Below are 56911 nucleotides of genomic sequence, written 5' to 3'. Positions count from 1 at the left end.
TGATCCTTGAGCGCGGGACTCCCCATCATCCTGGAGACCCGTACACCCAGATCGGCCAGTTCGGCGCCGACCTGCTTGAAGTCCTCTTCGGCACTCATCCTCAGTCGCCCCCGCACTTCACGGTGGCGTGGTCGAGCAACTCGTCATGGCCGGGCTCTTCCCGCGTGACACGATCGCCCGGCCCCGCCTTCCTTCAGAACGGCGATCAGGCTAGTCGTCCTGGCGGCACCGATCAAGGCCGCTACCGGCTGCCCGACCCCGCCCAGCGCACCGCCGGTCCGAGAGCACGACGGGCGGACGCGAGGCGCGGCCTCAGGTGTCCCTCACCCCGCGACGGCAGCCCGCCACGGCGTTGCCACCTTCTCGCCGTAGACGATCTCGCGGGCGCCGGCGAACGCGGCCAGGCCGGTGATCGCCTCCGTGACGGCCCGGACGGTGCTCGGGTCGGTGGTGGTGTCGCCCTCCGGGAACACGCCCTCGATCTCCAGCACCCCGCGCCGCCGGTCCACGCGCGGAACGAGCCGCCCGATCAGCCGTTCCCCGTGCAGGATCGGCATGATGTAGTGGCCGTACTGCCGCTTGTGCTTGGGGACGTACATCTCCGTGCGGAACGCGAAGCCCCAGAGGCGCTGGGTGCGTTCGCGGTCGCAGATGAGGTTGTCGAACGGTGACAGCAGCGTGGTGCGCGGCTGCCAGGCGTCGCGTTCCAGGAGTGCGAGCGCGTCGGCGTGCGCGTACCAGACCTCGTCGCCGCCCTCCACCGCGACCTGCACGACGCGGCCCGAGCGGCGCAGGGCCGAGAGCGCGCCGGCCAGGCCCGGGTAGCGGGCGCGGATGAAGTGGCGCTCGATGTCGGGGACGCGGGCCACGCCGAGGGCGCGCAGGGCGTGCTCGGCCGCTCGGGTCACCGCCTCCTCCTCGGAGAGCCGCTCGGCCTGCGCCCAGCCGGGGAGCCAGCGCTCCGTCAGGTCCCAGTGGCGGGTGCGGCCCTGACGGGCCGCCACCATGATGTGGCCCTGCGTCCACAGGAAGTCCAGCATGCGCTCGACGTTGCGGCCGTTGGTCCAGCCCGTCGACTTCCACGGCACGGCCGCCAGGTCCTCGAACGCACCCGGCGGGAGCGGGCCCTCCTCGCGCAGGCGGTCGAGCACGTGGCGGCGTAAGGCGTCGTTGGCCTCGATCCAGCCGCGCACCATGCGGGCGTAGTCGGACTCGCCCGTGGCGTAGCGGCGCATCATGAGGTGGTGGATCGGGTAGTCCTCGGCCAGCACGATCGAGGCGGCGTGGGCCCAGTACTCGAACAGCCAGCGCTCCCGCCACAGCAGCGCGTCGAGGTCGGCGGGGTCGTAGCGGCCGGCCCGGCTCCAGAGCACGAGCAGGTGGCTGCGGGCCACCGCGCTGACCGGGTCGAGTTGCAGGCAGCGCAGGCTGCGCAGGATGGCGCGCAGGCCCTCGAGGTCGGCGCCGGGGCGCGGGCCGGCCAGGTGCTGGCACATCACGGCCAGCCGCCGTGCCGACTCCAGGGTGAGGGTGGGGGCCACGAGGCAGGAGCGTAATCGAAAAGACGTTCGACGGCAAAGCGGGGTCGGGTCTCGGCGCTGGATGGGAGGGCCGGTCAGGGGGACGGTGGTGGTGCTGGAGGGCGTCAACGGCATCGCGGCGACACCGAGCGGCTGCGGCTGCTGTTCGGCGGTCGTCGGGCCGAGGTTCCTGCGATGACGTTCACGGCCTGGTGTCGATGAGGTTCTGGCGGGCGTCGCCGGGGAGCAGGTAACCGGCCCTGACGTTGTGGGCGTCCGCGCGGACGACCGCCGCCACGTAGTGGCTGTGCGTCGGGTACAGCCGGTCGAGCTGCGCCCGGTCGAACGGGATGTGCGTGCCGAACAGCACGCAGAACGTCTCCCCCGAGTTGTCGCCCGTGTTCAGCGCGGTGGGCGCCGCCACCTGCGACAGCCGGATGCCGCCGCGCGCCAGCCCCAGTTCGTCGCGGGCCTTGGTGCCGTCGGCGGCGAACTCCAGCGGCGGCGCGGTGGGCGGCGCGGCGCCACGCCGGGCCCAGCGGGTCAGCTGGTCGTAGGCGGCGGCCAGGACGTGGTGCAGGGGGACGCGGCTGAACGGCGGCCTGGCGCACGTGTACGTCGGCGGGGCGCCGAGGTCGCGGGCGAGCAGCGGGACGCGGGCGCTGTAGCCGTGCCATCCGGAGTGCGCGCTGCCGGCCACCTCCCAGCGGCGGAACCGCTCGGTGTCCGTCGGACGCACGGGCGAGCGCACGTCGGTCTCCGACAGCACCTGGAAGACCGGCTCCGCGCCGGCGCGGGTGGGGGCGGGGCCGACGATCTGGCCGTACCCGTCGAAGACGCTCTCGATGTGCGGCAGCACGGCGTCGTAGTAGACGGTCAGCCGGCCTGCCGACTGCGAGGCGCCGACGGCCAGCACGGTGTCGGCCCGCAGGCGGCCCAGGAGGGCGGGCCGGGCCGATGCCCTGATGGCCTTGGCCGCCTGGGAGAACACGTCGTAGGAGAGCTGGTCGGTCATGTAGAGGCCGCCGCCGGTGACGTCGAGGGTGCCGTAGCGGGCGGGGCTCCACTGGCGGAGCTGGTTCACGCCCACGCGCTGGGCGGAGACGCCGACCCACGCGTACCCGGCGCGGGTGAGCTGCTCGGTGCTCCAGAGGGCGTCCAGGTCGTAGCCTGCGGTGACGTTCTGCCACTCCATCAGCACGGTTCCGTTGAACGTGGCCTGGCTCGCCGGGCGGCGGACGATCACCCTGGTCCGGTACGGCACGTCGGCGGCGAGCAGCTCGCCCGTGGCGCTGTAGGCGTCGGCGTTGCCCGACAGGTGGAACTCCTGCTCGACGTAGCCGAGCGCGCGCAGGTCGGCGTCGGTGGCCAGCCACGGGTAGGTCTCCGGCAGCTCCGGAGAGGTGGGGTCACCCGGCGGAGCCCCTGGCAGCGGGCCCTCGACCCGCGGGACGTCGACCGCGGTCGAAGCGGTCGAAGCGGTCGAGGTGGTCACAGCCTGCGCCGCCGGAGCAGCGGAAACAGCTGTAGCCGCCGAAGCCGCTGAAGCAGCCGAAGCGGGAAGCAGGCTCGCGGCGAGCAGTGCCGCGCCCGCGATCCGTACCGTCCTGGGGAATGGCGCCATCGCGCGATCTCCTTCCGGGGCCCAGGGAGCCGGCCGCACCGGGCACTCTCCCTCCCGGCCACCGGCCCCGCCCGATGCTCCCCCGCCCGCCGGCTTCGCGCATCGGCACAATCACCGGCGCGATCAGGAAGGCGGGGTCGCGTCCATGCGGTAGAGGGAGTGGAACAGCGGCCAGGTCAGGGCGGCCATCTCGGCCGGAGGACGGGGGCAGCCGCTCCGCAGCCACTCGGCGGCCACGCCGATGAGCGCCCCCGCCGTGAACGCCGCGGGCACGTCCAGCGGCAGGTCCAGCACCGCCCTGGCGCGCTCGGGCACGCCGGCGCTGTCGATGGCCTCCTGGAGGCGCTCCTGGATGGCCGCCGTGCTGCGGTGGCGGATGTGGTCGGCCACGCGCGCGCTGCCCTGCGGCCCCAGCAGCGCGCGGTAGAGCCCGGCGTGCTCGGCGAGGCTGGCGAAGAACGCCTCCAGCGACTGGGTGGCCTCCTCTGCGGGGTCGGCCACGTTGAAGTCGCCCGGCAGCGCCTCGATCAGGTTGTCGATCATCGCCGTGCAGGCGGCCTCGGCCAGCTCGTGCACGTCGCGGTAGTGGTCGTAGAAGGTCGAGCGGCTCACCCCGGCGAGCTCGGCCACGTCGGCGACGGTGATCCGGGACAGGTCCTGCTCCTCCACGAGCTGGAGCAGCGCCCGCGCCAGGGCCGCCTGGGTGCGGCGCACGCGCCGGTCGCCCGGGGTGGAGGTGCTGCTTGCTCTGCTCGTTGCCACGTCTTCACCCTACCGTCTACCTACATGTGCAGGTTTTCCTACAGATGTAGGGTAATCTGTGGGCGACACGAGGGAAAGGACTACGTCACATGCGGATTCCTGCAGGTAGGGCCACCTCTCGCCGGAGCGGGGCGGCGTGACCCCGTCCGGCAGCGTCCTGATCGTCGGCGCCTCGGCCGCCGGCCTGAGCACGGCCGAGGCGCTGCGGCGCCAGGGCCACCAGGGGCGGCTCACGCTCCTCGACGCCGAGCCGCACCTCCCCTACGACCGTCCGCCGCTGTCGAAGCAGGTCCTGGCCGGCGACTGGGAGCCGGGCCGGGCCCAGCTCCGTACGCAGGCGCAGCTCGATGCGCTGGACGCGGAGTTCGTCCGGGGCGAGCCGGCCGTCTCCCTCGACGCCGCCGCCCGCGAGGTGCGCACGGCCACCGGCCGGGTGCTGCGCGGCGACGCCGTCGTCATCGCCACGGGGCTGACGCCGTGCCGCCTCCCGGGGCAGCCAGGGCTGGCGGGGGTGCACGAGCTGCGCGGCCTGGACGACGCGCTCACCCTGCGCGCCCACCTGACCGCCGCCAGGCGGCTGGTGGTCGTGGGCGAGGGCGTGCTGGGCGGCGAGGTCGCCGCGACGGCCCGCAAGCTGGGCCTCGACGTCACGCTCGTCGGCCTCGGCCCGGCGATCCTCGCCGACCAGCTCGGCGGCCCGGCAGCCGAGCTGCTCACCCGAACGCACGTGGAACGGGGGGTGGTGCTGCGGCTCGGCGTCGCGGTCGAGGAGCTGACCTCGGCCGGCGGGCGGGTCACCGGCGTACGGCTGGCCACCGGCGAGCTGCTGCCCGCCGACGCGGTCGTGGTGGCCATCGGCTCGCGACCGGCGACCGGCTGGCTGGCGGGCAGCGGGCTTTCGCTCGGCGACGGCGTGGAGTGCGACTCCCGCTGCCGCGCCGCCGAAGGTGTCTACGCCGTCGGCGACGTGGCGTCCTGGTGGCACGAGGGGCTCGGCAGGCGGCTGCGCCTGGAGAACCGCACCAACGCCACCGAGCAGGCCCAGGTGGTGGCCGCCAACGTGCTCGGCGCCGACCGCGCGTACGAACCGATCCCGTACTTCTGGACCGACCAGTACGACATCAAGATCCAGGCCCACGGCCTGCCGTCGGCGGCGGCCGAGGTGAGCATCGCGGAAGGCGACCCGGAGCAGGGCCGCTTCGCCGCGCTCTACCGGGAGAACGGCCAGGTCACCGGCGTGCTCGGCTGGAACATGCCGAAGCAGGCCCGCGTACTGAGACAGCAGCACCTCACCGCCCGGCCCGTCACCACCGCGTGACTGCCGCACCTCGCCACCTGGCCGTCACCACCGGGTGACAGCCGCACCTCGCCATCCAGCCGTCACCACCGCGTGACGGCAGCCCCGCGCCACCCCGGCCCGTCACCACCGCGCGACAGGCCAACACCAGCGATCCAGGCATGACACGAGCCGCCCGGGGGGCGGCCGAACGATCCGCGCACGAGGAGAATGCCGAATGAGTGTGAACGAGCAGGTCCTGAGCTATCCGATCCCCAACGACGCGGCGCTGGACCCGCCCGCGGAGTGGGCCGAGCTGCGCAGCGGTTGCCCGGTGGCCCACGTGAAGCTGCCCAGCGGCGACTCGGCCAAGCTGATCACCCGCTACGAGGACGTCAAGCAGGTGCTGGCCGACCCGCGCTTCACCCGCCAGCTCACCGCCCCCGACGCGGCCCGGCTGACGGCCGACGGCACGGGGGTGTTCAACAGCGCCCTGGCCGAGATCATCCCGGACAGCGGCGACGGGCACCTGCACTGGCGGCGCCTGGTCGGCAAGTGGTTCACGGCCAAGCGCATGGCCGCCATGCGGCCCCAGATGGCGCAGATCGCCGAGGACCTCATCGACGACCTGGTCAAGCGGGGCGCCCCCGGTGACCTGCGGGCGACGCTGGGGTTCCCGCTGCCGGTGTACGTGATCTGCGACATGCTCGGCGTGCCGGCCGAGGACCGGGACAGGTTCTCGTACTGGTCGGACACGCTGCTCAACCTGACCCGCTACAGCAAGGAGGAGATCGACGCCGCCCAGGCCGAGTTCTTCCAGTACATGTCCGACCTCATCGACGCCAAGCGCGCCGAGCCGGGCGAGGACCTGCTGAGCGAGCTGCTGGCGGCCGGCGGCCCCGACGACGGCGGGCTGGCCGACCTCCAGATCATCGTCACCGGCATGGCGCTGCTGGTCGCGGGGCACGAGACCACCGCCAACATGATCGGCAAGATGGTCTCCATGCTCCTGGCCGACCGCACCCGCTGGGAGGCGCTGCTGGCCGACCCGTCGCTGATCCGCGGCGCCGTCGAGGAGACGCTGCGCCTGGACGCCAACTCCGGCTTCGGCCTGCCCCGCTACCTGCCCGTGGAGGCGGAGATCGGCGGCGAGAACCTGCCCAAGGGCACGACGGTGATCTGCAGCATGGCCGCGGCCAACCGCGACGAGAACGCCTTCGAGGGCGCGGCCGAGATGGACCTGACCCGCAGCCCGAACCCGCACCTGGCCTTCGGCTCCGGCGCCCACTCCTGCCTGGGCCAGTCGCTGGCCCGTACCGAGCTGCAGGTCGTGCTGGAGGTGCTGCTGCGCAGGCTGCCGACGCTGGAGCTGGCGGTGCCGGTGGCGGAGCTGGAGCGGGTGGAGGGGCTGGCGGTCGGCGGCCTGCGTACGGTGCCGGTCCGCTGGTGACAGCGATCAACGAGGAGGGAATGCGGATATGAAGGTCACCGTCGACGAGGACAAGTGCTGCGGCGCCGGCTCGTGCGTGCTGATCGCGCCCGAGGTGTTCGACCAGCGCGAGGATGACGGCATCGTGATCCTGCTGAACGCCGAGCCGGGCGAGGACCAGCACGCGGCGGTCCGAGAGTCCGCCGCGGTCTGCCCGGGCGCCGCCATCGAGGTGCGCGAGTAGTAACCCCTGAAGACCTGGGCGCACGTGCGAACGGCCGCACGTGCGCCCTCGTCATGTCCTGCCGGTGAGGCGGGACCTGGTGCGCTCCGGCGCGTGCGCGGACAGCTCGGCGAGGATGTCGGCGAGCGAGACGTCGGCGAGGCTGGCCCGCCACGCCCGGTGCGCGCCGGCCATCTTCTCCGCCAGGACGCAGATGCTCCGGCACTCCTCGGGCGGCAGCGCGCCCCGCCCCTGCCGGCGGATCTCGCGGCACTCGTACGGCGTCGACGCGCCGTCCACCGCCTCGACGATCTGCAAGAGCGTGATCTCGGAAGCCGCCCGCGCCAGCCGGAACCCGCCCCTCGGCCCGGTCGTCGCCGACAGCACCCCGGCCCGGACGAGCGCCTGGAGCTGTTTGGCCAGGTAGGGGGCGGGGAGGTCGTAGTAGTCGGCGAGCTGGGCCGCCGACGCGGTGGCGCCCGGCTCGAGCTGGGCCAGCGACGTCGCGCAGTGCAACAGCCATTCGGTACTCACGGGCAGCTTCACGATCGACAGCATATCGCGGATATTGCGGATCTATTTAGTCCGAGATACGGTCGAGGCGATACGAGATTCGAGAAGGAGATCATCATGAGGATCGCCGTCGCCGGCGCCACCGGGAACATCGGAGCCCTCACCACCGCCGCCCTCGAACGGGACGGCCATGACGTGGTGCGCATCAGCCGCTCCCTCGGCGTGGACCTCGTGACCGGCGAGGGGCTCGACGCCGCGCTCGCCGGAGTGGACGCGGTGGTGGACGCGATCAACGGCCAGGGAGCATCCCCCGAGGAGACGGTGGCCTACTTCGCCGCCACCACGCGCAACCTGCTCGACGCCGAGGCGCGGGCCGGCGTGCGCCACCACGTGCTGCTGTCGATCGTGGGGTTGCGGCGGGTGGTGGGCAACGCCCACTACGCCGGCAAGCGCGAGCAGGAACGCCTGGTGGAGGCGGGCCCGGTGCCGTGGACGATCGTGCCGGCGACGCAGTTCCACGACTTCGCCGCGATGGTGGCGAGCTGGACGGAGCAGGACGGCGTGGCCACGATCGCGCCGCTGCTCGTGCAGCCGATCGCGCCGGCCGACGTGGCCGAGGTGCTGGCCGAGGTCGCGGTGGGCGACCCGAAGGGACGCTACGCCGACGTCGCCGGGCCCGAGCCGCAGGACCTGGTGGACATGGCCCGCCGCACGCATCAGGCGCGCGGGCGCGAGGTGAAGCTGGTGCCGGCGTGGTCGACGATGTTCGGCCCGGAGATGGCCGGCAACGCGCTGCTGCCCGGCGAGGGCGCCCGCATCGCGCCGACCACCTTCGAGGAGTGGCTCGCCCAGCAGCGATAGGCTCGGGGCGTCGAGCACGGAGGGGCCGGGATGAACGAGCTGGTGGATCTGTCGCATGTCGTCGAGCACGGCATGATCACCTACCCGGGGCTGCCCGGGCCCGAGATCGCCGACCACGTCTCCAGGGAGGCGTCGCGCGGCAGGTACGCCCCCGGCACGGAGTTCCAGATCGGCCGCATCGGCATGGTGGCGAACACCGGCACCTACCTCGACGCGCCGTTCCACCGCTACGCGGACGGCCACGACCTGAGCGAGCTGCCCCTGTCGAAGCTGGTGAACCTGGAGGGGGTGCTGGTCTCCGCCGGGGATCCGCGGGCGATCGGGCGCGAGGCGTTCGACAAGCACGAGGTGCGCGGCAGGGCGGTGCTGGTGCACACGGGCTGGGACCGGCACTGGCGCACGGAGCGGTACGGCCACCCGTCGCACCCGTTCCTGACCTCGGACGCCGTCGAATGGCTGGTGGAGCAGGGGGCCGCCCTCGTGGGCATCGACTCGGTGAACATCGACGACGTCGGCGACCCCTCCCGCCCGGCCCACACGAAGCTGCTGGCCGCCGGCATCCCGGTGGTGGAGCACCTGACCGGGCTGGAGCGGCTGGCGGGACGCCCGTTCGCCTTCCACGCCGCCCCGCCCGCCGTCCGGGGCATGGGCACCTTCACCGTGCGGGCGTACGCGGTGCTGCGCGGCTGACCCTCAGAAGTACTGCTTGACGCGGAACTCGCGGACGAGGAGCGGGGCCGAGGCGCGGCCGAGTACCTTGACCTTCCTGAGGTGGGTGGCCTTGTCGATGGTCACCTTGACGCACTTCATGCGCACCTCGTGGTGCCCGGGCGGCGCGTAGCGGGAGATGATGACGCCCCGCCTGCCGAAGCCCCGCCCCGAGAGCCCCACGCCGACCTCGCGGTAGGCGCGCCAGGAGCCCTTCAGCGGGAACGCGGTGGAGCCGACGATCGCGTGGTTCGACTCGTCGGGGCAGTGCAGGAGCACCCGGATGACGTCGTTCTGGTGGGGCGCGTACGGCGTGACGAAGAAGGACGTGAGCTTGCGCCACGGCGGCGTCCCGGCGTGGGCGGTCGCGGGGGTGGCGAGGACGAGGACGGCCGCCGCCGCCATGCCGACGATGGCCCGCATTCGCCCTCCCCGCACGCTGTGACCTGGCCTTTTCCCATTGTGACCAGGTCGCCGCCGACGAGCGTGACGCCACGCCGCGTCCGGTCCGCTGCGGGGTCCGCGGCGGCGGGCGTCGAGCTTGGGGACGGGAGGAAGCGTCACGGGTTCCTTCATACTCCGAGCAGGAACGCGCCCACCACCGGAGCCAGGTAGAGCAGCGGGAACGGCAGGTGGGCGTACGAGCGGGCCCGGGCCACGGTGACGACCGCGCCCGTGAAGTAGACCACCAGGCCGATCGTGGCCAGGACGCCGATCACCGGCACGAACAGCCCGGCCAGCAGCCCCAGCGACCCGGCGGCCTTGGCGGCGCCCAGCCACGGCCACCAGCGGCGGGCGACGCCGTACTCGGCCAGGGGCTCCACGACCCACTTGGCGCGGATGAAGACCGACAGGGCCGAGAAGCCCACCCAGAGGGCGGCCAGGACGGTGACGACGGTGTAGGCGATGTTCATCGGGTGCTCCTTCATGGTGCGGTTCGAGGTCTTCATCGCCTTGACCCCCGGCGCCGCGGAAGTGTGACTCAGCGGCGCGGGACGATTTCCAGGCCGAGATCCGGCTGTCCCAGCCAGTCGAGACGGACGTCCGCGGCCGCCGCCCGCTCGTCCAGCTTCAGCCGCACCTTGTACACGCTCAGCAGGAGGGCCTGCAGCGAGTCCACGCCGAACGACGCGCCCACGCCCTCCTCACCCAGGCCGACGATCTGGTGGGGGCAGCACCAGTCGCCGTTCGCGCTCAGCTCGTCGGGGCGCGGCCTGCCGAACCTGACCGTCACCCGGGTGCGGGCGCCGTCCGTGGTCACGGCCTCGAGCTGCCGTTCCGCCATGATCTCGCCGAGCTCGTACGTCATCGCCATGGTCATCAGTCTGACCGAGGAGCGGAGCCCGACAGTAAACTGCCCGATATGCGGCGTTTGAGCAGTACGGTGGTCGTGGTGGCGGGGGACGGCGCCGCCGGAGTGGTCGCGGGGCTGGACAAGCTGCACAACGTGCGGGCGATCACCCGGGGCGAGCGCAGCGCGTCCGAGGTGATGGAAATCGCCGGGCGGTCGGCGGCCACGTACGTCGTGCACGACGCCGACCCGCTGGCGGACGTGGCGGCGGAGTGGACCGCCTACTTCGACGGAACCGGCGTGGTCGGCGCTCTCGAGGTGGCCATCGAGGCCGCGCTGGGCGAGCTGCGGGCCGGCCGGCTGGTGCTGCCCGACTACTACCTGGTGCTGGAGCCCGACGAGCTCACCCGGACGTGGCGGCACTGGTGGCTGGGGGTGCTGGCGGGGGCGGCTCCCGTACGGGTGGTGCCGGTGAGCGCCTCGGCGGCGGCGGTCGCGCAGGAGCTGGGGCGGCTGGCGGCGGGGCGGTGGTGGCCCGCCGACCTGGAGGGATGGCTGCGCGCCCTGCCCAAGGTGGTCCCGGACCAGGCCGGCCTGCCCACCACCGGCGCGACACTGGCCTGACCGGCCGATCGGCCGGCCGGCTCCGGCGCCTCGCAACGGCGAGACGCGCGGCAGATCGTCTCTCCTGGGCCGGAGCCGCCTCGCGCACGGGTCCATCGGACCTGTTCTGAGGGACTTTGGTCCCTGCCTCGGGCCTGGCGGATCACGAGATCTTGGGTCCATGTCTGCTGAAGTCCCCGTGACCGATCCCGGCGCGCCGCCGTTCGCGACGCGTGCCGGGGTGCGCAGGGCGGTGGGCGCCGCCGTGGCCGCGCCGTCCGTGCACAACACCCAGCCCTGGCGTTTCCGCCGGGTCGACGACGCCACCATGGAGCTGTACGCGGACCTCGACCGGTTGCTGATCGTCACGGACCCGATGGGGCGCGGGCTCGGCGTCAGCTGCGGGGCCGCGCTGTTCAACCTCAGGCTGGCGCTCCGGATGACCGGCCACGACGCCCGCGTGACGGTCCTGCCCGATCCCGGCGAGCGGCCGGACCTGCTGGCCACGGTGCGGGCCGTGCCCGGTGAGCCGCCGAGCCAGGACGAGCGGCTGCTGTACGAGATGATCCCGCACCGGCGGACCAACCGCTTTCCCTTCGACACGCGGCGGCTGCCCAGGCAGGTGTTCGTGGACCTGGTCCACGCCGCGCACGACGAGGGCGCGACGCTGGTGCTGGTGACCGGCGGCACGGCGCGCCGGGTGCTCGACCTGATCGGCGCCGCCGACGGGACGCTGGCCGGTGACGAGTCCTACCGCGCCGAGCTGGCCCGGTGGACCGGCGCCGGCAGCCGCGCCGACGGAGTACCCGAGCATGCCTTCGGCCCCCGCCCGCGCGGCCCGCTGCCCCTGCGCGACTTCGCTCCCGGCCTCGCCCGCCCGGGCGCGGACTTCGAGCCGGAGCCGCAGCTGGCGGCCCTGTTCACGCGAGGCGACGGGCCGTGGGACTGGTTGCGTGCCGGGCAGGCGCTGCAACGCGCGCTGCTCACCGCGACCGCGCACGGCGTGGCGGCCTCGCTGTTCAGCCAGCCGCTCGACCTGCGAGCCCCGCACCATCGCGGCGACCCGGCCGTGGGGCCCTTCGGGCACGTGCAGATGCTCGTCAGGTTCGGCTACGGCAGGCCCGTCGCCCGCGTGCCGCGCCGGCCAGTGTCCGAGGTCGTCGAACCGCAGGAGGCCGGGCGTGTCTGAGGCAAGACGTCCCGTCCTGATCCAGGGCGGGATGGGCGTGGGCGTGTCCGGCTGGCGGCTGGCCCGCGCCGTCGCCGAGACCGGCCAGCTCGGCGTGGTCTCCGGCACCGCGCTGGACGTCACCCTGGCCAGGCGGCTGCAGCTCGGCGACCCCGGCGGGCACCTGCGCCGCGCGCTGGCCTGCTTCCCGGTGCCGGAGATCGCCGAGCGCGTGCTCGGCCGCTACTTCGTGCCCGGCGGCACCGCCGGCGGCGTGCCGTACCGGCCCGTGCCCCGGCTCGGGCTGCGCGGCCACCGCGCCCGCGACGAGCTGGCCGTGGTCGCCAACTTCGCCGAGGTCTTCCTCGCCAAGGAGGGCCACGACGGGCTTGTCGGGATCAACTTCCTGGAGAAGATCCAGCTCGCCACCCCCGCCGCCGCCTACGGCGCGATGCTGGCCGGGGCCGACTACGTGCTGATGGGCGCGGGCATCCCGGCGGAGATCCCCCGGTTGCTCGACGACCTGGCCGAGCACCGTCCCGGCCGGATCTCGGTGCCGGTGGCGGGCGGCGAGGGGCACACGATCGGCCTCGACCCTGTACACCTGCTCGGCCGCCGGCTGGAGCCGCTCGCCCGGCCCCGGTTCCTGGCGATCGTGTCGTCGCACGTGCTGGCCGCGTACCTGGCGCGCTCGCCGCAGACCGAGCCCGACGGGTTCGTGATCGAGACGCCGGTCGCGGGCGGCCACAGCGCGCCGCCCAGGGGCCGCATGGTGCTCGACGCGGCCGGCGAGCCGGTGTACGGGCCGCGCGACGACGCCGACGCCGGCAAGGTCGCCGCGCTCGGGCTACCGTTCTGGCTGGCCGGCGGGTACGGCACGCCCGGCGGGCTCGAACGCGCCCGGGCAGCCGGGGCGGAGGGGATCCAGGTGGGATCGGCCTTCGCGCTGTGCCGCGAGTCCGGGCTCGACCCGCGGCTGCGCCGGCGGCTGCGGCGCCGGGCCGGGCACGTGCGCAACGACCCGCGGGCCTCGCCCACGGGCTTCCCGTTCAAGGTCGCCGCCGTGGCGGGGACGCTGTCGGAGGAAGAGGTGTACCAGGCCCGGCCCCGGCTGTGCGACCTGGGCTACCTGCGCACGCCGTACCAGAAGAAGGACGGCTCGCTCGGATACCGCTGCCCCGCCGAGCCGGTGGACGTGTACGTGCGCAAGGGCCGGCCCGCGGAGGAGGCCGACGGGCGGCGCTGCCTGTGCAACGGCCTGCTGGCCGCGATCGGGCTCGGGCAGCACCGCGCCGACGGGTACGCCGAGCCGCCCCTGCTGACCCTGGGCCAGGACACCGGCTTCCTCGACGGCCTGCCCGACGACCACTCGGCCGCGGACGTCGTGGCCCGCATCCTGCTGGGAGCGCGCCTGTGACCCGCCGCCACCGGTCACCGAGCACCCGCCGGTGACCCTCCGCCCGCCCGCTCTTCGCCCGGCTACGCGATCCGGACCTGCTGGGAGGGCGGTGCGGCGCCTGCGAGTTCCGGGCGATCTGCGGCGGCTCCCGTTCCCGCGCGTACGCGTGCACGGGGGACGAGCTGGCCGAGGAGCCGTGGTGCGGTTACCAGCCCGGCAGCTTTCCCTACCGGGACGACCTCGCTCGCTGGGGAGTGTGACCATGTGCAACTACTGCTCCCGGCCGGATCCCCCGCCACCCGCCCGGCCGCCTCCGAAGGAGGATCAGCGCATGGCTTCGGCGGTGCGGTGGCGCGCGGCCGCCGACCGGACGATGGTGACCGTCAGGGCCAGGGTGGCGGCGGCGGTGACGGCCAGCAGGCCGAGGCCGAGCCCGTACGAGCCCAGCTCACCGTAGATGAAGCCCATGAGCAGCGGCGGCACGAACCCGCCGAGCCCACCGGCGGCCCCCACCAGACCCGTCACCGAGCCCACCTTGTCGGCCGGCGCGACCTGCGCGACCAGGGCGAACGTGGCCCCGCTGCCCGCACCGAGCGCGGCTGCCATGGTCAGGAACGCGATCGTGCCCACCGGCATCAGCCCGGGCGTGAGCGCCTGCACCGCGGCCATCATGACGATCACCGCGAACACGCCGGTCAGCACGGGCACGGGGCCGACGCGGTCCGACAGCCAGCCGCCGGCGGGGCGCGCCAGCACGGCCAGGCCCACGAAGCCCGCCATGCGGTAGGAGGCGTCGGCCTGTTCGAGCCCGTACCCGCTCTGCAGGTAGGCGGGCAGGTAGACCGAGAAGGCGACGTAACCCCCGAACGCGACCGCGTACAGCACGCACGCCTGCCACGTGATCGGCAGCCGCAGCGTCGCGGCCATGCGGGCGGCCAGCGGCGCGGTCGCCACCGTGCGTCCGGGCGCGTCACGCAGGACCAGCCACGCGACGACGGCGTACACGGCCAGGACGACGGCGGTGATCAGGAACGGGGTGGCCGCGCCGCCGGCCTTCACCAGGTTCACCGTGGTCAGCGCGCTGATCGCGGTGCCGCCCATGCCGGCGCCGAAGATCCCGATCGCCAGCCCGCGCCGGTCCGGCGGGAACCAGGCGGTCACGAACGGCACCCCCACGGCGAAGACGGTCCCCGCGATGCCCAGGAAGAACCCTCCGGCCAGCAGCGCGGCCAGCGAGGTCTGCCCCGCCACGCCGATGAACAGCACGGGCACGATGGTCGCCGCGGAGATCAGCGGGAACATCACGCGCCCGCCGAACCGGTCGGTGAGCGCTCCGACCGGGATGCGGCCCAGCGAGCCGACGATCACGGGTACGGCCACCAGCAGCGCCTGCTGTGCCGCGGACAGTCCGAGCACTTCCTTGTACCGGGGCCCGAGCGGCGAGAGCAGCGCCCAGGCCCAGAAGTTGAGGGCGAAGCCGAGGGTGGCCAGGCCGAGCATCAGGAAAGGTGTGCGGCCGACAGCGGCGGCCGGTGCGTTCGTCATGTCTTCCTCACGTGGTGGTGGAAAGCCGGTGAAGTCTCCTGTCTCATCCCAGCTCAGAGGTCATGGACAGGGGTATGGACCAAGGTCCCCGGCGCGGGGGACTTCCGGCCGGTCCTGTGGGTCGCGGGCCCGCGCGCGCGGGATGCCCGTGGCGCCCAGCCGCAGCCGGGCGTGAAAGTCCTCGACGGCGGCGAGGATGCCGGCGGTGGTACGGGGGGCGCGGCGGCCGTCCAGCCAGCGGTGGTAGGCGCGGGCGGTGTGCACGGCCGCGGTCATGTCCCCCAGCGGCCCGCGAACCGGCGGCACACCGGCCGAGCACCCGCCGAGCGAGCGCCCGTCAGCCAGGCGCTCACCCGGCAGGCGCTCATCCGGCAGGCGTTCATCGGTCGCGGTCGCCGCGATCCAGGCCAGGTAGCCGCGGACTCGGCGCAGGTAGACGGCCCTGCTGGAGTCGGCCAGGCGCGACCCGGCCAGCGCGGCGGCGTAGGCGCGGAGCATCGCGCCGTAGGGGGCGGGCAGGTCCCCCGCCCGCCCGGCACGGGCGGCGGAGACGGCCGAGTCTTTCACCACAACCCTCTCAGCCGGTGGCGGCGAGCAGGACACTCGCGGCGAGCAGCGCCGCGCCGACGACGACCAGCAGCGCGCCCAGCCCGATGACCAGGGTGGTGACCTGCCACGCCTGGTAGGCGTTGAGCAGGGAGGCCCGCAGCATCTGGCCGGTGAAGGCGGTCTGCCGCAGCTTGGTCAGCTTCTCGTCGGCCCCTCCCGCGGCCATCAGCTCGGCGCTGACCTCCGCGTACGTCCGCCCGCCCGTGGCCGCGAGCACGTTCTGCCCGATCATCTCGGCGAAGAGCCTGGCCTGCGGCCCGGTGAGGACCGGCCGCCCCTGCTGGGCGCGCGCGGCTCCGGACAGCCCGTGGCCGGGGAAGGTGATCCCCTGCCCGCGCAGCTCCGACTGGATGTCGGCGCGGCCCTGGAAGCCCTTGACCGCCATGACCGGCCCCGCCACCACCATCGCGACGCCCGCGGCGGCCAGCGGGATCATGACCGCGACGGCGCTCATTTCCGGCTTCCCGCGGCGGGCACGGGCCGCGGAGTGCGGCGGCGGTAGACGACGTACGGCCGCCACAGGTAGGCGATCGGCGCCGACCAGACGTGCACGAGCCGCGTGAACGGCCAGATCGCGGCCAGCAGCCAGGCCGACAGGGCGTGCAGCTGGAAGATCAGCGGCACGTCGGTCATGAGGTCGGGGTCGGGCCGGAAGGAGAGCACGCCGCGGAACCAGACGGCGATGGTGCCGCGGTAGTCGTAGCCGCCGCCGAGCAGGTTCTTGCCCACGGTGGCGCTCATGCCGAGCAGGATCACCACCGCCAGCACCGTGAACAGCACCTTGTCGGCGCGGGTCGTGGTGCGGCGTACCCGCGGGCTGGTGAAGCGGCGGGCCAGCAGCAGCGCGAGCCCGGCCACCACCATGAGCCCGGCCACGGTGCCGGCGCTGACCGACACCAGGTGGTACAGGTGCTCGTCCACGCCGACGGCCGCGGTCCAGCTCTTGGGGACGAGCAGCCCCAGGACGTGCCCGCCGATCGCGGCGAACGCGCCGAGGTGGAACAGCGGCGACCCGAGCCGCAGCAGCCGGCTCTCCAGCACCTGCGTGGTGCGGGTGGTCCAGCCGAACTGGTCCACCCGCCAGCGCCAGACGTGCCCCACGACGAAGATCGTCAGAGCGATGTACGGGACGACGACCCAGAGCGCGACGCTCACGGCCGTACCTCCATTTCGTCGGGCGGCGGGCCGTAGGGGGCGAGCATCTCGTCGAGCGGCGGGCCGTAAGGTGCGAGGCCGACGTCCTCGGCGGGCGGCCCGTCCAGCGCGAGGCCGGCGACGGCGGCGCGGTCGGCCGCGGACAGCTCGGGCAGCTCGGCACAGAGGGCGTCGAGCACCAGCGCGTACGGCGACCCGGCGGAGCGCAGGGCGGAGCGGATGAGCTCCAGCCCCTTGCGGTGCTGCCGCAGCGGCGCCTCGCCCGTGGCGGGCCCCGCCAGGGCGGCGAACTCGCAGACCACCGGCAGGAAGTCGGGCAGCTCACCCTCCGGCGGGACGAGCCCGGCCACGCGGTAGCGCTGCTTGAGGGTGAGCAGGGCCATGCCTCGGCGGCGGGTGTCGCCGTGCAGGTAGTAGGTGAGGTAGAGGCTGGATCTGCGGCGCAGGTCGAACGTCTCGACGTAGGAGCGGGCCAGCGGCATCGGCTCGCACTCGCGGTACCAGCCGGTGAACGCGACCAGCCCGTCCCGCCCCGGTGAGGCGGGCAGCGCGCCGGCGGCGCGGCACAGCTCGTCGCGGGCGGCCAGCAGGCCGTCGTCGGGGTACTGGAGGAGCAGCGACACCAGCCGCAGGAACGCGGCCCGCTCCTGCGAGCTCCCAGCCCAGGCAGAGGCGGGGGCGGAGCGGGCCGCGCGGTCCTCGCCCCTGGGGGCGGCGCGCCGGGTGCGGAGCTTCACGCCGCACCTCCCTTGCCGCCGGCGAACAGCCTCAGCCCGGTACGCCCGTCGCCGCGCCGCCCCGTCAGCCCCACCGGATGGAAGCCGCCCATGCCGGGCCCGCCCTCCCCGTCGAGGCTGCACCCGTCCGCCTGGGCGGACAGCGCGGCGGCGTCCTCGCGGTGCGCGGCGGGCACGACGTACCGCTCCTCGTACTTGGCGATGGCCAGCAGCCGGTACATCTCCTCCATGTCGTCCGCGGTCATCCCCACGGCCTCCAGCAGCTCGGCGGGCCGGCTGCCGTCGATGGTCCTGGCCCGCATGTACGCCCGCATGGCCGACAGCTTCATCAGCACCCCGGCCACAACCTCGGTGTCCCCCGCCGCGAACAGGCTCGCCAGGTACTCGAGGGGGATCCGCAGGTCGGTGATGGCGTGGAAGACGTTGTCGGGGTCGTCGGCGTCCGCGCCCACGCCGGTGACGGCGTCCAGCACGGGCGACAGCGGCGGGATGTACCAGACCATGGGCATCGTCCGGTACTCGGGATGCAGCGGCAGCGCCACCCGGTACTTCATGACCAGCCGGTAGATCGGCGAGCGCCGGGCGGCCGCGATCCAGTCCTCGCTGATCCCGGCGGCGCGGGCTGCGGCGATGACGGCCGGGTCGTCCGGGTCGAGGAAGACCCGGCGCTGCGCCTCCAGCAGGTCGCGCGGGTCCTCGACGCGGGCCGCGCCGAGCACGGCGTCGGCGTCGTACAGGATGAGCCCGAGGTAGCGCAGCCGGCCGACGCAGGTCTCGGCGCACACGGTGGGCTGCCCGGCCTCGATGCGCGGGAAGCAGAACGTGCACTTCTCGGCCTTGCCGGTCCGGTGGTTGACGTACACCTTCTTGTACGGGCACGACGACACGCACATGCGCCAGCCCCGGCACCGGTCCTGGTCCACCAGGACGATGCCGTCCTCCTCCCGCTTGTACATGGCTCCCGACGGGCAGGCGGCCACGCAGGCCGGGTTGAGGCAGTGCTCGCAGATGCGCGGCAGGTGGAACATGAACGTCCGGTCGAACTCCAGCCGCACCTGCTCCGCCATCGCGGCCAGGTTCGGGTCGCCCGGGGCGTGCTCGGGGGCGCCGCCGAGGTCGTCCTCCCAGTTCGCGCCCCAGGTGATGGCCATGTCCTCGCCGGTGATGGCGGACTTGGGGCGGATGACCGGCGTGTGCGGGCCGGCGGGGGCGTTGAGCAGGGTGTCGTAGTCGTAGGTGGCCGGCTCGTAGTAGTCGTCCAGGCCGGGCAGGTCGGGGTTGGAGAACAGGCTGACCAGCCGCTTGATCCGGCCGCCGGCGCGGAGCTTGAGGCGGCCGCGCCGGTCGAGCTGCCAGCCGCCGCGCCAGCGCTCCTGGTCCTCGTACCGCTTGGGGTAGCCGATGCCGGGCTTGGTCTCGACGTTGTTGAACCAGACGTACTCGACGCCGTCCCGGTTGGTCCAGGTCTGCTTGCAGGTGACGGAGCAGGTGTGGCAGCCGATGCACTTGTCCAGGTTCATCACCATGGCCACCTGTGCCATGACGCGCATCAGTAGGTCACCTCCTGGGCGCGGCGGCGGATCACGGTGACCTCGTCCCGCTGGTTGCCGGTCGGCCCGTAGTAGTTGAAGGCGTAGGTGAACTGCGCGTACCCGCCGATGAGGTGGCTGGGTTTGAGCAGCAGCCGGGTGAGGGAGTTGTGCACGCCGCCGCGCCTGCCCGACTTCTCGGTGAGCGGCACGTTCACGTTGCGGTCCTTGGCGTGGTACATGTACACGGTCCCGGCGGGCATGCGGTGGGAGACGACGGCCCTGGCCACGACCACGCCGTTGCGGTTGTACGCCTCGATCCAGTCGTTGTCGGCGACCCCGATCCGCGCGGCGTCCTCGACGCTCATCCAGATCGTGGGCCCGCCGCGCGACAGCGCCAGCATGTACGCGTTGTCCTGGTACTCGGAGTGGATGGACCACTTGGAGTGCGGGGTCAGGTAGCGGACCGTCACCTCGGCGGCGTCCCCCTCGCCCTGCTCGCCGTAGTGGCGCGGCAGGTTGAGCGGCGGGCGGTACGCGGGGAGCTGCTCCCCCAGCTCGATGATCCAGTCGTGGTCGAGGAAGAACTGCTGCCGCCCGGTCAGCGTGTGCCACGGCTTGTCCCGCTCGACGTTGATCACGAACGCGGAGTAGCGGCGCCCGCCGGTCTCCGACCCCGACCACTCGGGCGAGGTGATCACCGGTTGCGGCCTGGCCTGCGTGTCCGCGAACGTGATGCGCTTGCCCTCGTGCTCGGCGGCCAGGTCCGCCAGCCGCGTCCCGGTGCGCCGCTCCAGCGTCTGGAAGCCCTGCGTGGCCAGGCGGCCGTTCGTGGTGCCTGACAGCGCGAGGATGGCCTCGCACATGCGGTCGGCCGTCTCCAGCGAGATCCTGCCCTCGGGGGTGCGGCCGTTCTTGCCGCGCAGGTGCACCAGCTCGGGCCCGACCTGGTAGGTGATGCCCTTGGTGGTCAGCCCCAGCTTGCCGAAGAGCGGACCGATGCCGCGCATGCGCTCGGCGACGGCCCCGTAGTCGCGCTCGATCGTGACGATCTTCGGCATGGTCCTGCCGGGGATCGGCTCGCACTCGCCGTGCTTCCAGTCGAGCACCCGCCCGCCGGGCTGGGCCAGCTCGTCGGGGGTGTCGTGGGTGAGCGGCACGGCCAGCACGTCGGTGCGGGCGCCCAGGTGGGTCGCGGCCAGCTTCGAGAACGCCTCGGCGAGGCCGAGGAAGGCGTCGTAGTCGGAGCGGGTCTGCCAGGGCGGGGCGATGGCCGGGTTGAAGGCGTGCACGAACGGGTGCATGTCGGTGCTGGACAGGTCGTGCTTCTCGTACCAGGTGGCGGCGGGCAGCACGACGTCGGCGAACAGCGCCGTGGACGTCATCCGGAAGTCGATCGTGGTCAGCAGGTCGAGCTTGCCCTCGGCGGCCTGTTCGCGCCAGGTCACCTCGGCCGGGCGGGCGCCCTCCTCGTTGCGGGTCTCGGCGTCGGTGCCGAGCAGGTGCCGCAGGAAGTACTCGTTGCCCTTGCCGGAGGAGCCGAGCAGGTTGGCCCGCCAGACGGTGAGCACGCGCGGGAAGTTGGCCGGGTCGCCGGGGTCCTCGGCGGCGAAGCGCAGGCGGCCGGCGGTCAGCTCGTTCACCACGTGCTCGGCGACCGGGATGCCCTTCAGCCTGGCCTCGTCGGCGAGCACGAGCGGGTTGCGGTCGAACGTCGGGTGCGAGGGCAGCCAGCCCAGCCGGGCGGCCTGGGCGTTGCAGTCGGCGAACGACCGGCCCTCGAACAGGCCTTCGCCCAGCGGGCTGGCCAGCTCGTCCGCCCCGATCCGCTCGTAACGCCACTGGTCGGTGGCCAGGTACCAGAACGCGGTGCCGGCCATGTGCCTGGTCGGCCGCTGCCAGTCGAAGGCGAAGGCCAGGTGCTGGAAGCCGGTGATCGGGCGGACCTTCTCCTGCCCGACGTAGTGGCCCCAGCCGCCGCCGTTGACGCCCTGGCAGCCGGTCAGCGTGGTCAGGGTCAGGAACGCGCGGTAGATCTGGTCGGAGTGGAACCAGTGGTTGGTGCCGGCGCCCATCGCGATCATCGAGCGGCCCTCGGTGACCTCGGCGTTGCGGGCGAACTCGCGGGCGATCCTGGCGATCGTGGCGGCCGGCACCGAGGTGATCTCCTCGGCCCAGGCCGGCGTGTACGGCTGCGCGGCGTCGTCGTACCCGGCGGGCCACTCCCCCGGCAGACCGTCGCGTGGCACCCCGTACTGGGCCATGAGCAGGTCGAACACGGTCGTGACGAGCTTGCCGCCCACCTCGGCGACGGGCACGCCGCGCCGCATGGCGGAGCCTCCCTCGGTGTCGCCCTCGTCGAAGCGCGGCAGGTCCACCTCCACCGCATGCCGGCCGAGGAGCGTCAGGGCCGGTGTGGTGCCGTCCAGGTCGAGGTTCCAGCGGCCCTCGCCCTCCTGGCCCCAGCGGAAGCCGAGGGAGCCGTTCGGCACGACGGGCGCGCCGCTCGGCTCGTCCAGGAAGACCGTCTTGAACTCGGCGTTCTCGCCCTGCTCGGCCTCGTGTCCGGACAGGTCGGCGGCGGTCAGGAAGCGGCGCGGGACGTAGGCGTCGCCGCGCGGCTCCAGGGTGACCAGGAACGGGAGGTCCGTATATTTCCGGACATAGTCGGCGAAGTAGGGGATCTGGCGGTCGCGGAAGAACTCCGACAGCACCACGTGCCCCATCGCCATGGCCAGCGCGCCGTCCGTGCCCGGGTGCGGGGACAGCCAGTCGTCGGCGAACTTGACGTTGTCGGCGTAGTCGGGGCTGACCGCGACGACCTTGGTGCCCTGGTAGCGGGCCTCGGTCATGAAGTGCGCGTCCGGCGTCCTGGTGACCGGGATGTTGGAGCCCCACATGATCAGGTAGCGGGAGTTCCACCAGTCGGCGGCCTCGGGCACGTCCGTCTGGTCGCCCCACACCTGCGGGGAGGCAATCGGCAGGTCGGCGTACCAGTCGTAGAAGGACAGCAGCGTGCCGCCGATCATCGACAGGAACCGGGTGCCGGCCGCGAACGACGCCATCGACATGGCGGGGATCGGCGAGAACCCCACGACCCGGTCGGGCCCGTACTGCTTGATCGTGTGCACGTGCGCGGCGGCCATCAGCTCCAGGACCTCGTCCCAGCTCGACCGCACGAACCCGCCCTTGCCGCGCGCCCGCTTGTACGCCCGCGCCCGCTCCGGGTCGCCGGTCAGCTCCGCCCACGCCAGCACGGGGTCGCCCAGCCGGTCGCGGGCCTCCCGCCACATCTCCAGCAGCACCCCTCGCACGTACGGGTAGCGCACGCGGGACGGCGAGTACGTGTACCAGGAGAACGACGCGCCACGGGGGCACCCGCGCGGCTCGTACTCGGGCGATCCCGGCCCCACCGACGGGTAGTCGGTGGCCTGGTGCTCCCAGGTGATCAGGCCGTCCTTGACGAACACCTGCCACGAGCACGAGCCCGTGCAGTTCACCCCGTGGGTCGAGCGCACGACCTTGTCGTGCGCCCATCGGTCGCGGTAGAAGCGGTCCCACGCGCCTGAGTCGATCTGGTGCAGGGTGCGGCCGTCGGCCGACACCTCGGCCTTGGTGAAGAACGTCCTGGCGGCAAGCAACGGCCCCATGCCGGGAACCGCGTCGATATCGGGCATGGCACCAGCCTCGGGGCCGGCCCATGGCAGGGGGCAGGGACCAAAGTCCCTATTGAGGGGTCCGATGGACCCGTCGCGGCGGGCCGGTCACGGGTGCGGGCGGCCCGCCGCGGCCGGTTACCAGGTGACCCAGACGTCCTGCAGGCCGCCGGAGATCATGCCGGTGCGCAGGCGCAGGCTGTCGGGGTGGTCGCGCAGCCGCAGGCCGGGCAGGCGGCGGGTCAGCGTGCTCAGCACGACCTGGAGCTCGAGCCGGGCCAGCGGCTGGCCGAGGCAGTAGTGCGGGCCCGCGCCGAACGCCAGGTGCTGGGCGCTGTTCTCGCGGCGCGGGTCGAACCGGTCGGGGTCGGCGAACCTGGCCCGGTCGCGGTTGGCGGCCGGGATGTGCGGGATCACCGTGCTGCCCGCGGGCACCGTGACCTCGCTCAGCTCGACGTCCTCGGTGCAGAACCTGGGCACCCCGCCGAGCACCGACAGCGTGCTGTCCAGGCGCAGCACCTCCTCGACGGTGCCGGGGACCAGGTCGGGGTCGTCCACGACGTCCTCGTAGCGGCTCCTGTCGGCCAGCAGCATGGCCGTCATGATGGCGATCATGTTGGAGGTGGTCTCGTGGCCGGCCAGCAGCAGCGCCCGCACCGTGGCGATGAGCTCCTCCCGGCTGAGCCTGCCGTCCTCGGCGTCGGTGATCTGGGTCAGCTCGCTGAGCAGGTCGTCGCCGGGATCGGCGCGGTTGCGGTCGATCATGTCCGAGACGTAGGCGTTGAACTCCCGGTATGCCTGGTCGACCTCGTCCTGGGTGTAGCGGGTCAGCGTCAGCATGACGCGCGACCAGTGCGCGAACCTGTCCTGGTCCACGGCCGGCGCGCCGACCAGCGCGCAGATGACGCGTACGGGAAGCGGCAGGGCCAGCCCGGCCGACAGGTTGCCCGGCGGGCCCTTGGCCAGCATGGCGTCGAGCAGGTCGTCGGTCATCGCCTGGATCCGGGGGCGCCAGAGCTCCATCTTGCGCAGGGTGAACCAGCCACTGAGCAGTCGCCGCCAGCGCATGTGCCCCCGGCCTTGGCGGATTCCGGCGGCGCTGGTCCTGCGGCGGTTGAAGAGCCCGCCGTCCTCGGTGGTGGACAGCCTGGCGGCACCGTCCCTGGCGAGGTCACGGCTGAACCGCGGGTCGGCCAGCACCGCGCGGGCGTCGTCGTACCTGGTCACCACGGTGGCCACGTCGCCGCTCGGCAGTCGTACGTGGGCCACGGGGCAGCGCTCGCGCAGCTCCGCGAGCTGCGGCGGCGGCTCCAGAGCGGTGGGGCGGTCGAACGGGAAATCGGGGATCGCGTCAGCCATCACCTTTGTCCTCCGACTGGGGAGTCCGACCTCTTCGAATATAAGAAGATCGCCTATTGCTGACAATCGTCTTGACCCGATGAGGACGGATCCGGCGCCGCCACCACTCGGAACCTCTAGTGAGCGGCTTCGTACTGCTCCACGACGGTGGAGGCGATGCGGCCCCGCTCGCTGACCGGCAGCCCCTGGGCCTTGGCCCAGCGCCGGATCTCCGTGGCCTTCTCACGGCTGACGGCACGCGAGGACAGCGCCCCGACGCGCCGGCCGCGCACGCCGCGGTCGCCGCGGACCGCGCGGGCCTTGGTGATATAGGGAGCCAGCGCCTTCTCCAGCTTCTCCCTGTTCGAGCCCGACAGATCGATCTCGTAGTTCACTCCGTCGAGCGCGAACCGTGTCGTGCCCTCGGCCTCACTGCCGTCGATGTCATCGATAAAGGACTCAACAATACGCTTCGCCATAAGGGTGCTCCAATTAACGTCACGGGCTGCAGGTACTGTAGCCCGCTTCAGCACATCCTGCATCACCGAGGGGGGCCATACCTGCGCAAACGACTTTAGCGAACCGGCCCCGCACCGGGACGTGACTTGCCCATGATGGAAGCAGACAGATGCTCGTCCGGGTCCACCCGCACGCGTGCGCGGGCCACGATCCGCGACCCGCTCCGCAGCTCGCACCGGCCCCGCGGGCAATGGCGGTGATTCCGCGGTATTGAAGTTGAATTCAAAGTTTCCCTTGCTGCATAGGGCTTTGCGGCAACGGCGGGCGCCGCGTCAGGAGTCTTCCGGCACGCGCGCCGGGGCCTCCACCTGCCGCGCCGTTTCCCACAGATAGTCGAACTGCTCGACCCAATAGGCGTACCAGCGCTCGTGCCGCTCCCGGGTGAGGTCGACGTGCATACGCGCGAAAGTCGACTGGCCCGCCCCGTGCAATTCGACGATGGCGCGGCCCTGCCAGGCGTCCGGATCGGTGAGCACGAGGCTGAAACCCGGGTTGTAGGGGAACAGGCGGTACTCCACCTTTCCCGGCGTCCGCCAGCCTCTCATTCGCGCGAGCCGTTCCAGCATCGCCTCCAGCGCGACGGGCAGGCTCTGGATCTGGTGGTCGTCCGACTCGTCGAGCTGGCTGCGCGCGATCCTGATCGCCTCCTCCTGGCCGGGGTCCAGCACCACGATGCGGACGGTGGCGTCCCGGTGCTGGAGCACGCTGGTGCGCAGGGTCTCGCACACGTACGGGGAGAGCAGGTTGGCCGCGGACGGCGCGAACACGCGCACGTCGCGGACGCCGTCGAAGAGCTTGGGCACGGGGGTGTCGTCGAAGTCGGCCCGGTCGCCGAGCACCTCGCGGCCGTCACGAGGCTGATCGGGGAGGGTGGCGCGGTAGAGGAGCACGCCGATGCCGGCGAGCACGGCCGCCCACTTGACCTCTTCCGACACCACGTCGCTGATCACCGAGACGACGGCGAAGAGGAGCACGATGAGGGCCATCGCGTAGGTCTCGAGGTTCTTGCGCGCCCGCACGTCGGCCTTGACCCGCCGCAGGAACCTCATCGCGCCACCGCCTCACGTCGAGCCCGGTCCTGCCTCCATTCTGGAGCGCCGCCGGCCGGGCCGCCCGTGAAACTTTCATCCCGCCGGACGCCCGCCGATCCGCCACCGACCTGGGGGGAACGCAACGCGGCCGGCCGGATTTGCAAACGGTTGCAGCCTGCGCTTCCCGCAGGCCATCCGGCTGTGATTGACTCGCCCTCGCCTCGGGAAAGCGCTTACCCAACGTGGCTTCAGCACTCATTCTCGAAACGGAGTTCGGCGTGCGCGAAAAGGAACGTATCGGCAGAAGGCTGGCGGTCGTACTGGCCACCGGCCTCCTCGCGACCGGAGGACTGGTGGTCGCGCTCAACGGCCCCGCCTCGGCCGCCCCCTCCAACGGCAACTACACGCTGGTCAACGCCGGAAGCGGACTGTGCGCCGCCGTACCGAGTCAGAGCACCGGCGACGGTGTCCAGCTCGTGCAGAGCGCGTGCTCGGGCGGCGCCGGGCAGGTCTTCACGCTCACCTCCTCGGGAGGCGGCTTCCAGATCAAGGCCCAGCACAGCGGCAAGTGCGCGGGCGTGCGCGACGCCTCCACCTCGGCGGGCAAGGCCGTCCAGCAGGAGGGCTGCACCGGGGCCGCGTCGCAGACCTGGCAGCTCACCGCGTCCGGGTCGGCGTACCGGGTGGTCAACGGCAACGGCGGCAAGTGCCTCAACGTCAAGGACAACTCCACGGCGTCCGGCGCCCTCCTGCAGCAGAACTCCTGCGACTCGGCCGCCACCAAGCAGTGGACGCTGCGTACCGCCGGCGGCTCGGACCCCGACCCGTCGCCCACGCCGACCATCACCCCGACCAGCGGCGGCGGGGACGGCAGCGGCGCGTGGCCGACCGCCACCGGCAGCGTCAAGCTCGCCGACACCCAGCAGGTCACCAACTTCGACGGTGGCATGAAGAGCTACTACGGCATCGGCGACGGCGGCCAGAGCGAGAGCCAGGACCCGATGTTCGAGGTCGCCAACGGCGGCACGATCCAGAACGTCATCATCGACGCCCCGGCCGGCGACGGCATCCACTGCCTGGGCTCGTGCACCATCCGCAACGTGTGGTGGAACGACGTCGGCGAGGACGCGGCCACGTTCATGAGCTCCAGCTCCTCGGCGACCTACCTGGTGGACGGCGGCGGCGCCAAGTCCGGCTCCGACAAGGTCTTCCAGCACAACGGCGCCGGCAGGGTGACCATCAAGAACTTCCAGGTGCACAGCTCGGGCAAGCTCTACCGTGCCTGCGGCAACTGCTCCTCCTCCTACCAGCGCCACGTGGTGATGGACGGCGTGACCGCCCGCTCCACCAAGGTGCTGGCCGGCATCAACACCAACTGGGGCGACACCGCGCGCTTCAGCCGGATCACGGTGTACGGCAGCGCGGTCATCTGCGAGAAGTACAAGGGCGTGCCGAAGGGCAGCGAGCCCACCAAGATCGGTGAAGGCGCCGACGGGGTGAACTGCATCTACTCCCCGTCCGACATCACCTACCGGTAGATCCGCCGGAGCCCTCGACCACCAGGCCGGTCGAGGGCTCCTTCCCTGCCAGCCCTCCCGCTGTCAGCCCTCCCGGTCGTCCGGGATGGTGGCGAGCTTGTCGGGGTTGCTGACGACGTAGACGTCACCCACGTGCTCGCCGTCGGCCGCCAGGCCGAGCACCATCACGGCGACCGGCCCCTCCTCCGAGAACAGCACCACCGAGGGCTCCCCGTTGACGTGCCGGTGACGCAGCTCCAGGTTCTCGTTGTGACGGGTGCCCGCGACGATCGTGCGGGCCACCTTGTCCCGGCCGTGGATCGGGCGCGGACCGCCCACCGCCGACTTGCCACCGCCGTCGGGCCACAGCGTGACGTCGGGCGCGAGCAGCTCGATCAGCGCGCCCAGGTCGCCGCCGAACGCGGCCGCCACGAACCGCTCGGTGACCGCCTGGTGCGTACGCCGGTCGATGCGGGCCTTCGGCCGCCGCGCCTGCACGTGCTCGCGGGCCCGGTGCGCGAGCTGCCGCACCGCGGCCGGACTGCGGTCGATCATGGCGGCGATCTCGGTGTGCCGGTAGGCGAACACCTCGTGCAGCACGAACACCGTCCGCTCCAGCGGGGTGAGCGTCTCCAGGACCACCAGCATCGCGATCGACACCGACTCCGCGCGTACGGCGGGCTCCGCCGCGTCGGTGGCCAGCGGCTCGGGCAGCCACGGGCCCAGGTAGGTCTCCTTGCGCCTGCGCAGCGCGCTCTGGTGGGCCAGGGCCTGGTTGACCGCGATCCGCACCAGGTAGGCGCGGTGGCTGTCGATCTGCTCCAGGTCCTTGGCCGACCAGGCCAGCCAGGTCTCCTGGAGCACGTCCTCGGTGTCGCCGACCGTGCCGAGCATGTTGTAGACGATGGAGAACAGCAGCTCGCGGTGGTCGGCGAACACCGCGGAGGCCCTGTCTTCCTGCTTCGCCCCGGACATCGTCATTCCCGCTCCCCGTGTCGGTGTCTCCGGATCCGTGATCCAAGAGCTCACCGGGGCCACCGACTGTGACACGTCCGGCGAAGATGTGATCCGCGTCATAGGGACCCGCCCGAGATGTCACAAACGCGCGCTCAGCAGCGTCTTAGAGAGTACCTGAGTGACAGCGAGGTGAATCATGGCCTGGCGGATCGCCATGGACGCCACCGAGGCGACGCTCTCGACGGGCACGTCCGACGAACCCCTCTACCCGTTGCCGGGTCTCACCGGCGCCTTCTATCTGCGCCCTGGCGGGGCGCTGGCGGGATTCGCGCTGCGGCTCCCGCTGCCCGCGCGCCGCGGCGAGCCGCGGGACCTGTGGTGGGAGGCCGCCGACCTGGACCGCGACGGCCGGGCCTGGCTGCGGTTCGGGCAGCAGGAGGTGTGCCGGGCCGTGTCCGTGCTGTGCGCGGAGATCCCGGGCGAGCGGCCGTACGAAAAGATCGTCCTGGAGACGGCGTTCTCCTCCTGGAGCCTGCGGCTGCCCGGCGTCCCGCTGCTGCGGCCGCGCCGGCTGACGCTGCGGCTGTTCAGCGAGCTCCGCACGACGGAGAGCACGCCACGCTGAGCAGGGCGTGCTCCGGCACGCCGCGCTGGGCGAGGCGTGCCGGCACCACCGTGCTGAGCAGGGGCGCTCCCGCTCGTCAGAGCGTGGCGAGGTCGATCGCCCCGGCCATGGCGTCGAGGCCGGCGTCGTTGGGGTGCAGCCAGTCGCCCTCCTGGCCGTCCCGGGTGTTGTACTCGGGCCGCAGCCGGTCCGGATCGGCGGGGTCGGCGAGCACGCGCTCGAAGTCGACCACCGCGTCGTACTCCCCTCCGGAGCGGATCCACCGGTTGACCGCGTCGCGGGTCCGTTCCATGGCGAGCGTCTGCGCGTTGTCCTCGGGGTAGAACCACGGGTTGCCCTTGAACGGCATGATCGTGCCGCCGATGACCTTGACGCCGCGGGCGCGGGCCGCGCGGATCAGCGCCCGGTGGCCCTCGATGATCTGCTCGGCCGTGACCGCCGGGTTCGGCCTGCTGCACGGGCTGTCCATCAGCGGGTACGTGATGTCGTTGATGCCGGCCATCACGATCACCGAGCGCACGCCGGGCCGGTCGAGCACGTCCCGCTGGAAGCGCGCGGTGGCCTTCTCGCCGAAGCAGGCGGAGTCGTTCAGCACCCGGTTGCCCGAGAGCCCGGCGTTGAGCACGCCCAGCCTGCGGCCGGAGCCGGCCAGGCGCTCGGCGAGTTGGTCGGGGTAGCGGTTGTCGGCGTCCTGGGTCGATCCGGTGCCGTCGGTGACCGAGTCGCCGAAGGTGACCACCGAGCCGGCGCCGCCGAGGACGTCCACGCCCGTCAGGTAGTACCAGGAGGACGAGGTCTCGGTGAAGGGCCGCGGGCGCGGGTCGAAGCGGTGGTCGCCGCGGGCGCGGTAGACGGTGGCGGAGGCGATGTCGTGGAAGGTCGCCGGGCCGGTCTTCCCCCTGACGTAGAGGGTGACGCTCAGCTTGTCGAGCGCGGCGGTGGGCAGCGTGACGGCGTCGCTGACGGCCTCCTGGCCCGCGGGGATCACGGTGCCCCGGGCGTGGCGGAACGTCACCGGCCGCAGCGTGAGCGGGCGCACGGCCGCGCCGTCGCCTGCCTTGCCCACGGTGACGCCGGTGACCTTCAGCGGGGCGGTGCCGTACCGGTTGGACAGCCTGATCCTGAGCTTGGCGCCGCCGGTGCTGACGCGTACCACCTGGCGGACGGAGTGGTCGGCGAAGCCGGCCTCCGACCAGTTGGTGCTGCCGGGCATGCCGCCCGGCGACGGCTGTTGCGCGGCGGCGGCCCACGCGCCGGTCCAGGGCTGCTCGGCGGCCCGGGCGGGGACGGTGACGCTGAGCGGCGCGAGCGCCGCCACGGCGGCGGTCGCGAGCGCGGCGGCGCGGGTCAGGGTGGTTCTCATGGGGTGGGGTTTCCGTTTCTCGGTGCCGGGTTTTCTCTGTGCCGGAGGGGGCGGTGCCGGAGGGGCGGTCAGCTGAAGTCGGCGAGGTGGTCGGCGGCCCACTGCGCGTAGGTGCGGGCGGGCCGGCCGGTGAGGTCCTCGACGAGGGAGTTCACCGGCGCGGGCTTGCCCACCGTGGCCTCCATCAGGTCGAACAGCGCGTTGACGAAGGCCGGGTCCATGAACTGGCCGAGCTGCGCCCTGACCGGCCCGGCGTCGAGCTCCTCGAAGCGCAGCGGGCGGCCGAGCACCGTGCCGAGCACGCTCACCTGCTCGGCCTGGGTCATGGACTCGGACCCGGTCAGCTCGTACACCTTGCCTGCGTGCCCGTCGCCGGTCAGCACCCGGGCCGCCACCGCGGCGACGTCGCCCTCGTGGACGGGGGCGCTGGTGGCGCCGGCGTACGCGCCGCGCACGACGTCGGAGCCGCCGAGCTGCATCGCGTACGAAAGGGAGTTGATGGCCGGGAAGAAGATGCGCAGGAACGTCCACTGCGCGCCGGTGGCCTTGACGGCCTGCTCGACGCCGTGGTGGTAGGCGGCGATCACGTCGGGCTGCTCGCCGGCGCCGTCGGTCACGGCGCCGGAGGACAGGAACACGATCCGCCCGACGCCCGCCCGCCGCGCGGCACGCAGCAGCGGCGCCGCGTCCATGCCGTACGGCAGGACGAGGAAGACGGCGCTCACCCCGCTCAGCGCCGGGGCCAGCGTCTCCTCCTCGGTCAGGTCCCCGCGCACGACCTCCACGCCCGCCGGCAGCCCGGCCTTCTCGGGATGGCGGCTCAGGGCCCGGACCCGGTGGCCCTCGGCGGCGAGCGCTTCCACGGTCTGCCTGCCGAAGTGGGCCGTAGCCCCGACAACCAGGATCATCTTCGTCCTCCTCTGGTGAAGTTGGCTCCAACATATCAGAACGGAATGCTTTGTTCCATCCGAGAGGGGTGGCGGCTTACGGCCTGCCCGCGCAGCCCGGGGCCGGGGATCGGCCCGGCTCGCCCTGCACCCCATCCTCGGGCCGCCGCCCGGTTTCGGGCCAGTGTCCGATGAATCGATAGATATGCAGATGGATGAGGCGTTTGTAGCCCTTGCATATGCTTCGTGTGCATTTCGCAGATCGAGGGGGCCGGGGTGGAGCGGAGACCGTGGCTGGCGACGGCCATGGCCGCCGTCGCGCTCCTCGGCCTGCTCGTCGCCAGGGTCTCGGCCTTCCTCTACACCGCGGAGGTGACGGCGGGCGGGCCCGGGACGGCCGGGCGGATGGTCGCCGTCGCGTCGATCGTCACGCTGGCGGGGCTGCACGCCCTGGTGATGTTCCGGCCCGGCTCGCGGAGCCGATGGCTGCTCGCGGCGGAGGCGGTGCTGGTCTTCGCGCCCTACCTGGCCGGCGGCGCGGCGTGGGGCCCGATCGCGGGCGTGCTCGGCTCCGCGGTCCTGCTGACGCTCGCGGCGCCCGCGTCGTGGCTGGTGTTCGCGCTGGTCATCCTCGCCGACATCGCCGCCAGGAGCTTCTTCGGCCCGGACGAGTCCTGGCTGGTGCCGATCGGCTGGCTGTTCGTCGATCTGAACGTGGGGCTCACCCTCTTCGCGATGGCCCGGCTGACGGAGCGGGTCCGGCAGGCGAGCGCGCAGCGGCGGCGCCTGGTGGCGCTGGCCGTGACCAGGGACCGCCTCGCCACCGCGAGCCTGCTCCGCTCGGGCATCGGCACGGACCTGTCGGCCGTGATCCGCCTCGCCCGCCGGGCCGGGCACGCGGAGCTGACCGAGATCACGGAACGCGCCAGGAGGTCACAGGCCGCCGCCCGCGAGATCGCCGTGGCCCAACGCGAGCCCGGCCAGGCACGACGGGAGCCCGGCCAGGCGCGGCGGGAGCCCGGCCCGACCCGACGCGCGCCCGGCCAGGCGCGGCGCGGCGGTGACGGGGTGCCCTCGGCGGGTCCGCCGGTGCCGGCGATGTTCCGCTTCTGCTGGTGGACCCTGCTTTTCGTGGTGCTCAACCACCACGAGCTCGTGATCACCAACATCGCGGAGCTCCAGCCGCTCGGCGACGTCCGCGGCTGGGCCCTCGTCGGCGCGGCCGTGGCCGCGGTCACGGCGCTGCAGCTCTACCACGGACTGCCACGCAGGGACGGGTCCGTGCCGCGCGCCTGGCGGTGGACGGTGGCCGCGCAGGTGGCGATCCTCCTGATCCTGCTCCTGCGGCTCGGCATGCTCGCCTCCGCCTCGGTGCTGCCCCTGCTGGGCACGGTGGCGGCGCGGGCGCGGGCCCCATGGTCCTGGCTGCTCGCCGGGCTCGGGCTGGCCGGGATGCTGGCCCTGCCCATCCCCCACGGATTCGCCGACCGGCTGTACTTCGCCGCGGCGGGCGTCGTCACGGTGCTGGAGATGTACGCGCTGTACCGGCTGCCGGAGGTGACCCGGAGGCTGAACGAGACGGGAGCCGAGCTGGCCAGGATGGCGGTGCTCCAGGAACGCCTGCGCGTCGCCCGGGACGTCCACGACCTGCTCGGGGCCGGGTTGTCGGCGATCCGGCTGAAGGCCGAGCTGGCCCTGCGGCTGCTGGCCGGGCAGCCGGAGCGGGCCCGCGAGGAGGCGCGCGGCATCGGGGCCGTGGCCGAGCGGACCCTGGGCGAGGTGCGCTCGATCACCGGGCGCCCGGCGGAGCTCACGTTCCTGGACGAGCTGGGCGCGACCCGTGCGCTGCTGGAGGCCGCCGGCATCCGGCTGTCGGCGGACGTGCGCGCGCTGCCCGCCCTGCCTCCCGAAACGGACGCGCTGCTGGCCACCGTCCTGCGCGAGGCCGCCACCAACGTCGTACGCCACTCCGCGGCCCGCGCCTGCCAGGTGGCGGCCCGGACGTGCGACGGCCGGATGCGGCTGCGGATCGCCAACGACGGCGCACGCCCTCCCGGCGAACCCGCGACCGGCGTGCGGCGCGGCACGGGCCTGGACAACCTGTCCGCCAGGGCCGAGGAAGGGGGCGGCCACCTGTCGGCAGGCCGCCGCGAGGGCGCGGATGACGTCTTCGAGCTCACGCTGGACGTGCCCGTCCACCCGCGCGTGCCGGCCTGACCGGCGCTACAGCCAGCCGGCCTCGGTGGCGATGCGGATGGCGTCCACGCGGTTGCGGGCGTGCAGCTTGGTGACGGCCGAGGCGAGGTAGTTGCGCACGGTGCCGTACGTGAGGTGGAGCTGCCCGGCGACCTCACGGGGCGTGGCGCCGCGCGCCGTCAGCCGCAGCACGTCGGCCTCGCGCTCCGAGAGCGGGCTGCCCGCCGCGCCCAGGGCCGCGTAGGCGAGCTGCGGATCGAGCACCCGGCCGCCCGCGGCCACGGTGCGGATGGCGGACACGAGCTCGTCCGGGCCCGCGTCCTTGAGCATGAACCCCGCCACCTCGGCGGCGATCCCGCGCCGCAGGTTCGCGGGACGGCCGATCGCCGTCAGGATCAGCGCCCTGCACGACGGCAGCCGCTCGCGCAGCCGGGCGGCGGCGTCCAGGCCGTCCATGCCGGGCAGCTGGATGTCGATGACCGCCACGTCGGGACGGTGCTCCAGCGCGGCGGGCACGATCGCGTCACCGTGCTCGACCTCGGCCACGACGTCGAGGTCGGCCTCCAGCCGCAGCAGCCCGGCCAGCGCCTCCCGCAGGATGCGCATGTCCTCGGCCAGCAACACCCGAATCATCCGGCGATCCCTCCCTCCGAGGCGGAGGATATCCGAGCCCGCCAACTTGCCTAAACATTTTAGGAAGGTGCATAATCTCTTATGGCAAATGGAGGAAGGGTTATGGCACGAGCAGGGCTGACCACGGAGCGCCTGGTGCGGGCGGGGGCCGAGCTGGCCGACGAGGTCGGGTTCGAGCAGGTGACGGTCTCGGCCGTGGCCAGGCGGTTCGACGTCAAGGTCGCGAGCCTGTACTCGCACCTGAAGAGCTCCCACGACCTCAAGACCAGGATCGCGCTGCTCGCCCTGGAGGAGATGGCCGACCGGGCCGCCGAAGCCCTGGCCGGCCGCGCGGGCAAGGACGCCCTGATCGCCCTCGCGAACGTCTACCGCGACTACGCCCACGAGCATCCGGGCCGCTACGCCGCGGCCCAGCTCAGGCTCGACCCGGAGACGGCGGCCGCCAGCGCCGGGGTGAGGCACGCGCAGATGACGCGGGCGCTCCTGCGCGGCTACGACCTGTCCGAGCCCGACCAGACCCACGCCGTGCGGCTGCTGGGCAGCGTCTTCCACGGCTACGTCAGCCTGGAGCTGGGCGGCGGGTTCAGCCACAGCGCCCCCGACACCCAGCAGACCTGGTCACGCACCATGGACGCCCTCGACGCTCTCCTGCGCAACTGGCCCTCCCCCACGCCATGAACACCCGGCCGGGCGACCGGCCCACGCCCCGCCAGACGAGCGGCACACCCCCTCGACCTCACACCTGAAGCGATCGGCTGACACCATGCTCATCACCACCCCCATCACCGCCGGCCTCCTGCGCGGCGCCCTCGACCTGGAGCGCACCGCGCGCGGCCTGCTGCCGCACCGCCTGCCCGCGCGGGCCCGCGCCCAGTGCGCCGACGGTCAGCTCGCCATGGCGCAGTCGCAGCCCTCCGGCGTGCGGCTGGCCTTCCGCACCCGGGCCACCGCCGTCGAGCTGGACACGCTGCCCACCAAGCGGATCTACCTGGGCGCGCCGCCACGCCCCGACGGCGTGTACGACCTGCTCGTCGACGGCCGCCTGACCGGCCAGGCCAGTCTGAGCGACGGCGACGCGATAACCATCGACCTGGCGACCGGCTCGGCCGAGCACCGCCCGGGCCCGATCGGCACCGTGCGCTTCGCCGGGCTGCCCGACCGGGAGAAGGACGTCGAGATCTGGCTGCCGCACAACGAGACCACCGAGCTCGTCGCGCTGCGTACGGACGCGCCGGTCGAGCCCGTGCCGGACCGCGGGCGCCGGGTGTGGCTGCACCACGGCAGCTCGATCAGCCAGGGCTCCGACGCGGCGAGCCCCAGCACCACCTGGCCCGCGCTGGCCGCCTCCCTGGCCGGCCTGGAGCTGATCAACCTCGGCCTGGGCGGGAGCGCGCTGCTCGACCCGTTCACCGCCCGGGCCATGCGGGACACCCCGGCCGACCTGATCAGCGTCAAGATCGGCATCAACCTGGTCAACGCCGACCTGATGCGCCTGCGCGCGTTCGGGCCGGCGGTGCACGGCTTCCTCGACACCATCCGCGACGGCCATCCGACCGCGCCGCTGCTGGTCGTCTCGCCCCTCTACTGCCCCATCCACGAGGACACCCCCGGCCCGTGCGCCTTCGACTTCGCCGCGCTCAGCACCGGCAAGCTGCGCTTCCGCGCCACCGGCGACCCCGCCGAGCGCGCCGCGGGCAAGCTGACGCTGGGTGTCATCCGGGACGAGCTGGCCCGCATCGTCGAGCAGCGGCGGGCCGAGGACCCCAACCTGCGCCACCTCGACGGCCGCGACCTCTACGGCGAGGCCGACCACGCCGAGCTGCCGCTGCCCGACGAGCTCCACCCGGACGCCGCCACCCACCGCCTCATCGGCGAGCGCTTCGCCAAGCTCGCCGCCTTCTGAACCACCGCTCCTCAGCGCCCGACCTCAGCGCCCGACCTCAGCGCCCGACCTCAGCGCCCGGCCTCAGCGCCCGGCCTGAGGGCGAGCGCAGCGTGAGCTCAACGGTCGATCATGCCGTCGCGCGCACCCGCCAGCGCGTCCGGCGTCTCCCCGCTCGCCGCGTGGCCGTCCGAGGCCCGGTCGTCCGAAGCGTGATCGTCCGGAGCCCGGTCGTCCGGGGAGTGGTCGTCCGAGGCGTGGTCGTCCGAGGCGTGGTCGTCCGAGGCGTCGTCGTCGATCAGGAAGCCGCCCGACTGGTGCTGCCAGAGCCGGGCGTACGGCCCCTGCGCCTGGAGCAGCTCGCTGTGGGTGCCCTGCTCCACGATGTGCCCCCTGTTGAGCACGACGAGCCGGTCCATCCGGACGACCGTGCTCAGCCGGTGGGCGACCACGAGCGCGGTGCGCCCCTGCATCAGCCCCCACAGGGCCTCCTGGACGAGGATCTCGCTCTCGGAGTCGAGGGCGCTGGTCGCCTCGTCCAGCAGCAGGATCGGGGCGTCGCGCAGGATGGCGCGGGCCAGTGCGAGGCGTTGCCGCTGGCCGCCGGAGAGCTTGACGCCGCGCTCGCCCACCAGCGTGTCGAAGCCGTCGGGCAGCGACTCGGCGAACTCCGTGACGTGCGCCGCCCGCGCCGCCCGCAGGATCTCGGCCTCGGTGGCGTCCGGCCGGGCGAAGGCGATGTTGTCGCGGATCGACCGGTGGAACATGGCCGGCTCCTGCGGCACGTACGCGATGAGACTGCGCAGGTCGGCCTGGCGCAGGCGGGCGATGTCCTGGCCGCCGACGAGGATCCGGCCCCCGTCGATGTCCATCATCCGTAGCAGCAACCGGGTGAGCGTGCTCTTGCCGCCGCCGGACTGGCCCACCAGCCCGATCCTGGTGCCGCTGGGGATGTCGAGGTCGAGGCGGTCGAACAGGGGCCGGCCACCGGTGTAGGCGAACCGCACCCGCTCGAAGCGCACGCTCGCGTCGGCCGGCCGCAGCGGCTGCGGGTCGGGCGGGTCCACCACGGTCGGCGCTTCGAGCAGCAGTTCGGTGAACTGGGCGGCCTCGGTGAGCACGCTCTCCAGCCGCCGGTAGATCTGGTTGAACTCGAACATGATGCCGATCGTGTTCGTGTAGTACGTGAAGGTCACGATGATGGCCTCCACGCCCAGGCCGCCGCGCAGCGCCACGGCCAGGAGCAGGCCCACGGCGCTGGTGAGGACCGACATCGGGGCGACGACGGTGTCGACCCGCAGGTTGCCGTAGTCCCACGAGCGCAGCGACAGCCTGGCCTGCTCGGCGATCCTGGCGCGATGCTCGGTGGCCTCGCGGTCCTCGGCGGCGAACGCGCGGACCGTGTCCATGTTGGACAGCACGTCGGCCACGTGGCCCGACACCCGGACCTTGGCGGCCTCGCGCTCGTCGACCAGCGCCTGCCTGCGCCGGATGAGCGGGGCGACGAGGAAGCCGGTGACGGCGATCAGCCCCAGCAGCACGATGACCAGCAGCGGGTCGTAGCTCCACAGCACCACCGAGGCGAAGGTCAGCGGCACCAGCTTGGCCATGATGGAGAACGTCATCGTGTCGACGAAGTCCTCGAACCTGCTGGAGAAGCCCAGCACCCGCTTGGTCAGCGAGCCGGCGAAGTTGTCGTGGAAGAACGCGGCGTCCTTGACGAGCAGCTCGTCCATGCCGACCACGCCGAGCCGCTCGATGCCGCGCGCGTCCGTCCGGTTGAGGAAGTGCAGGCCCACCCGCCAGAACACCTCGCCCGCCAGCAGCAGGCCGCCGAAGCCGAGCACGTACGGCAGCAGCGCGCCGACCGCCCCGTCACCACCGCCGGCCAGGTGCCCCACGAGCGCGGCCACCGCGAGCGGCGCCAGGTAGAACAGGCAGACGTTGCCCAGCGCCGGGAGCGCCAGCGCGGGCACGGCGACCCGCCACTGGCGCTTCAGCTCGCCGAAGTAGTGCCGCAGGACGAGCATGATCGCCGATTTTCGCGGGGACGGAACGTCTCCGGAGCCCTCGCGTCTTCCGAGCACAGTCATCCGCCCTCCCCGAACGCCCGATACCCGCCGTCGTCATGCTGCCGCAGCGCGTACGCGGGGAGCGACTGATTTTTCGTCACCGTCTTCGCGATCGGCGCGGCTCTGCTGCGTTCCGCCGTACGCCGCCGCCACGAGCAGTGGGGACGGGCCCGGTCATGGGCATGGGCACGGTCATGGGCACGGGCATGGGCATGGGCGGTGGCCGGGGGGTGTGGCGGCGCTGGCGGTGGCCGGTGGGCTGGTGCCGAGCCCGTCCGCCCTGGTGGTCCTGCTCGGCGCCATGGCCCTGGGGCGTACCGTCTTCGGCGTCATGACCGTGGTCTGCCACGGGCTGGGCATGGCGCTGACGCTGCTGCTCGCGGCGCTCGTCCTGCGCAGGCTGGGCGACCTGGCCCTCCCGGGGCGGCTGCGGCGGCTGCGGCCGTACAGTGCCGCCATGACCGCCACGCTCGTCCTGCTCGTCCTGCTCGTCCTGCTCAACGTCGGCACGGGCATGACGCTGCGCGCGGTGACCTCCCTGGCGTGATCGTGCCGGGGCGGGGTGGAGCCGCCCCGGCACGTTCGCACCGTCAGAAGGCGAGGTCCTGCCAGGTCTTCACCTCGTCGGCGGTCAGCGTCCTGGCCAGGACGGCGGCGCGGTCCACGCCGCCGGTCAGGCGCTGGCCGCCGCCCTGGTCGGCGCCGAAGCGCAGCGGCCGGGCGGTGCAGCCGGTGATGCCGTCGGCGGTCACCTGGCCGGTCGCCGCGCGTTCGCCGTCCACGTAGAGGGCCAGCGCGCCGGTGCGGTCGAGGGTGACCACGAGGTCGAGCCAGCGGCCGGTGGGCAGGGTGGCGTCCAGGGTGACGTTCGCGCCGGCGCCGATGAAGCGCACCTTGTTCTCCGGGGTGACGTCGATGAGGACGCCGTCGGTGCCGGGGTCTCCGGACGGCTGGGAGTCGAACAGCCGCCGGTAGCCGCTGCCCGCGACCTTCACCTCGGCGGCGAACGTGGCCTCCCGCACCACGCCCAGCGTGGTGTTCGCGGTGGTCAGGTACGTGTTGCCGTCGAGCGCCAGCCCGCTGCCCGTCGGCGCGCCCTGGTCGTAGGAGGCGGTCCCGGTGACGGTGGCGTGGCGGGCGTTGCCCGAGGCGTCGGCGACCGTGGTGCCCTCCTTCGGGTCCCAGGCGACCAGGACCGATCCGGCCGGGGCCGGCGCGCACGGCTCCAGGGCGAGCACGGCGGTGGCCGCTCCCTTCCACGAGTCACCGGCGACCGAGGCGGCCAGCACGGCCCGCCGCGACCCGTCGGCCGGTCCCGGGGTGACGGTGAAGGTGGCCGTGCGCGACCGGCCGGGCGCCACACCCGCGAGGTGCCGGGTCGCCGGCTCGGCGGTCCAGCCCTGCGGCACGGTGAGCCTCACGTCGGAGGCGGGCACCGACCTGCGGCGGGTGGCGGTGACGGTGACCTCGGCCTCGAACGGCGTGCCCGGCGTGGCGGTGCCGGGCGCCGCCAGGGTCACGGCGGCCTCGTTCTGGATCGTGTAGGCCTTGCCGGCGCGGGCGTTCCAGCTCAGCGTGTCGCCGTCGCGGCGCGGGGCGATCTCGTGCCCCTGCTCGTCGTGGACGCGGTAGCGGCCGGCGACGAACGACGACCTGACCTTGATCGGCCCGCTCCTGCCCGGCCGGACGGTGATCGTGTCGGGGGCGCCGTCCTTCCAGGCGGCGTCCACGGTGACGTCGCCGCGGGCGCGCAGCCCGGTGACCGAGCCGTCCCGCCACGCGCTGGGCAGCGCGGGCAGCACGTGCACCACGTCGTGCTGGCTCTGCAGCAGCATCTCGGCGATGCCGGAGGTGGCGCCGAAGTTGCCGTCGATCTGGAACGGCGGGTGCGTGTCCCACAGGTTGTCCAGCGTGGAGCCCTTGAGCTGCTCGGCGAGCATCTTGTGCGCGTGGTCGCCGTCCAGCAGCCGTGCCCAGAAGTTGACCTTCCAGGCCTTGGACCAGCCGGTGCCGCCGTCGCCGCGCGCGGTCAGCGACACCTTCGCCGCCTCGGCCTCGGGCGTGCCGGGCGTGATCTGGTTGCCGGGGTGCAGGGCGTACAGGTGGGAGACGTGCCGGTGGGTGTCGGTCCGGGAGTCCCAGTCGCTCTTCCACTCCTGGAGCTGGCCCCAGGAGCCGATGCGCAGGCCCGGGTCGAGCTTGGCCAGGGCCGCGCTCACCTCGGCACGGAAGCCCGCGTCCACGCCGAGCCGCTCGGCCGCGGCCAGGGCGCTGGTGAACACCTCGCGGACGATCTGCTGCGACATCGAGGCGCCCGCCGAGAAGTCGCCGTGCTCGGGCGAGTAGCTGGGTGAGACGACCAGCTTGCCGTCACGCGGGTCGGTGTGCAGGAAGTCCAGCCAGAACTCCGCCGCCCCCTTGATCACCGGGTACGCGGTCTCGCGCAGGTAGCCGAGGTCGCCGGTGAAGCGATAGGTGTCGTACAGGTGCTGCGTGGTCCACGCGGCCGCCTCGGGGAACCAGAAGGCGGTGGCCCAGTCGTGCACGCCGGTGAAGCCGAACGGGTTCGTCTCGTTGTTGACCACCCAGCCGCGGGCGCCGAACAGGTCCTGGGCGGTCTTGCGGCCGGGCGCCACCAGCGAGGTGATGTAGCGGTCGTACGGTTTCGTGGTCTCGTGCAGGTTGGTCTGCTCGGCGAGCCAGTAGTTCATCTGCAGGTTGATGTTGACGTGGTAGTCGGCCGACCAGGGCGGGTTGGTGACGTTGTTCCACACGCCCTGGAGGTTGGCCGGGAGCAGGTCGTTCTCGCGGGAGGAGGAGATCAGCAGGTAGCGGCCGTAGGCGAAGAACATCGCCTCCAGCGCGCGGTCGTCGGGCGAGGCGCCGCCGGTGTAGTTCCTGCGCAACCGGTCGGTGGGGATGGCCGGGGCCCGCCGGCCGAGGTCCAGTCTCACCCGGTCGAACAGCTTGCGGTAGTCGGCGACGTGCGCGCGCCTGAGGTCGTCGTAGCTCTGGGCGGCGGCGGCGTCCACCGCGGCGGTGACCTTGGCGTGCGGGTCCTCGCCCCGGTAGGCGGGGTAGGCGCCGGCGTAGTCGGTGCCGGCCGACAGCACGAGCACGGCGCTGTCCGCGCCGGTGACGGTGATCCTGTCGCCGGCGTCGGTACGGGTGCCGCCCTCGGTGACCACCTGGATCTGCGCCTCGAACCTCATGCCGTTGTCGCGCAACGCGCCGCGGATGGTGAGCCGGCCGCCGGAGGCCGTGACGGTCTTGTCGTCGCGGGGCGAGGTGTGGCGCAGCGTGAACGACACCTTGCCGCCCTGGTCGGCGGCGATCCGGCCGACGATGACGTTGCCGGGGTTGCTGGCGAAGAACTCGCGCGAGTGGCGCACGCCGCCGGCGGTGTAGCCGACCCGGGCGACGGCCTCGCGCAGGCTCAGCTCGCGCCGGTAGTCGGCGGGGTTCGCGTGGCCGAAGTCGAGGAACAGGTCGCCGAACGTCTGGTACGCTCCGAAGCCGGTCTTGGGCTGGCCCAGCTTGGCGGCCACGGCCTCGGGCGCCATCCTGCCGTCGCGGTCGATCTGCCGCTGGACCTCGGCGACGGCGTCCGGCCGCGGGGTCTTCCAGTTGCCGAAGTCGTAGCCGGAGACGCCGGGGCCGCCCGTCCATAACGTCTTCTCGTTGAACTGGAGCTGTTCGGACGCCACCCCGCCGAAGACCATCGCGCCCAGGGGGCCGTTGCCGATGGGCAGGGCCTGGGTCTCCCAGTCGGTGGCGGGCTCGTCGTACCAGAGGGTCAAGTCATCGGGTGTCTGGGCGGCGCCGGCGGACGCGCCCAGCGGGACGGACAGGCCCGCGGTGAGAGTGAAGGCGGCGATCAGGGCGCTGCTGAGTCGTCGTCGTGGGGGGTGCGGCACGGAATCCTCCGATCACAGGAGTCTTGATCCAAGGAGATAGCACCGAAACTCGCATGTAACAAGAGCTCCCATCCGATGTCTCTGCGTGGACGCTCGGGGAGCACCGCCGATCCCACACATCGGATCATCCGGGCGTTAAGCATCCGTCAACGATCTGTCGACATGCGGGCCTTACCATCGTGCGCCATGTCCACTGACCAGGTCGCGGTAGAACGCGCCGCTCCAGATACGCTCCCCGCGAGCGACGCCCCCTCCGCGGAAGAGGGCAACGGCGGAGTCCTCTACCTCCTCGAACGCATCGGCTCCGTCATCGTTCCCATCGGCGTGACGCTCTATGCGGTGCTCTACCTCGGCGTCGAAGCGATGTACGACGTCTTCGGCATCAGCCCCCAGCAGGCGGGCATCGACCAGTCCGTCCTGCTGGGCCGGCTCATGGGCACGCTGATCCTGATGCTGCTCATCCTCATCCCCACCCTCGGTCTCGTCGTCGGCCTCTTCTGGGTGGCCGACAGGCTGACCCGGGGCGCGCTCGGCAGGCTGATCGAGGCCGTCCGGCGGCGGCCGTGGGCGGCCGCGCTGCTCGCCGCGTTGTGGTGCGGCGCGACGTACTGGGGGTTGTTCACCCTCTTCGGCGACCTCGACCTGTTCTTCATGGTGGCCGTCGCCGTGGGGCTCGGCGTGCTGACGTTCCTGGTGCCGTTCCGGCTGCTGCGCCGCAAGCCGGTCGGGCGCGCCGCGACGAAGGTCCTGCTCGGCGCCCTGACCGGGGTCGGCCTGGGCTTCCTGCTGATCCTGGCGATGGTGCAGGGCGCGCTGGAGGTCCAGGAGACCGGCCAGGCCAACGAGCTGCTCGGCTACGTCGGCTTCCAGGACCAATGGGCGATCATCAAGAACGCCGAGGACGACAAGCCGCTCTACGACGGCCGGTGGATGATGCTGCTCGGCGAGAGCGACGGCACCTACGTCTTCTACGACTGCGACAAGTACGAGACCTTCCGCCGCCCGATGGAGACGACGAACCTGGCCTCGATCCAGCTCGACCCGGAGCGCGAGAAGGGTTTCACCTGCGGCTCGCTCGCCGAGCAGTAAACCGTTTCTCGGTCCGCCGGCGCGGGCGGGGCTGCGCGACTCCTACCGGGTGGCGCACCCGGACCCGGTGACGGCGCCGGGCATCATGGAGCTCCGGCCACGCCGCCGTCCTGACCACGTTCCGCACCTCCTGGCGCTGAGCCGCGGGGCCCTGCCCGGCAGGTCGGGCAGGGCCCCGCGAGTGCCGCTCAGGCCAGGAAGAGCTCGATCACCGGCACCGTGACGTCCGGTCGGGTGATGGGCAGCTGCAGCGTGAGCGTGTCCTCCGGCAGGCCGCGCAGGTAGTGGTGGAAGGGCTCCTTCGGGTCGATCGTGACCAGCGGCACCTCCGAGGCGTCGTGCAGGAACTGGGCGTACCTGACCCGGCCGCCGAGCCCGGCGAGGTGCACGTACTTCATCGGCCAGGACAGCAGGTGCAGGTAGAGGCGGTCGCCGCGCTGGGTGTAGCGGCAGTCCTGTGGCGGCTCGAACGCCGAGGCGCCGGCGCCGTGGATCGAGCGGGCGTGCAGGCGCATCCACTGCCCGATGCCGCGCAGCCGCTCGACGGCCCGGGGCTCGAACTCGCCGCGCGCGTTCGGGCCCACGTTGAGCAGCATGTTGCCGCCCTTGGAGACGGTGTCGACGAGCATCTTCACCAGCAGGTCCACCGGCTTCCAGTCCTGGTTGTCGCGGTGGTAGCCCCAGCTTCCGTTGAGCGTCTGGCAGGACTCCCACGGGGTGTGGCCGGGCACGCCGCCGGGCGGCATGACCTGCTCCGGGGTGGTGAAGTCGCCGGTGCCGAGCCCGAGCCGGTTGTTGATCAGGATGCCGGGCCTGAGCTCGCGGACCAGCCGCTCCAGCTCTTCGGAGCGCCACTCCTGCGGGCCCTTGGCGCCGAAGCCGCGTCCCTCGTAGGAGAAGTCGAACCACATCGTGTCGATGTCGCCGTACCGGGTGAGCAGCTCGCGGACCTGGCCGTGCATATAGTCCGTATATTTCCGGATGTCGCGGTCGCCGAGATCTTCGTCCCGCTGCGGGTGGTAGAGGTCGTTGGGGAAGTCCGGGTGGTGCCAGTCGAGCAGCGAGTAGTACAGGCCGGTACGCAGGCCCCGCTCCCTGAAGGCGTCGAGCATCGGGGCGAGCAGGTCGCGCCGCGCCTTGTAATCGGTCAGGTCCGAGTCCCACAGGCAGAACCCGTCGTGGTGCTTGCTCGTCACCACGGCGTACTTCATGCCCGCGTTGACCGCCTCGTCCGCCCACGCCGCCGGGTCGTAGAGGTCGGGGTCGAAGTGGTCGAAGTAGCGGCGGTACTGCTCCTCGGTCAGCCGCTCGTACGAGCGCACCCATTCGTGCCGCGCGGCGGCGGCGTAGATCCCCCAGTGGATGAACAGCCCGAATCGGGCCTCGGTGAACCAGCTCATGCCCTGTCCCTCTCCTGGACCGCGACTCCCGAGAGCCCGATCCGTCCCGTACCGGTCCGCTGAACGCGCACGTACCGCCCCTCGGCGTCCACCGTGACCAGCGACGGGCGCAACACCCTGCCGGGCAGCGGCACCACGGTCGCGTCGGCGAAGTCCGGCGTGCGCGACACCAGCACCCGCACGTCGGCCGTGGTCATGCTCGCGTCGTTCCAGAGCTCGACGGCGCCGACCGTGCGCACCTGCCCGAGGTCGACCTGCCACCACGAGCCGGGCGCCGAGGTGGTCCTGCTGTCGGTGACGGTGGAGCCGTCGATGGCGTTGGCGGCGACCGCCGTCCCCTCGGTGGCGGACTGGGTCGCGCTGCCCGCCCTGGCGAGGTCGGGTTCGAGCTGCTCGACCTGGCCGGGCCGGGCGCCGGCCGCCCCGGCGACGCGCAGCGCGGCCTCGGGCAGCAGCTCCAGCGCCGTGGCGTTGTCCACCTGCTGCGAGCCCCGCCCCGACAGCGCGGGCGCGGTGGTGTCGGTCCAGTTGCCCGTGGCGAGGTTCTCGATCCCGTAGCCGGCCCAGTTGGAGATCCACTTGTAGCCGACCCGGGTGATCACGTTGCCCTCGACCCTGATGTACGAGCTCTGCTCGTCCAGGTAGACGCCGTTGCCGTCGCGCTCGGTGTTGCCGTAGGCGGAGCGGTTGATGTAGTTGCCGGAGATCACCGTGCCCGGCTGCGGGCCCTGCGTGTAGATGGCGCCGCCGTCGTGCTGCTGCTCGGCGACCATCATGACGTCCACGATCCGGTTGCCGGTCACCTGGTTGTCGCGCATGTCGGGGCGCTGGGCGACGGGCTGGTTCCAGCCCCAGCCGACGGAGATGCCGGAGTACGGCAGCCGCTCCAGCGTGTTGTGGTCCACGCGCAGGCCCGTCTCGTAGCCGGCCCAGACGCCGACCGCGTCGGTGAACTCCCTGCCGGCGAGCGTGATGGTGTTGCGGGCCACGGTGTTGCGCTCGCCGCGCAGCTCGGCCGGCGGGTTGGGCTCGGTGTCGCCGACGTAGACCGCGCCGGAGGACAGGTCCGTGAACGTCGAACCGGTGACCGCCGAGTCCTTGGTGCCGGCCTGAAGGATCACGCCCGCGCCGCCGAGGTGCGCGAAGGCGGCGCCGGTGATCTCCACGTTCCTGCCGCCGTTCACGACCACCGCGGCGGCGGGCTTGGTGTAGTACCGGCCGGCGTGGTCCTCGGGTCCGGTGGCTCCGGTCAGGGTGAGACCCGCCTGGGTGCCGGCGTATCCCTCGTCGGTGCCGGGCTGGTGGTAGGCGGCGTGCTGGAAGGCCAGGCCCGCGATCCTGATCCGGCTCGCGCCGTCGATCCGCAGGAGCGTCTCGCCGGCCGGGACGATCACGTCGTCGAGGTTCTCCCCCGGCCTGGGCAGGTACGTGATGGTCCCGTCCGCGCGGTCGTGGACGAACTCGCCCGGCTCGTCGAGCAGCTCGCGGGCGTTCTCGAAGAAGGCCACGCCGCTGTAGCGGGAGGAGTCGACCGTCGTGGTGTCCCAGGCGGGGCCGGTGCGGCCGGTGCCGCTCGCCGAGTTCGTCCAGCACGGTTGCGCGAAGGTGATCGTGTCGCCGTCCACGCGGTCGATCCGGCAGCGGTAGTTGCGCCACCTGACCTTGACGACCGCCTCGGCGTTCGCGGGGGCGCTCCAGCCGGCCACGCCGCTCTGGACGGCGCCGGTCATGCCGGTCTTCGTCGCGTCGCAGACGGCTGCCGGGCATGCGGCGCCGCGGGCCCGGATCGCGCGGGCGCCGCCGACGAAGAGCTGGCGCGGGGTCACGCCCTCGGGCGCCCGCGCCACCATGAACCCGTCCTGGCGCGTCCAGCCGGTGACCCGCACCCCGCCGGACAGGACCGGCCGGGAACCGGGCGCCGCGGTCCAGGTCACGGTGTGCCCGTCCGGGCCGGAGTCGCGCCGGTCCAGCAGGAGCGGCTCGGCCATCCGGTAGAGGCCACCGGTCAGGCGTACCTCGATGTCGCGGCTCATGCCGCCCTCGACGGCCTGCCTGACCTTGTCCCTGACGGCTTCCAGCGAGCAAGGGCGGGCCTGGCTGCAGGCGGGGGAACCGCCGTCGGGGGCCGCGTAGTAGACCTTGGGGCCCGGCGCCGCCGCCGGGGTCATGGTCAGCAGCAGGACGAGGGCGATCGTGCCGTTCACATGCCCTCCAGCGGCGGGTTGTGCGTGCCGTAGAGCCAGTCGCGCAGGAATCCGTCCAGGTCGGGGCGGTGCGTCGTGGCGGCGGCGTGGGCGATGAAGTCCTCGGTGGAGGCGTTGCCGTCCTTGTGGCGCTGCACCCACCTGCGCATGATCAGGTCGAACGCGGCGTCGCCGACCTCGGTGCGCAGCGCGTACAGCACGAGGGCGCCGCCGTCGTAGATGTTGTAGCCGCCCAGCGCCTTGGGCTTGCCGGGCGGGCCGTCCTTGGCACGCACCGCGTCGAGCTTGGCGTACACGGTTCGCATCCGCTCCGGCATGGACTGGCCGCCGTGCTCCTCGGCCCACAAGGCCGCGTAGTACACGGCGGGGCCCTCGTTCAGCCAGGCGTCCTGCCAGGTGGCAGGCGTGACCGAGTCGCCGAACCACTGGTGGACCAGCTCGTGCACCATCGTGTTGGAGTAGGTGGGCTGGTCGAACCAGCCGGTGCCGAAGAGCGACAGCGTCTGGTTCTCCAGCGCGTTGCGGTAGCCGGGGTAGATGTGGATGCCGTAGGTGGAGAACGGGAAGCGGCCGAACCTCGCCTCGGCCCAGGCGATCTGGTCGCCGGTCTCGGCGGCGACGGGGCCGTAGCGGTCCTCCTGGCCCTGGGGGACGACGTGGCGCAGCGGCAGGCCGTGGGGGCCCTTGCCGTGCAGGTAGGTGCCCTTCACCACGGCGAGGCCGATCAGCTCGGACGCCATCGGCTCGCGCTCCTCGAACCGCCACACGTTCCCCCGCCTGCCGGCGAGCTCGCCGTTGGCGGTGGCGACGTACCCTTGGGGCGCGGTGACGCGGAAGGTCCAGGTGGCCTTGTCCGACGGGTGGTCGTTGACCGGGAAGAACGTGTCGGCCCTGCTGGACTGCGCGGCGGCGGCGAACCCGCCGTCGGGGCCGAAGTTCCACCCCGTCAGGCCGGCGCGCGGCGCCTTGCCGTTGCCGTGGAAGCGCACCTCGGCCGTGAACGGCACGTGCTCGCGCAGCGGCGTGGCCGGCGTGACGGTCAGCTCCTGCCCGCTCCGGCCGAGGGAGAGCGACCAGGCGGCGGGTTCGCCGTTGACGGTGACCGCGTCGATGGTGTGGCCGTCGGTGTCGAGGTTGAAGGACGACAGCGCCTGGGTGGCCTTCGCGGTGAACGCGACCGTGCCGGAGAAGTCGTAGGTGACCGGCGTGAAGTCGAAGGAGACGTCGTAGTGGCGGACGTCGTAGCCGCCGTTGCCGAGGGTCGGGAAGAGCGGGTCGCCCAGCCCCGGCGAGCCGGGCGAAGGCTGGGCGGGCACGGCGGCGGCCGTGCTGAGCAGCGCGGCGGCGGCGAGTAACAGGAGGGTGCGTCTCACGGTCAGCCTGCCTTCGGTGTCTGCTTGAGCGCTTCTTCGAACTCGGCGCGGGCCTTGTCGCCGCCCTTGGCGCGCCAGTCCTTGATCAGCTGGTCGAGGTCGCTGACGGGGGCGCGGCCGGCCACGATGGAGGTGACGCGGTCGTTGCGCATCGTGTAGAGCGACTCGTAGCTGTTCTCGTTGGCGGGCGAGTACGCCCCCACCGTGGGGTCCTCGACGCCGACGGCGATCATCCTGCCGATCGCGTCATGCATGATCTTCACGGCGTCGGACGAGGAGGAGTCGAACAGGGGCTGGGTCGGCGCGGCGACCATCTTCCACGGCACCGTGGTGTCCCTGCTGCCCTGCTCGGTCAGCACGGGGTTGCCCTTGCCGTCGCGCGTGTGGTCGGTGCCCTCGACGCCGTAGTTGAACAGCGTGTACTCCTCGCTGCCGAACGGCGAGGCGAAGAAGTCGGCCACGCGCAGCAGCTCCTTGGCGCGGGCCTCGTCGCTCTTCTTCATCATGGTGATCGAGACGACGATGTTGTTGAGGTGAGCCTTGGCGGCCTGGCCGATCGGGACCATCGGCCTGGGGTCGGCCTTCGGGTCGATCTTCCTGGAGGTCTGCAGGTAGCCGGTGGGGCCGAGGTAGGCGGGCAGGCCGTCGTAGACGAGCGCGGCGCGGCCCGCGTTGAACTCGTTCTTGCGCTTGAGAGTGTCGAAGCCTTCCGAGCCGGGGTAGATGACGCCCGCCTCGCGCAGCTTGCGCACGTACTCGACGGCGGCCCTGTACTCCTCGGTCTCGATCTGGTGCACGAGCTTGCCGTTCTCCAGCCGCCAGGCGTTGGGCGTACCGAAGAGCTGGGCGAAGATCGACAGGCCGTAGACGCCGCCGGTGTGGGTGACCAGCCCGTACTGGTTGTCCTTGGGCCTGGTGACCTCCTTGAGCAGCTCGAACAGCCGGTCCAGGTCGGTGACCTGCGCCAGGTCGTCCACGCCTGCCTCGGCGAACATGTCGGCGCGGTAGAAGCCGAGGCCGCCGACCAGGTTGCGTGGCACGGGGATGCCGTACAGCTTGCCGCCGACGATGCCCTGCTTCCAGAACACCTGCGGGATCGCCGCCAGGTTCGGGTACTCCTTGACGGCGTCGCCGCCGAGCAGCGGCGTCAGGTCGGTGCACTGGCTGGCGACGAACGCGGGCAGGTTGTTGACGCCCTGCGTGGAGACGTAGGTGAACAGGTCGGGCAGCGTGCCGCCGGCGACCATGGTGTTGAACTTCGTCGGCCAGTCGTCGGCGGTGACCGGCTGCATGTCGGCGGTGCCGCCGAGCCGCTTCTCGACCTCCTGCCAGGCGGGGTTGTCGGCACGTCCGGGCGGGGGCGGCGAGAAGGTCTGCACCGCGATGCTCACGGTGCCGCCTGACATGGGCGGCTTGGCCACCGCCTTGAACAGCTCCTTGGGGTAGGTGAAGTACCCCTCGGGCACGCCGGTGGCGTTGCCGGGCAGGTCGGGCTTGAGCGCGCCGGACAGCGGCGCGTACGCGGGCAGCTTGATGCTCAGTCCCTGGGCCTTGGCGGCGGGGGCGGCCGAGCCGCCGCCGCAGCCCGCCAGCACGGTGGAGGCGGCCGCGGCGGCGCCGAGGCGCAGGAAACCGCGGCGGGAGACGGGTTCTCTCATGAGGGATCTTCCTTGGGGTTCGGGGGGTTCAGCCCTTGATGGCGCCGGTGAGCACACCCTTGGTGAAGTAGCGCTGGAGGAAGGGGTAGACGAGCAGGATCGGCACGATCGCCACCACGAGCACGGCCATCTGGATCGCCTGCACCGGGGCGGGCGCCTCGGCGGCGGCCAGGGTCTCCAGCGTCCTGCCCTGCAGCACGAACGTGCGCAGGATCAGCGGGAGCGGGAACTTGTCCGAGTCGTTGAGGTAGAGCAGGGCGTTGAAGAAGGCGTTCCAGTAGCCGACGGCGTAGAAGAGCGAGATGACCGCGAGCACCGCCTTCGACAGCGGGAGCACGATCCTGACGAGGATGCCGAAGTCGCCCGCCCCGTCGATGCGCGCGCTCTCCAGCAGCTCGCGGGGCAGGCCCATGAAGAACGAGCGGAGCACGACCAGGTTGAACGCGCTGACCAGGCTGGGCAGGATCAGCGCGCCGAAGGTGTCGATCAGGCCGATCTGCTTGACCAGCAGGAAGTTGGCGATCAGCCCGGGGTTGAAGAGCATGGTCAGCAGGGCGATCAGCAGGATCCAGCGGGCGCCGGTCACCTCGCGGCGGCTCAGCCCGTACGCCATGCCGATGGTCGCCAGCATGCTGGCGCACGTGCCGACGACCGTGACCAGCACGCTGACCAGCAGCGCCCTGGTGACGGTGCCGCCGTTGAAGATGGTCGTGTAGGCCGACAGGCTGGGCGAGCCGGGGAAGAGCACGAACCCGCCGCTCCTGGCGATGTCGCTCTCCGTCGACAGGCTGGTGCCGATCACGCCGACGAACGGGTAGGCGACCAGCAGGACGACGGCGGTGAGGATCACGCCCTTGAGGACCAGGCCCACCGTGGACGGCCGCTCCATCCAGGCGGGACGGCTACTTGTCGGCACCGCGGTACACCCCCTCGTGGCCGAGCAGATGGGCCACCTTGTTCGCGCCGAGCACCAGCGCGGTGCCGACGATGGTCTTGACCAGGCCGACCGCGGCGGCGGCGCCCCACTGGCCGTCCTTGACGCCGTTGAAGTAGACGAAGGTGTCCAGCACCTCCCCCGCCTCGGGGCCGACGTTGTCGCGCTGGAGCAGGATCTGCTCGAAGCCGACCGACAGGATGCTGCCGAGGTTGAGGATGAGCAGCAGGATGATGATCGGGGTGATGCCGGGCAGCGTGACGTGCCACAAGCGGCGCCACCTGCCCGCCCCGTCCATGGCCGCGGCCTCGTACAGGCCCTGGTCGATGGAGAGCAGCGCGGCCAGGAAGATGATCGTGGCCCAGCCCGCGTCCTTCCAGATGACCTGCAACGTCACCAGCAGCGGGAAGACGTCGGGGTCGGTCATCATGTCGTAGCGCGGCAGCCCGATGCTCTCCAGGAAGCTCGGCAGCGCGCCGGCGCCGCCGAGTATCTGCTGGAACACCGAGACGATGATCACCCAGCCGATGAAGTGCGGGAGGTAGACCACGCTCTGCACGAACCTGCGCACCTTGTCGTTGAGCACGCTGTTGAGCAGCAGCGCGAGCGCGATGGGCGCGGGGAAGAACAGCACGAGCTGGGTGATGGTGATCTTGAGCGTGTTGCCCAGGGCGTTCCAGACGCCCGGGTCCCCGAAGACGCTGACGAAGTTCTGCAACCCCACCCAGGGGCTGTCCACGAACCCGATGTAGGGCTGATAGTCCTTGAACGCGACCACGTAGCCGAACAGCGGCCCGTAGTGGAAGACCAGGAAATAGAGCAGCCCGGGCAGCGCCAGCAGGAGCATCACCCGGTCGCGCCAGACGCGGCGCCACAGCGGCAGCTTGCGTGGCGGCTGTCGCCGCTCGGAGGCGGCCGCGGTCGAGGGAGCGTCGAGGGTAGCGGTCATGCGCTGGGTCCTTCCAGTTGGCGAGGAAGTTAGTAAGCGCTTTCGTTTACGTCAAGCCCTCTCCCGGAAAATCCACTCATTTCCCCTACTCTGCTTGACCTTTTCGCAGGTGGAGTCCTAACGTGCCACCTCGATGCATAGAATGCGCTTACTATCAGAGAGGATGCCGGTGAAACCTCCGCAAGCCCGGCTGAGACCGCGCGCCGTCCTCGCGATGGCGCCCGGAGTGCGAGAGGAGGTGTTCGGGCACGCGACGCTGCGCAGGCTCGCCGACCTGGCCGAGGTGGACAACCAGGTGCTGCACGAGGTCGGCTCGGCCGGCGCGCTGCGCGCGATGGCCCGCGCCGAGGTCCTCGTCACCGGATGGGGCTGCCCGAGGATCGGCGCCGACCTGCTGGACCGGGCCCCCGGCCTGCGCCTCATCGCGCACGCGGCGGGCACGGTGAAGACCTTCCTCGACCCCGCGGTGCTCGACCGCGGCGTACGCGTGACCAGCGCCGCCGACGCCAACGCGGTGCCCGTGGCCGAGTTCGCCTACGCCGCCATCGTCTTCGGCGCCAAGCGTGCCTTCACCCTCGCCCACCGCTACCGCGAGACGGGCGCCCGGCGCGACTTCACCGGCCTGGCCTGGCTCGGCACCCGCGACATCACGGTGGGGCTGATCGGGCTGTCGAGGATCGGGCGCAGGGTCATGGAGCTGCTGCGCGGGCTCGACGCCGAGGTGCTGGTGTACGACCCGTACGCCGAGCCCGCCGGGATCGCCGCGCTCGGCGGCGCCGCCGTCGATCTCGACACGCTGGTCAGGCGCTCGCACGTGGTCAGCCTGCACGCACCGGAGACCCGCGAGACGTACCGGATGCTCGACGCCAGGCGGCTGTCGATGCTCAGGGACGGCGCGGTGGTCGTCAACACCGCCCGCGGCGGGCTGATCGACACCGAGGCGCTCGTCAAGGAGGTACGCAGCGGCCGGCTGGACGCGATACTGGATGTCAGCGACCCGGAGCCGCTGCCGGCCGGTCACCCGCTGTTCGACCTGCCCAACGCGTTCGTGACCCCGCACCTGGCCGGTGCCCAGGGCAACGAGCTCGCGCGGCTGGCCGAGTCGACGCTCGCGGAGATCGCCCGGTACACCGCCGGAGAGCCGCTGCTCCACGAGATCCATCGCGACGAGCTCGACCGGATGGCATGATCGTCAGCCACGGAAAGGAGGGCACGTGACCGAGCAGAGCCTGGCGACCATGGCGGACGTGGCGGCGCGCGCCGGCGTCTCCAGCGCCACCGTCTCCCGGGTGATCAACGGCAACTACCCCGTCTCGGCCGCGACCAGGCAGCGGGTCGAGCAGGCCATCGCCGAGCTCGGATACGTCGCCAACGCGCACGCCAGAGCCCTGGCGGGAGCCACCAACAGGACCGTCGGCATCATCATCAACGATCTGGTGGACCCCTTCTACGCCTACATCGCCCGCGGCGTCGAGCGCGAGGCGACCAAGCACGGCCGGCTTTGCATGGTCTGCTGCACCCAGGGCAGCCACGAGCAGGAGCTGGCGCTGATCGACCTCCTGCACGAGCAGCGCGCCGACGCGGTGATCCTGGTGGGCGGGGCCTACGAGGACCGCTCCTACGCCGCGCAGGTCGCCCGCAGGGCCCGCGCGCTGCACGCCAGCGGCTCCACGCTCGTGCTGTGCGGGCGCCCCTCGCTCGGCGAGGACGTGCCGACCAGGATCGTGGAGTACGACAACGAGGGCGGCGCGTTCGCCATCACCGACTACCTGATCACCCAGGGGCACCGGCGGATCGTCTTCCTGGGCGGCCCGCCGAACCTGTCGACCACGATCGCCCGGCTGGCCGGCCACCGGCGCGCGCTGCGCTTCCGCGGCCTGCCCCACGACAAGGGCCTGATCCACACCGGGCAGCTCAACCGCAGGTTCGGCTACGACAGGATCAGGGCCCTGCTGGCCGACAAGCTCGACTTCACCGCCGTGTTCTGCGCCAACGACACCGTCGCGGCCGGCGTGATGCAGGGGCTGGAGCTGGCCGGCGTGCCCGTGCCCGAGGCGATCTCCGTGGTGGGCTACGACGACGTGCCCATCGCGCAGGAGCTGCGGCCGCAGCTCACCACGGTGCGCATCCCGCTGGAGGAGATGGGCCGCCAGGCGGTGCGCATCGGCCTGGACGTGGTGGAGGACGACGCCTACCTGTCGCCGGTGCAGACCGCGGCCGTGGTCGGCACGAACATCGTGGTCAGATCCTCAGTCGCGCCGCCCAAGTAGCAAGCGCTTACCCCAGAATTGGGGGAAACCGCCCGTAGAAGCGGGATAGAAAGCCGTAGAAAGATCCGGTAAGCCCTTGACCGTGCTAGAAAGCGCTTACAAACTCCCTGCCATGACCCCCCTCAGTCGCAGATCCTTCCTGGTCGCGGGCGGCACGGGCGCGGCCCTCCTGCTCGCCCGGCCGGCCCTCGCCGCCGAGGCGCACCACACCGTCACGCTCAGGGCCAGGCCGGGCGCCGAGAGCGAGCGCCTCCGGCTCCAGCAGGCACTCAGGACCACCGACTTCCACTCCACCGGCGTGCACCTGCCCGCCGGCACCCCGCTGACCGTCGAGGTGGCGGCCCCCGACGGGCTCCTGCCCACGCTGCACGTCGGCGCCCCCGACACGCACGCCGACGTCACGTACAAGAACCCGCGCGCCTACCCGCTGGCCGCCGGCGTCAACACCGTCACGGACCCGGGCGGCGGCCTGGTCTACCTGTCGCTCACCGGTGACGGGCAGCGCGCCCGGGTCAGGTTCCGCTCGGGCGGGGTGCGCGTCCCCACGTTCAGGCTGGGCGAGACCAGCGAGGAGAGCTTCCAGGCGCAGCTCGACGCGCTCACCGACGCGCCCCAGGTCGAGCTGGTGTCCGAGCGCGCCATCGTCTCCGTCACCCGGGACGGCATGCTCGCCTGGCGCGACCAGGACCACGCCGCCCTGCTCCGGCTCCTCGAAACGATCATCGCCTCGCACGCCGCGATCTCCGGGCTCTCCCAGGCGGAGCGTTCCCCGCTGCCGTTCCACCTCGTCGAGGCCCCCCGGATGCCCGCCGGCGCCGGAGCGTACGCCACGCACGGGTGGACCGCCTACCCGCGCACCTACCTGGACCGCCTGATCACCGTGACCGGCCTGCGCACCAGGGGCTGGGGCGTCTACCACGAGCTCGGCCACCAGCACCAGCAGATGGCCTACAAGCCGAACGACCTCACCGAGGTCACGGTCAACATCTACTCGCTGGCCGCCCAGCGCGCGCTCGGCCAGCCGTCCAACCTGGTCGTGAACGGCGTCTACGCCACCGCCCTGGCCAAGCTGCCCGCCGCCGACTACCTCAAGCTGGGCGCTTACGAGAAGCTCGTCCCCTTCCGCCAGCTCGAACTGGCCTTCGGCGAGGACTTCTACCCGCGGCTGCACCGCCTGGTGCGCGCCGAGCGGCCCGCCTCCGACTACACGGAGTCAGCCAAGCGCTGGGGGTACCTCGCGCTCTACACCTCCCGCATCGCCCGCGCCGACCTGTCCGCGTTCTGGCGGCGGTGGGGCGCCCCGCTGACGGACGAGTACCTGGCGCAGGTGGCGGCGCTCGGGCTGCCCGCCCCCGCCACCGATCTGACCGCGCTCGTCGAACGATGACCAGCCGCCGCGCCTTCCTCGGCGGCCTGGCCGCCGTACCGCTCCTCGGCTCCCGGTCCGGGCAGGATGCCTTCTCCGAGCTGCGCGCCAAGGCCGCCGCCCTGTTCACGGGCGGCGGCATCGACCCGGACGACCCCGTCTTCGCCGCACCCGTGGCCCGGCTGGACGCCGCCGCGCGGGCGCACCGGGCGGCCATGGACGTGTCGGCCGGCCGCACCTTCCTCTGGCCCGACCTCCCCCTCACCGGCGTGTCGGGTGACATCGCGGGCAGCTACCAGCGCCTGCGCACGCTCGCCACCGCCTGGGCGAGCCCGGGCACCTCCACGTACGGGGACGAGGCCGCGGCCCGGGAGATCCTCGGCGGCCTCGACTTCCTCTACGAGCGCGCCTACAACGAGACCAGGCGCGAGACCGGCAACTGGTGGCACTGGGAGATCGGCGCGCCCCGCGCCCTGATGGACACCGCCGTGATCATGCACGACGCCATCAGCGCCGTTCAGCGGGCCGCCTGGATCCGCGCCGTGGACCGCTTCTGCCCCGACCCCGACCGCAGGACCAACCTCACCGGCTTCGCCGAGACCGGCGCCAACCGGGCCGACAAGGCGCTCATCGTGGCCCTGCGCGGCATCGTCGGCGCGGACGCCGGCAAGCTCGCGCTCGCCCGCGACGGCCTGTCCGACACGCGCGACGCCGGCAGGCACACCCTGTTCGGGCACGTCACCTCGGGCGACGGCTTCTACGCCGACGGGTCGTTCATCCAGCACGGCGTGGTCGCCTACACCGGGTCGTACGGGGTGGTGCTGCTCCAGTCGCTCGCCACGATCCTGGGGCTGCTCGGCGGCAGCGCCTGGGAGGTCACCGATCCGGCGGTGCGCGTCGTGCTCGACGCGGTGGAGAACGCCTACGCGCCGTGGATCCACGACGGGCTGATGATGGACAGCGTCCGCGGCCGGGCCGTGTCGCGGCAGTTCAACCGCGACGACGACGCCGGCCGCGACACCGTCGACGCGATCCTGCAACTGGCGGCGGGCGCCGGCGAGCCCTACGCCACCCGGTTCAGGCAGCTCGCCAAGGGGTGGATCCGGCGGGGCCGCTTCCTCGACGCCGCGAACGTCGCCGCCACCGCCAGGGCCGCCGCGCTGCTGGGCGACGCCGCGGTGGCCGCGGCGCCGCGCCCGCGCGGCCACCGCGTGTTCGCCGCCATGGACCGGATCGTGCACCGCCGCCCCGCCTGGTCGTTCGCCATCAGCCTGTCGTCGCGGCGGATCGCGATGTACGAGTGCGGCAACGGCGAGAACTACCGGGCCTGGTACCAGGGCGACGGCGTCACCTACCTCCACCTCGACCTCGACCACTACAGCGCCGGCTACTGGCCGACGGTCGACTCCTACCGGCTGGCCGGCACCACCGTGGACACCCGCCACCGCGACCCCGCCGTCTCCGTCGGCGGCACGGGCACGTTCCGGCCGGCCAACGCCTGGGCGGGCGGCGCCACCGCCGGCGGGTACGGGGTGGCGGGGCTCGACCTGATGGCGGCGGGCACCTCGCTGACGGCCAGGAAAAGCTGGGTGTGCCTGGACGACGCGGTGGTCTGCCTGGGCGCCGGCATCACCAGCACCGACGGCCGCCCGATCGAGACGGTGGTCGAGAACCGCGCCACCGCGGCCACCCTGACCACCGGCGACGGCTGGGCCCACCTCGACGGCGTCGCCGGATACGTCTTCCCCGCCGGCCCCGCGCCGCGCACGCTCCAGGAGCGCCGCACCGGCACCTGGCTGGAGATCAACGACGGCCCCAGCACCAGGGGCACCGCCGATCCCGTGACCCGCGACTACACCACCCTCTGGTTCGACCACGGGCCCGACCCCACGGACACGACCTACGCCTACATCCTGCTCCCGGCCGCCACCCGCGAGCGGACCAGGGACTTCGACGGCGTCGAGATCCTCGCCAACACCGGCGACGCGCAGGCGGTCCGCGCGCGGGGCCGCTCGGCCGGCGGCGGCGAGCTGCTCGCGGCGATCTTCTGGACGCCCGGGGAGGTGGGCCGCGCGCCGGAGGCGGGCGGTGCTTCGGCGAAGGTGGGCGGGGAGACGAGCGGC

Annotated in this window: 49 protein-coding genes (2 of these 49 only partly in view); 19 read left to right on the top strand and 30 right to left on the bottom strand. The window is 72.4% G+C overall.

Annotation, left to right across the window (positions count from 1 at the left end; genetic code table 11):
• The 4 genes from ACBJ32_RS43805 to ACBJ32_RS43790 all read right to left on the bottom strand — a co-directional run.
• Positions 1-98, bottom strand: partial view of a hypothetical protein gene (locus ACBJ32_RS43805; RefSeq protein ID WP_357877924.1) — the 5' end (the start) only. The gene continues 220 nt to the left of window position 1, outside the view; the window shows 98 of its 318 coding nt (coding positions 1-98); the start codon lies at positions 96-98; the stop codon falls past the left edge of the window.
• Between the two features lie 225 nt (positions 99-323).
• Positions 324-1541 (bottom strand): winged helix-turn-helix domain-containing protein, encoded by a 1218-nt coding sequence (locus ACBJ32_RS43800; RefSeq protein WP_375131854.1) that lies wholly within the window; start codon positions 1539-1541, stop codon positions 324-326.
• Positions 1542-1722: 181 nt separating this feature from the next.
• Positions 1723-3015: an alpha/beta hydrolase domain-containing protein gene (locus ACBJ32_RS43795; protein WP_375131852.1), complete on the bottom strand. Its 1293-nt coding sequence runs from the start codon at positions 3013-3015 to the stop codon at positions 1723-1725.
• 252 nt (positions 3016-3267) lie between these two features.
• Positions 3268-3906, bottom strand: coding sequence for a TetR/AcrR family transcriptional regulator (locus ACBJ32_RS43790; RefSeq protein ID WP_375131851.1), 639 nt, complete (start codon positions 3904-3906; stop codon positions 3268-3270).
• 136 nt (positions 3907-4042) lie between these two features.
• On the opposite strand from ACBJ32_RS43790, the gene ACBJ32_RS43785 reads away from it, so the two are divergent.
• From ACBJ32_RS43785 to ACBJ32_RS43775, 3 genes are all read left to right on the top strand, one after another.
• Complete coding sequence (locus ACBJ32_RS43785) at positions 4043-5224, top strand: NAD(P)/FAD-dependent oxidoreductase (RefSeq protein WP_375131850.1); 1182 nt, start codon at positions 4043-4045, stop codon at positions 5222-5224.
• A 196-nt stretch (positions 5225-5420) separates the two neighbouring features.
• Positions 5421-6632, top strand: coding sequence for a cytochrome P450 (locus ACBJ32_RS43780; protein ID WP_375131849.1), 1212 nt, complete (start codon positions 5421-5423; stop codon positions 6630-6632).
• Between the two features lie 28 nt (positions 6633-6660).
• A complete protein-coding gene (locus ACBJ32_RS43775) occupies positions 6661-6855 on the top strand; it encodes a ferredoxin (protein ID WP_357877940.1) in 195 nt (64 codons plus the stop codon).
• A 51-nt stretch (positions 6856-6906) separates the two neighbouring features.
• Here ACBJ32_RS43775 and ACBJ32_RS43770 read toward each other — a convergent pair whose 3' ends face one another.
• The gene (locus ACBJ32_RS43770) at positions 6907-7380 is read right to left on the bottom strand and encodes an RrF2 family transcriptional regulator (protein WP_375131848.1); all 474 of its coding nucleotides are present in this window, start codon (positions 7378-7380) and stop codon (positions 6907-6909) included.
• Between the two features lie 84 nt (positions 7381-7464).
• On the opposite strand from ACBJ32_RS43770, the gene ACBJ32_RS43765 reads away from it, so the two are divergent.
• Together ACBJ32_RS43765 and ACBJ32_RS43760 are read left to right on the top strand one after the other, a co-directional pair.
• Entirely contained in the window at positions 7465-8208 is a 744-nt protein-coding gene (locus ACBJ32_RS43765; RefSeq protein ID WP_375131847.1) for an SDR family oxidoreductase, read from the top strand.
• Between the two features lie 30 nt (positions 8209-8238).
• Positions 8239-8898 carry a cyclase family protein gene (locus ACBJ32_RS43760; protein ID WP_375131846.1) on the top strand — a complete coding sequence of 220 codons (660 nt, stop codon included), beginning with the start codon at positions 8239-8241 and terminating at the stop codon, positions 8896-8898.
• A gap of 3 nt (positions 8899-8901) precedes the next feature.
• Here ACBJ32_RS43760 and ACBJ32_RS43755 read toward each other — a convergent pair whose 3' ends face one another.
• From ACBJ32_RS43755 to ACBJ32_RS43745, 3 genes are all read right to left on the bottom strand, one after another.
• A complete protein-coding gene (locus ACBJ32_RS43755) occupies positions 8902-9339 on the bottom strand; it encodes a hypothetical protein (RefSeq protein WP_375131844.1) in 438 nt (145 codons plus the stop codon).
• A gap of 149 nt (positions 9340-9488) precedes the next feature.
• Positions 9489-9866, bottom strand: coding sequence for a DoxX family protein (locus ACBJ32_RS43750; RefSeq protein WP_375131843.1), 378 nt, complete (start codon positions 9864-9866; stop codon positions 9489-9491).
• Between the two features lie 32 nt (positions 9867-9898).
• A complete protein-coding gene (locus ACBJ32_RS43745) occupies positions 9899-10231 on the bottom strand; it encodes a DUF6968 family protein (RefSeq protein WP_375131842.1) in 333 nt (110 codons plus the stop codon).
• A 48-nt stretch (positions 10232-10279) separates the two neighbouring features.
• Here ACBJ32_RS43745 and ACBJ32_RS43740 point away from each other — a divergent pair, with 48 nt between their 5' ends.
• The 3 genes from ACBJ32_RS43740 to ACBJ32_RS43730 all read left to right on the top strand — a co-directional run bounded on the left by ACBJ32_RS43740 (position 10280) and on the right by ACBJ32_RS43730 (position 13395).
• Entirely contained in the window at positions 10280-10831 is a 552-nt protein-coding gene (locus ACBJ32_RS43740) for a hypothetical protein (RefSeq protein WP_375131841.1), read from the top strand.
• Between the two features lie 160 nt (positions 10832-10991).
• Positions 10992-11999, top strand: a complete 1008-nt coding sequence (locus tag ACBJ32_RS43735; RefSeq protein ID WP_375131840.1) for an Acg family FMN-binding oxidoreductase — start codon at positions 10992-10994, stop codon at positions 11997-11999.
• A complete protein-coding gene (locus tag ACBJ32_RS43730) occupies positions 11992-13395 on the top strand; it encodes a nitronate monooxygenase (RefSeq protein WP_375131839.1) in 1404 nt (467 codons plus the stop codon). The genes ACBJ32_RS43735 and ACBJ32_RS43730 overlap by 8 nt, the downstream gene beginning before the upstream one ends.
• 306 nt (positions 13396-13701) lie before the next feature.
• Here ACBJ32_RS43730 and ACBJ32_RS43725 read toward each other — a convergent pair whose 3' ends face one another.
• The 10 genes from ACBJ32_RS43725 to ACBJ32_RS43680 form a co-directional block, all read right to left on the bottom strand.
• The gene (locus tag ACBJ32_RS43725) at positions 13702-14922 is read right to left on the bottom strand and encodes an MFS transporter (RefSeq protein ID WP_375131838.1); all 1221 of its coding nucleotides are present in this window, start codon (positions 14920-14922) and stop codon (positions 13702-13704) included.
• Positions 14923-14982: 60 nt separating this feature from the next.
• On the bottom strand, positions 14983-15489 hold the full coding sequence (locus ACBJ32_RS43720; protein ID WP_375131837.1) for a hypothetical protein: 507 nt from the start codon (positions 15487-15489) through the stop codon (positions 14983-14985).
• A gap of 10 nt (positions 15490-15499) precedes the next feature.
• A complete protein-coding gene (locus ACBJ32_RS43715) occupies positions 15500-15985 on the bottom strand; it encodes a hypothetical protein (RefSeq protein ID WP_375131836.1) in 486 nt (161 codons plus the stop codon).
• Positions 15982-16686: a respiratory nitrate reductase subunit gamma gene (gene narI / locus ACBJ32_RS43710; protein WP_375131835.1), complete on the bottom strand. Its 705-nt coding sequence runs from the start codon at positions 16684-16686 to the stop codon at positions 15982-15984. Before narI ends, ACBJ32_RS43715 begins: the two co-directional genes overlap by 4 nt.
• A complete protein-coding gene (gene narJ, locus ACBJ32_RS43705) occupies positions 16683-17423 on the bottom strand; it encodes a nitrate reductase molybdenum cofactor assembly chaperone (protein ID WP_375131834.1) in 741 nt (246 codons plus the stop codon). Before narJ ends, narI begins: the two co-directional genes overlap by 4 nt.
• Positions 17420-18973, bottom strand: a complete 1554-nt coding sequence (gene narH / locus ACBJ32_RS43700) for a nitrate reductase subunit beta (RefSeq protein WP_375131833.1) — start codon at positions 18971-18973, stop codon at positions 17420-17422. Before narH ends, narJ begins: the two co-directional genes overlap by 4 nt.
• Positions 18973-22629 (bottom strand): nitrate reductase subunit alpha, encoded by a 3657-nt coding sequence (locus ACBJ32_RS43695; RefSeq protein WP_375131832.1) that lies wholly within the window; start codon positions 22627-22629, stop codon positions 18973-18975. The genes narH and ACBJ32_RS43695 overlap by 1 nt, the downstream gene beginning before the upstream one ends.
• A gap of 117 nt (positions 22630-22746) precedes the next feature.
• Positions 22747-23967 carry a cytochrome P450 gene (locus ACBJ32_RS43690; protein WP_375131831.1) on the bottom strand — a complete coding sequence of 407 codons (1221 nt, stop codon included), beginning with the start codon at positions 23965-23967 and terminating at the stop codon, positions 22747-22749.
• A gap of 116 nt (positions 23968-24083) precedes the next feature.
• Positions 24084-24425, bottom strand: a complete 342-nt coding sequence (locus ACBJ32_RS43685; protein WP_357877970.1) for an Lsr2 family protein — start codon at positions 24423-24425, stop codon at positions 24084-24086.
• A gap of 312 nt (positions 24426-24737) precedes the next feature.
• Positions 24738-25514 (bottom strand): hypothetical protein, encoded by a 777-nt coding sequence (locus ACBJ32_RS43680; protein WP_357877973.1) that lies wholly within the window; start codon positions 25512-25514, stop codon positions 24738-24740.
• Positions 25515-25774: 260 nt separating this feature from the next.
• On the opposite strand from ACBJ32_RS43680, the gene ACBJ32_RS43675 reads away from it, so the two are divergent.
• Entirely contained in the window at positions 25775-27034 is a 1260-nt protein-coding gene (locus ACBJ32_RS43675) for a pectate lyase (RefSeq protein WP_375131829.1), read from the top strand.
• A gap of 63 nt (positions 27035-27097) precedes the next feature.
• On the opposite strand, the gene sigJ is transcribed toward ACBJ32_RS43675, so the two are convergent.
• Complete coding sequence (gene sigJ / locus ACBJ32_RS43670; protein WP_375131828.1) at positions 27098-27994, bottom strand: RNA polymerase sigma factor SigJ; 897 nt, start codon at positions 27992-27994, stop codon at positions 27098-27100.
• A gap of 172 nt (positions 27995-28166) precedes the next feature.
• Here sigJ and ACBJ32_RS43665 point away from each other — a divergent pair, with 172 nt between their 5' ends.
• Complete coding sequence (locus tag ACBJ32_RS43665) at positions 28167-28595, top strand: hypothetical protein (protein ID WP_375131827.1); 429 nt, start codon at positions 28167-28169, stop codon at positions 28593-28595.
• Between the two features lie 76 nt (positions 28596-28671).
• On the opposite strand, the gene ACBJ32_RS43660 is transcribed toward ACBJ32_RS43665, so the two are convergent.
• Positions 28672-29958 carry an SGNH/GDSL hydrolase family protein gene (locus tag ACBJ32_RS43660; protein WP_375131826.1) on the bottom strand — a complete coding sequence of 429 codons (1287 nt, stop codon included), beginning with the start codon at positions 29956-29958 and terminating at the stop codon, positions 28672-28674.
• A 68-nt stretch (positions 29959-30026) separates the two neighbouring features.
• The gene (locus tag ACBJ32_RS43655) at positions 30027-30866 is read right to left on the bottom strand and encodes an SDR family oxidoreductase (protein WP_375131825.1); all 840 of its coding nucleotides are present in this window, start codon (positions 30864-30866) and stop codon (positions 30027-30029) included.
• Between the two features lie 225 nt (positions 30867-31091).
• On the opposite strand from ACBJ32_RS43655, the gene ACBJ32_RS43650 reads away from it, so the two are divergent.
• Positions 31092-33062: a sensor histidine kinase gene (locus tag ACBJ32_RS43650; RefSeq protein ID WP_375131824.1), complete on the top strand. Its 1971-nt coding sequence runs from the start codon at positions 31092-31094 to the stop codon at positions 33060-33062.
• A 6-nt stretch (positions 33063-33068) separates the two neighbouring features.
• Here ACBJ32_RS43650 and ACBJ32_RS43645 read toward each other — a convergent pair whose 3' ends face one another.
• Entirely contained in the window at positions 33069-33674 is a 606-nt protein-coding gene (locus tag ACBJ32_RS43645; protein WP_375131823.1) for a DNA-binding response regulator, read from the bottom strand.
• A gap of 102 nt (positions 33675-33776) precedes the next feature.
• Between ACBJ32_RS43645 and ACBJ32_RS43640 the strand changes: the two genes are divergently transcribed.
• Together ACBJ32_RS43640 and ACBJ32_RS43635 are read left to right on the top strand one after the other, a co-directional pair.
• A complete protein-coding gene (locus ACBJ32_RS43640; protein WP_357877988.1) occupies positions 33777-34352 on the top strand; it encodes a TetR/AcrR family transcriptional regulator in 576 nt (191 codons plus the stop codon).
• An 85-nt stretch (positions 34353-34437) separates the two neighbouring features.
• The gene (locus ACBJ32_RS43635) at positions 34438-35577 is read left to right on the top strand and encodes a GDSL-type esterase/lipase family protein (RefSeq protein ID WP_375131822.1); all 1140 of its coding nucleotides are present in this window, start codon (positions 34438-34440) and stop codon (positions 35575-35577) included.
• 98 nt (positions 35578-35675) lie between these two features.
• On the opposite strand, the gene ACBJ32_RS43630 is transcribed toward ACBJ32_RS43635, so the two are convergent.
• Positions 35676-37586: an ABC transporter ATP-binding protein gene (locus ACBJ32_RS43630; protein WP_375131821.1), complete on the bottom strand. Its 1911-nt coding sequence runs from the start codon at positions 37584-37586 to the stop codon at positions 35676-35678.
• A 274-nt stretch (positions 37587-37860) separates the two neighbouring features.
• Here ACBJ32_RS43630 and ACBJ32_RS43625 point away from each other — a divergent pair, with 274 nt between their 5' ends.
• Entirely contained in the window at positions 37861-38175 is a 315-nt protein-coding gene (locus ACBJ32_RS43625) for a hypothetical protein (RefSeq protein ID WP_375131820.1), read from the top strand.
• Between the two features lie 43 nt (positions 38176-38218).
• Here ACBJ32_RS43625 and ACBJ32_RS43620 read toward each other — a convergent pair whose 3' ends face one another.
• Positions 38219-41545 carry a glycoside hydrolase N-terminal domain-containing protein gene (locus ACBJ32_RS43620; RefSeq protein ID WP_375131819.1) on the bottom strand — a complete coding sequence of 1109 codons (3327 nt, stop codon included), beginning with the start codon at positions 41543-41545 and terminating at the stop codon, positions 38219-38221.
• 186 nt (positions 41546-41731) lie between these two features.
• On the opposite strand from ACBJ32_RS43620, the gene ACBJ32_RS43615 reads away from it, so the two are divergent.
• Entirely contained in the window at positions 41732-42634 is a 903-nt protein-coding gene (locus ACBJ32_RS43615; RefSeq protein WP_375131818.1) for a hypothetical protein, read from the top strand.
• Positions 42635-42822: 188 nt separating this feature from the next.
• Here the strand turns inward: ACBJ32_RS43615 and ACBJ32_RS43610 are convergent, their stop codons facing one another.
• From ACBJ32_RS43610 to ACBJ32_RS43585, 6 genes are read right to left on the bottom strand one after another with little or no spacing between them, the layout of a single operon-like run.
• Positions 42823-44034, bottom strand: a complete 1212-nt coding sequence (locus ACBJ32_RS43610) for an alpha-L-fucosidase (RefSeq protein ID WP_375131817.1) — start codon at positions 44032-44034, stop codon at positions 42823-42825.
• Positions 44031-46238, bottom strand: a complete 2208-nt coding sequence (locus tag ACBJ32_RS43605) for a right-handed parallel beta-helix repeat-containing protein (RefSeq protein WP_375131816.1) — start codon at positions 46236-46238, stop codon at positions 44031-44033. Before ACBJ32_RS43605 ends, ACBJ32_RS43610 begins: the two co-directional genes overlap by 4 nt.
• A complete protein-coding gene (locus ACBJ32_RS43600; RefSeq protein ID WP_375131815.1) occupies positions 46235-47611 on the bottom strand; it encodes a M1 family metallopeptidase in 1377 nt (458 codons plus the stop codon). Before ACBJ32_RS43600 ends, ACBJ32_RS43605 begins: the two co-directional genes overlap by 4 nt.
• Positions 47612-47613: 2 nt before the next feature.
• On the bottom strand, positions 47614-49269 hold the full coding sequence (locus ACBJ32_RS43595; RefSeq protein ID WP_375131814.1) for a hypothetical protein: 1656 nt from the start codon (positions 49267-49269) through the stop codon (positions 47614-47616).
• A 28-nt stretch (positions 49270-49297) separates the two neighbouring features.
• Positions 49298-50185, bottom strand: coding sequence for a carbohydrate ABC transporter permease (locus tag ACBJ32_RS43590; RefSeq protein ID WP_357878030.1), 888 nt, complete (start codon positions 50183-50185; stop codon positions 49298-49300).
• Entirely contained in the window at positions 50172-51152 is a 981-nt protein-coding gene (locus tag ACBJ32_RS43585; RefSeq protein ID WP_375131813.1) for an ABC transporter permease, read from the bottom strand. The genes ACBJ32_RS43590 and ACBJ32_RS43585 overlap by 14 nt, the downstream gene beginning before the upstream one ends.
• Before the next feature lie 169 nt (positions 51153-51321).
• On the opposite strand from ACBJ32_RS43585, the gene ACBJ32_RS43580 reads away from it, so the two are divergent.
• The 4 genes from ACBJ32_RS43580 to ACBJ32_RS43565 form a co-directional block, all read left to right on the top strand.
• Positions 51322-52341 (top strand): hydroxyacid dehydrogenase, encoded by a 1020-nt coding sequence (locus tag ACBJ32_RS43580; protein ID WP_375131812.1) that lies wholly within the window; start codon positions 51322-51324, stop codon positions 52339-52341.
• A gap of 25 nt (positions 52342-52366) precedes the next feature.
• Positions 52367-53422 carry a LacI family DNA-binding transcriptional regulator gene (locus ACBJ32_RS43575; RefSeq protein ID WP_375131811.1) on the top strand — a complete coding sequence of 352 codons (1056 nt, stop codon included), beginning with the start codon at positions 52367-52369 and terminating at the stop codon, positions 53420-53422.
• 112 nt (positions 53423-53534) lie between these two features.
• Positions 53535-54809 (top strand): M60 family metallopeptidase, encoded by a 1275-nt coding sequence (locus ACBJ32_RS43570; protein ID WP_375131810.1) that lies wholly within the window; start codon positions 53535-53537, stop codon positions 54807-54809.
• On the top strand, positions 54806-56911 hold the 5' portion of the coding sequence (locus ACBJ32_RS43565; protein ID WP_375131809.1) for a polysaccharide lyase 8 family protein. Its footprint extends 288 nt past the window's final position; only the first 2106 of its 2394 coding nucleotides appear in the window; the start codon lies at positions 54806-54808; the stop codon falls past the right edge of the window. Before ACBJ32_RS43570 ends, ACBJ32_RS43565 begins: the two co-directional genes overlap by 4 nt.

Source organism: Nonomuraea sp. GTA35 (genome assembly GCF_041950525.1).
Classification (GTDB): Bacteria; Actinomycetota; Actinomycetes; order Streptosporangiales; family Streptosporangiaceae; genus Nonomuraea.
The sequence above is the reverse complement of the archived record's forward strand: the minus strand, read 5'-3'. Positions and strand labels throughout refer to the sequence as shown.

Coding starts and splice junctions, on each gene's coding strand:
- ACBJ32_RS43780 (WP_375131849.1), top strand. CDS start 5,421: ATGAGTGTGAACGAGCAGGTCCTGAGCTATCCGATCCCCAACGACGCG.
- ACBJ32_RS43775 (WP_357877940.1), top strand. CDS start 6,661: ATGAAGGTCACCGTCGACGAGGACAAGTGCTGCGGCGCCGGCTCGTGC.
- ACBJ32_RS43765 (WP_375131847.1), top strand. CDS start 7,465: ATGAGGATCGCCGTCGCCGGCGCCACCGGGAACATCGGAGCCCTCACC.
- ACBJ32_RS43760 (WP_375131846.1), top strand. CDS start 8,239: ATGAACGAGCTGGTGGATCTGTCGCATGTCGTCGAGCACGGCATGATC.
- ACBJ32_RS43755 (WP_375131844.1), bottom strand. CDS start 9,339: ATGCGGGCCATCGTCGGCATGGCGGCGGCGGCCGTCCTCGTCCTCGCC.
- ACBJ32_RS43750 (WP_375131843.1), bottom strand. CDS start 9,866: ATGAAGACCTCGAACCGCACCATGAAGGAGCACCCGATGAACATCGCC.
- ACBJ32_RS43745 (WP_375131842.1), bottom strand. CDS start 10,231: ATGGCGATGACGTACGAGCTCGGCGAGATCATGGCGGAACGGCAGCTC.
- ACBJ32_RS43740 (WP_375131841.1), top strand. CDS start 10,280: ATGCGGCGTTTGAGCAGTACGGTGGTCGTGGTGGCGGGGGACGGCGCC.
- ACBJ32_RS43735 (WP_375131840.1), top strand. CDS start 10,992: ATGTCTGCTGAAGTCCCCGTGACCGATCCCGGCGCGCCGCCGTTCGCG.
- ACBJ32_RS43725 (WP_375131838.1), bottom strand. CDS start 14,922: ATGACGAACGCACCGGCCGCCGCTGTCGGCCGCACACCTTTCCTGATG.
- ACBJ32_RS43715 (WP_375131836.1), bottom strand. CDS start 15,985: ATGAGCGCCGTCGCGGTCATGATCCCGCTGGCCGCCGCGGGCGTCGCG.
- narH (WP_375131833.1), bottom strand. CDS start 18,973: ATGCGCGTCATGGCACAGGTGGCCATGGTGATGAACCTGGACAAGTGC.
- ACBJ32_RS43695 (WP_375131832.1), bottom strand. CDS start 22,629: ATGCCCGATATCGACGCGGTTCCCGGCATGGGGCCGTTGCTTGCCGCC.
- ACBJ32_RS43690 (WP_375131831.1), bottom strand. CDS start 23,967: ATGGCTGACGCGATCCCCGATTTCCCGTTCGACCGCCCCACCGCTCTG.
- ACBJ32_RS43685 (WP_357877970.1), bottom strand. CDS start 24,425: ATGGCGAAGCGTATTGTTGAGTCCTTTATCGATGACATCGACGGCAGT.
- ACBJ32_RS43680 (WP_357877973.1), bottom strand. CDS start 25,514: ATGAGGTTCCTGCGGCGGGTCAAGGCCGACGTGCGGGCGCGCAAGAAC.
- sigJ (WP_375131828.1), bottom strand. CDS start 27,994: ATGACGATGTCCGGGGCGAAGCAGGAAGACAGGGCCTCCGCGGTGTTC.
- ACBJ32_RS43665 (WP_375131827.1), top strand. CDS start 28,167: ATGGCCTGGCGGATCGCCATGGACGCCACCGAGGCGACGCTCTCGACG.
- ACBJ32_RS43660 (WP_375131826.1), bottom strand. CDS start 29,958: ATGAGAACCACCCTGACCCGCGCCGCCGCGCTCGCGACCGCCGCCGTG.
- ACBJ32_RS43655 (WP_375131825.1), bottom strand. CDS start 30,866: ATGATCCTGGTTGTCGGGGCTACGGCCCACTTCGGCAGGCAGACCGTG.
- ACBJ32_RS43645 (WP_375131823.1), bottom strand. CDS start 33,674: ATGATTCGGGTGTTGCTGGCCGAGGACATGCGCATCCTGCGGGAGGCG.
- ACBJ32_RS43640 (WP_357877988.1), top strand. CDS start 33,777: ATGGCACGAGCAGGGCTGACCACGGAGCGCCTGGTGCGGGCGGGGGCC.
- ACBJ32_RS43635 (WP_375131822.1), top strand. CDS start 34,438: ATGCTCATCACCACCCCCATCACCGCCGGCCTCCTGCGCGGCGCCCTC.
- ACBJ32_RS43630 (WP_375131821.1), bottom strand. CDS start 37,586: ATGCTCGTCCTGCGGCACTACTTCGGCGAGCTGAAGCGCCAGTGGCGG.
- ACBJ32_RS43615 (WP_375131818.1), top strand. CDS start 41,732: ATGTCCACTGACCAGGTCGCGGTAGAACGCGCCGCTCCAGATACGCTC.
- ACBJ32_RS43610 (WP_375131817.1), bottom strand. CDS start 44,034: ATGAGCTGGTTCACCGAGGCCCGATTCGGGCTGTTCATCCACTGGGGG.
- ACBJ32_RS43595 (WP_375131814.1), bottom strand. CDS start 49,269: ATGAGAGAACCCGTCTCCCGCCGCGGTTTCCTGCGCCTCGGCGCCGCC.
- ACBJ32_RS43585 (WP_375131813.1), bottom strand. CDS start 51,152: ATGACCGCTACCCTCGACGCTCCCTCGACCGCGGCCGCCTCCGAGCGG.
- ACBJ32_RS43570 (WP_375131810.1), top strand. CDS start 53,535: ATGACCCCCCTCAGTCGCAGATCCTTCCTGGTCGCGGGCGGCACGGGC.